The following is a 54055-nucleotide window of genomic DNA, read 5'->3' as shown; positions in this document are numbered from 1 at the left end:
TATTCCGCGAATCCAACAGTGCCTGGATGAGCGCGCGGGTACTCGGCGAGTACCTAAGCTGGCACATGCCCAATCGCCGCTACCACTACATCAGCCTCGACGATGCCTGGGGCCACAGCATGGAGCAGGCCCTGCGTGAAGCGACCAAGAGCCGCGACCGCGCACGCCACGGCTACTCGAAGATCGCCGCGCGAGGTGCCCGCCGCGACGACTACCTGAGCGCATTGCAAAAGGCTGCCGCCAGTGATGCGGATGTGCTGGTGATCGTCCTGCTCGGCCAGGACCTGGTGCAAACCATGCGCCTGGCGCACACCCTGGAGCTGGGCAAGCGCATGCAGATTATCGCGCCCAACCTCAACCAGAGCATCGTCGAGCAAGCCGGACCGCTGGTGATGGAAAACGTGATCGGCACCGAAGCCTGGACCTGGCGGGTACCGCAGCGCGAGAAAAGCGAAACCGGTCAGGCGTTCGTCGAGCGCTACATCGCCTTGCATCAGGCCTACCCCGGCAGCACCGCGGCGTCGGCCTACGGCATCGTCCGGCAGTGGGCCGATGCCGTGCGGCGGGCGGGCCGACTGGATAGCGAAGCCGTCATCACCGCGCTGGAGAACCATCGCTACAGCCTGTTGAAGGACGAGCAGTACTGGCGCGACTTCGACCACCAGAACGTCCAGAGCATCTACGCGGTACGGGTTCGCGATCGCAGCGAGATCATGCAGGATCGCTTCAAGCAGGACTACTTCACCATCATCCATCGCATGGATGGCGAGGAAGCCGCGCCTAGCCTGGACGACTGGCAGCAGGAGCGCGGCGATCAGCTACAGCTGCAGTGACCGGATGCAGCGACTGGAGTGGAACACCAATAGGCGCGCCGCGGGCGCGCCTTCACTCGTCGACGCGCTGCAGCGCCATCGCTTCATAGCGCGGATACAGATGGCTGACGCTACGGATCAGCTCATAGCGGGTCAGGCTGATGCCGGCGAAGCGCTCGGGAATCGGGCTCTGGATCACCTCGTTCATGTCCGCCCCGCCGTTGGCGGCTTCTCGCAACAAGCCGTCCAGCCAGCCGAGGTAGTCGCGCATCTGCACGAACGGCTCGGCATCATCGGCCACCGGGCCATGGCCAGCGACCAGGCGTTTCCAGGGCAGCGCCTCTAGGGTATCGAGGTCTTCCAGCCAGACATCCAGGCCTGGGCTGTTGGGCGTGGTCAGCGCGCGTTGGTAGAACAGGATGTCGCCGGCGAAGAGCACGCCACTGCGTTCGTCGAGAATGGCCAGATCGGCACCGGTGTGACCGCGCAGGGCGAGCAGGCGCAGGGAGCGCCCGCCGATCTCCAGCGTGCCGGGCGCCAGGGTCTCAGATGGCAGCACCACCTCCGTACCGCGCATCCAGTCACCTACCAGGCGGTACATGTTCTCGGCCATGGCATTGCCCTGCTCGCGCAACAGCTCGGTCGTACCGGCGAGCGCGGCGATGGGCACATCGGCAAATGCCTGGTTGCCGAGGACGTGGTCGGGGTGATGATGGGTCAGCAGCAGCTTGATTACCGGACGATCGGTAACGCTCGCGATAGCCGCGCGCATCGCCTCGCCATAACGCCGCGACGGGCCGCTGTCGATCACCACCACGCCGGCCGCGGTGACGATGAAGCCGGTGTTGACAATATTGCCGCCGTTGGCCTTGTCGAAGTTGTCGGTCGAGCCTTCCAGCAGCCACACGTCATCGGCAATCTGCCGCGGCTGCAGCGTGTAACGCAGCTCGGCGTGTGCGGGCAGGGTCAGACAGAACGCGAACATCAGGAGCAACAGGCGCATGACGCCTCCTTGGCTTGGTTGCTGGCTCTCGGAGAAAACGCGGGCTGGTCAGCTCAGAGCGCGGCTTCGAACTCGTTGCCGTTGTTGTCACGCAGCCACAGGCGGGTGTCCTGCGCGCCCTTCACTTCCAGACTCAGACTCGGGTTTTCGGCGACCGCCGGATACAGTTCCAGCTCCGCCAGGACCTGACCGTCGGTATCGCGCAGCTGGGCCTGGTTGAGAAAGAATTCGGGAATGCCGCCGACCAGGCCGTTATCCATCGGATGGGAGACCTGCAGGCGCAAACGACTGAAATCGCCGCGGGCGAAGCGCCCACCGATGACCTCACCGAGGCGGTCTTCCCAGCCTGGCTGGGCACGCACCACGCTCGGCGCCGTACAGCCGCCACCGGCAGCATCGACCTTGGCCGAGCCGATGTGCCAGACACCATCACGGGTCAGCACCGCTGCACGGATCGGTGTTGCCTGTTCCACGCGTATGCGGATGGCGACCAGCGGCACGACCTGCTCGCCGGGCGTGAAGGTGAAAATACGTGGAATGGGATTGAGATCGGCCCAGGCCTCGATACGCACCACCTCGTCACCGAGGGCTCTGGCATCGATGTGCACCGGCACCTGTCGCGAGTCCTCGGCAAATGGCGGTACCTGGACCTTTACGCGCTCGTCGAACACATAGGGCTCGCTGTTGAGCAAGCCCTTGTGGTGGTATTCCCACATCACCGATTGCAGCGGATCGGCCTCCGCCGCCAGGGCGCTCGGCGCGTGAAAGACCATCAGCAGCAGCAAGATTCGGACGCTCATGTCGACTCCTCGAACAGCGATCCGCAGCGGGATCGGCATGGCGCGACCGATCAGCGTCCGGCCACGTCGCTCTCCACATCCTGATACAACCCGGGCAACTCGTAGCTCAAGCCGTAGCTGGCGTAGAGCTTTTCCAGCTCGCCTTCGAGAATCAGCGGCTCCAGCACTTCTTCCAGCGCGTAAGCCAGCTGCCGGTTGGATTCATGCACCGCCATGCCAAGATCCCACACCTGCTTGCCCATGTTCGGGTAAGCGTTCTCGGCGAGCTTCAGGTGCTTGTCGTCGGCCTGCTCGAGCAGCCACTCGATCTCCGCGCGCATGGCCATGGTGGCGTCCACCTCGCCCTGCTGCAGCGCAGTGAATGCCTCGCGGATGCTCGGGTAGTGGTGGGTGTGCTTCGCCAGTCGGCCCTCGAATACCGAAGACAGGTAGAACGAGGGCACGCTGTCCACTTCGACGCCGATCGGGTGATATTGAAAGACCGCCACGCTCGGCACCTCGTCGATGCGGCGGTCGTCATACGCGGTCTGCCAGCGCTCGCGCTGGTAGGGCGCGAACATCACCACCAGCTCGTTGATCACTTCCCCCAGCTCGTTGCGCTTGTAGGCGAACTCGCGGTCGTAGGGCACACGCAGCATCACGTCTGCCAGCACACCAGGCCGCAGGTAGTGGCCCTTCCAGATGAAGTTGCGCAGGTCGTCGTCGAGGGTTTCGTCCGGCGTTACCCACAGCACTTCCAGCTTCAGGTCCAGCCCCTCGGCGAGCTTGCGTGCGAGTTCCACATCGACACCGCGCGGCTGGCCATCCTGCTGGTAGCTGTACGGCGGGAAATTCTCGTACATCGCCACCTTGAGCACGCCGGATTCGATGATGTCATCGAAGGCGCGCACCTTGACCACGTCCGCCTGCGCCAGTGCGCAGCACAGGGCCAGCCACAGCGACAGAACCAGCCGGACGGCGTTCATCACTGCTTGGCCGCTTCGCTTTCAATATAGGTCCGGATCGCCCACAGCGCTTCCTGGCTGAGGGTGTCGGCCATGCGCGGCATGTACACGGCACCGTCACGGACCGCGCCATTGATCACGCGCTCCTTGTACCACTCGTCGCCGTCGTAGCTGGCTTCCAGCTCACGCAGGTCGGGGGCGATACCGCCTGAAATGGCTTCCAGACCGTGGCAACGCGCGCAGTTCTGGTTGTAAGCGGACGAACCGATCTCGACCGCCAGGTCGTGGTGCTCGCTTGGCGCACGGTAGGGGTTTTCATCCAGCCACTCCTCACCGAGCGACGGCAGCCCCTTGGTGTTGACCGCCTGCGGCGTCACATCACCATGCGCCATGACCAGACCAGACATACCGAGGAAACCCGCTGCCAGCAGTGAGCGCAAAAAGATCTTGTTATTCATGACTACCACCCTCTATTCGAGAACCTGTGCAAGGCAGCCCCATCGGAGCGCATGGTGGTCATGTTGGCCGTGTCAGTGCATCGGCAGAATCCTGCTTTGGATGCCTGCATCTCCTCCCTTGGTACTGGGTTTTGCTACTGCCTCCCGCCCCCCAGAGGTAGCAAGGCTAAATCAGCAGGGTTCGGGAAGGATTCCCGGCATCGGCGGGAGCTTTTCCGTGTCGGCGCCCGTAGCGCGCTCCCAATAATCGAATCGCCAGGCCACCGGCATACGGCGGCCTCGTCCGAATCGACCAAGGGAATCGCAACCATGACAACAAGATCGCACCCCGGCAGCAAACGCCCCCTCGCCATTGCCGTGCAATGCCTGGCGCTGACCGGCAGCCTCGCGTTGGCCGCAGCCGCCCAGGCCAAGCCAGTCAACTGGGAAGACATCGCCAACGATCACCTGTCCACCGAGAACGTCCTGCAATACGGCATGGGCACCAGCGCGCAACGCTGGAGTCCGCTGGCACAGGTCAATGAAGACAACGTATTCAAGCTGACCCCGGCCTGGTCGTTCTCCTTCGGGGACGAGAAACAGCGCGGCCAGGAATCCCAGGCCATCGTCCATGACGGCGTGATCTACGTGACCGGCTCCTATTCGCGCGTGTTCGCCCTAGATGCCAAGACCGGTAAGCGCCTGTGGAGTTACGCCCATCGCCTGCCCGACGACATCCGCCCGTGCTGCGACGTAGTCAACCGCGGCGCCGCCATCTATGGCGACAAGATCTACTTCGGCACGCTCGACGCCCGTGTCGTGGCGCTGAACAAGGACACCGGCAAGGTCGTCTGGAACAAGAAGTTCGGCGATCACGGCGCCGGCTACACCATGACCGGTGCACCCACGCTGGTGAAAGATGCCAAGACCGGCAAGGTGCTGCTGGTGCACGGCAGCTCGGGCGACGAGTTCGGCATCGTCGGCAAACTGTTCGCCCGCGACCCGGATACCGGCGAAGAAGTCTGGATGCGCCCCTTCGTCGAGGGCCATATGGGCCGCCTCAACGGCAAGGACAGCACGCCGACCGGCGACATCAAGGCGCCGTCCTGGCCGGACGATCCCAACCACCCGACCGGCAAGAAGGAAGCCTGGAGCCAGGGCGGCGGCGCGCCGTGGCAGAGTGCGAGCTTCGACCCGGAGACCAACACCATCATCGTCGGCGCCGGCAACCCCGCCCCGTGGAACGGCTGGGAGCGCACCAGCGATGGCGGCGACCCGAAGGACTACGACAGTCTCTACACCTCCGGGCAGGTCGGCGTCGATCCGAGCACCGGCGAGGTGAAGTGGTTCTACCAGCACACCCCGAACGATGCCTGGGACTTCTCCGGCAACAACGAGCTGGTGCTGTTCGACTACAAGGACAAGAACGGCAAGACCGTCAAGGCCACGGCCCACGCCGACCGCAACGGCTTCTTCTATGTGGTGGACCGCAAAGACGGCAAGCTGCAGAACGCCTTCCCCTTCGTCGACGGCATCACCTGGGCCAGCCACATCGACCTGAAAACCGGCCGACCGGTGGAGAACGAGGGTCAGCGCCCACCCAAACCGGAGCCGGGCGAGAAGCACGGCAAGTCGGTCGAAGTATCCCCACCCTTCCTCGGCGGCAAGAACTGGAATCCCATGGCCTACAGCCAGGACACCGGCCTGTTCTACGTACCCGCCAACCACTGGAAGGAGGACTACTGGACCGAGGAAGTCAGCTACAAGAAGGGCTCGGCCTATCTCGGCCAGGGCTTCCGCATCAAGCGCATGTACGACGACCATGTCGGCATCCTGCGCGCCATGGACCCGACCACCGGCAAGGTGGCCTGGGAACACAAGGAAAAACTGCCATTGTGGGCCGGCGTGCTGGCGACCAAGGGCAACCTGGTATTCACCGGCACCAGCGACGGCTACTTCAAGGCCTTCAATGCCAAAACCGGTGACGAGCTGTGGAAATTCCAGACCGGCAGCGGCGTGATTTCCCCGCCTGTGACCTGGGAACAGGACGGCGAGCAGTACATCGGCGTGACGGTCGGTTACGGCGGCGCCGTGCCACTGTGGGGCGGCGACATGGCCGTACTGACCAAGCCGGTCGCCCAGGGTGGTTCCTTCTGGGTATTCAAGCTTCCGGATTGGGAGAAGAAGACCGCCAAGCGATGAGCCGAGCCGTGCCCGCCACCGCGCGGGCACGCCTCGTGTTTTCAACGTACAGCGGCTCGCGCGGCGCGTCTGGCCCAGCCGGCTCCGGGTTGGCGCTCTCGTCGACAGGCCAGAAACGCCACGCGACCGCTTTTCTCTATTGCCCTGCCCCAGGTGACTTCCCATGAACAGCCCTAACCGCTTGCTCCTGCCACTGGCCCTGTTCGCCAGCGCGTCCGCCTTCGCCGCGGATGACGGTCCTCTGACGATCAACGGCTGCGTACTCCAGCCCGAGAGCCAATGTGCCAACGCCGATCTGCGCGGCGCCGACCTCAGCAATCAGGACCTGCGCCGCATCAACCTCGGCGGTGCCAACCTCTCCGGCGCCAACCTGCGCCACGCCAACCTCGACCTGGCCAATCTGGAAAAAGCCGACCTAACCGGTGCCACGCTAAACCGCGCCAGCCTGCAACAAGCCAACCTGCGCCTGGCCAATTTCACAGATGCCCGGCTGATCGCCATCCAGGGCTGGGGCCTGTTCGCCCAGGCCGCCCAGTTCAAGGGAGCCGACCTCACTGGTGCCTACCTTGAGTTCGCCCGCATGAGTGGCGCCAGGATGCACGGCAGCACGCTGCACGCCGCCGACCTGGAAATGACCTGGCTGAGCAAGGCCGATCTCGAGGGTGCCGATCTGACCGACGCTAACCTGCAGGAAGCCAAGCTCAACGACGCCAACCTCGGTAAAGCGGTGCTAACCGGCGCGCGTCGGCATTACGCGACCTTCCAGGGCACCAACATGGAAGGCTGCAAGGACTGCCCAGTCGATTGGGAGAAATGAAAAACGCCGGCGATAGGCCAGTTCAATCGCCCGTATAGAACAAACCATTGGCCTTCGACCTCAGGAAAAGGACTCCTGCGCCGATCAAGTGACTGGGCGGCTTGCCCTTCACTGGATGCCAATAAATGTTCAACAAGAACCTGAAACGAGAACTGGCTGAATTGCGCGAGGAAGCCGCAATCAATCAGCAGATCAAGAACTCGTTGTACAGGGAGATGATGGTCCTGGAACTGGACCCGCAAGGACGCATTCAGCACGCCAACGAGCTGTTCCTCAGCGAAATGGGTTATCGCCGCGACGATCTCATCGGCCGCTCCGTCGACGACTTCTTCAGCCAGCAGTTTCGTACCGAACCGAACTACGCACGCCTCAAGACCGCCATGCAGCGCGCGGAGCACATCAGCGGTGCCTACCGACTGCTGCGGTCCGACGACAAGGAAGCCTGGCTGCGTTCGATCTGGCAGCCGATCAAGGGCTCGGATGGCACGTTGCACCACTACACCCTGTGCGCCACCAACCTGACCCGAACCATCGAAACCTCGCGCGAACACGAGAGCGTGGTCAACGCGCTGCTGCGCTCCACCGCGGTGATCGAGTTCGACCTCGGCGGGCATGTCATCACCGCCAACCAGCGCTTTCTCGACGGCATGGGCTACCGCCTCGAGCAGATCAAGGGCAAGCACCACCGCATGTTCTGTGAACGTGAGGAAAGCGAGTCGCCGGCCTATCGCGAATTCTGGGCTAGCCTCAACCGTGGCGAGTACATCGCCGAACGCTTCAAGCGTATCGATGCCCACGGTCAGACCGTCTGGCTCGAGGCATCCTACAACCCGGTGCTTGATGCCTACGGCAAGCTGTACAAGGTGATCAAGTTCGCCACCGTCATCACCGACCAGGTCAACCGGGAGATGGCCGTGGCCGATGCCGCAACGATTGCCTACGACACCTCCCAGCGCACCGATCTCAGCGCCCAGCGCGGCGCGCAAGTGGTCCAGCAGACGGTCGAGGTGATGCATCGTATCGCCCAGCAGATGCAGGAAGCCTCCGACGGTATCGAGGCACTGGACAAGCAGTCGCAGCTGATCGGCGCGATCCTCAAGACCATCAGCGGTATTGCCGATCAGACCAACCTGCTGGCACTCAACGCCGCCATCGAAGCCGCGCGGGCCGGTGATCAGGGCCGTGGCTTCGCGGTGGTGGCCGACGAGGTTCGCCAGCTGGCGGCCCGCACCAGCAAGGCTGCCGAGGAGATCGTCGGCGTGGTGCAGAAGAACCAGGACCTGGCGCAAGCCGCCGTGCACAGCATGAGCGCGAGCCGTGACCAGGCCGAGCAGGGACTGGAATTCGCCAACCAGGCCGGCGCGGTGATCGTCGAGATCCAGGACGGCGCGCAGCGCGTGGTCGGCGCGGTCGGGCAGTTCGCCAGCCAGTTGAAGAACTGATGGCGAGCCTGTCCACAGCAGATCGGCACATGAGGGCTGGCCGCGCTACAGCCGAGTCGGCACCGCTGCAGGCTGACTCGATCATCAGCGTTCGGAGGACGCCAGCTTGACGCAGAAGCTGATCATTCATATCCGCCAGCATCCGAATGTCGACGGGCTGCCGCGCTTCGACGGGCTGACGTCGGCGAGCATCGTCACCCCCGCGGCGGCGGACGAGTTTCGCGCGGCGGTGGAGGAAATCATGGGCTTTGCCTGCATCGGTTTCGATACCGAATCCAAACCGACCTTCAAGGTGGGCGAAGTCTCCAGCGGTCCGCACCTGATCCAGTTCGCCACCCCGGCAAAGGCCTACCTGTTCAGGATCGGCGTGCCCGGCTGCATCGAAGCGGCCAGCGCAATCCTGCAATCGCCCGCGCTGGCGAAGATCGGTTTCGGGCTGAAGTCGGATCGTTCCAGGCTGCAAGGCAAGCTGGGCATCCGCCCGATCAGGCTGCTGGACCTTGGCTCAGTGCTTCGCTATCAGGGCAAGAAGGGTCAGGTCGGCCTGCGCGGTGCGGTGGCCGCGGTGCTCGACGCACGGATCGAAAAATCCCGCAGCGTGGCCACCTCGAACTGGGCGAACCCCGCGCTGACCGACGCACAGCAGGCCTACGCGGCCAACGATGCCTACGCCGCGCTGCGCGTGTTCCTCGGTCTGAGCGCGGAGCAGCAGGCGATGCTGCTCGCGGCGCTACCGCGCTGACAAGGCTTCGGCGGCGCACAACCGGCGTCAGGCCAGCCCGTGCGTCCGGCGTTGCAGGAACGTCAGCGCGGCATACGCCAGCACCCCCAGCCCCGCCGACAGCCACAGCGCCCGCGTACCGAAGTCGTCGATCAGCAGCGCGAACACCAGCGGTGAAAACGCCTGGGCGAAGCGTGCCGGCACCATCAGCAGACCCTGGCGCAGGCCATAGCCGTGGGGACCGAATATCGCCAGCGGCAAGGTGCCTTTGGCGATGGTCAGAATGCCGTTGCCGCCGCCATGCAGCAGCACGAATGCGGTGGTGGCAGGCGCACCCGCCAGCATCACACCAGCCGCACCGATGGGATGGGCAATGGCGGCGAGGCGCGCCGAGATCAGCGGATGGAAGCGCTGCAGCAGGACGAACTCCAGGCAGCGCGCCCCGACCTGAGCCGGTCCGACCAGCGCCGCGATCGCGATGGCCGCGGCCGGTGACAGTCCGGACTCCTGCAGCAGACGTGGCAGGTGCGCCGCCATCGCCGTGCTGGTGAACCAGGTGGCGGCGAAGACGAAGGCCAGCAACGCCATGGTCAATCCCGCACCGGAACGTCCGTCTGTCTGCGCTTGCTCTGCCGCGGTCGGAGCCGGCTGTACGCCAACCGGAATCAGCAGCCGGTTCAATGGCAGCCCGAGCAGCAGATGCGCTGCGGCCCATGTGAGGCATGTGGCGCGCCAGCCGAACTCGGCGTTCAACCAGCCGCTGATCGGCCAGCACACCGTACTGGCGAAGCCGGCGAGCAAGGTGATGCCGGTGATCGCGCCGCGCGCATCGCGTCCGTAGATGCCGGCAAGCGTGGAGAAGGCCGACTCGTAAAGGCCGAGCGCCATGCCGATTCCGATCACCAACCAGCCGAGCCAGAGCATCAGCGGCCCGTTTGCCAGGCCGAGCATGGCCAGGCCGAGGGCAAAAATGACGCTGGAAAGCGCCAGCACATCACGCCCGCCGTGATGGTCGATGCGCTTGCCCGACAGCGGCCCAAGGACGGCGGTGACGATCAGTGCCAGGGAAAACGCGGCGAATACATTGCCGGTGGAGATGCCCAATTCGCTCGCCATCGGCTCGGCGAGAATGGCCGGTAGGTAGTAGGTCGAGCCCCAGGCGAGGGTCTGTGCGCTGCCGAGAGCGAGAACGATGCGCAGGCGTGACGGCATGCTCAGCGGCACCCGCCAGCGCTACGTTGCGAGACGAGGATGTGGTGATGGACGCGCTTCATCCGTGCTCCGTGTTGCCGTCAACCAATCGGCCAAGCTCGCCAGGATACGCAATCGGCCGTGACGATTTCGCGTCAGATACCTCGGACCCGGCAAGCCGAACACTGCCGTGAGGCCGAACGCGAACATGCCGGGCACAAAGGCCCGGCATGCTCGGTGCTGCTGCGACTGATCGGTTATAGCGCATCCCAGCGATAACGCACGCCCACCCAGCCCGCCCTCGGCGCGCCAGGGGCGATGAACTGCTCGTGACGCCATTCGTCCGGGTCCGATTCGAAGGCGTTGCCGGCGCCAACAAAGGGATTCTCGGCCAGCGCACCGCCGGTGGCGTAACGCTTGTCGAACAGGTTGTCGACCCGGCCGAACAGCGTCCAGCCACGAGCTAAGCGGTAATCGGCCGTTAGGTTGACCACCGCGTAACCCGGCAGCTTGCCGCTGCCCCCTACCTCGTCGTTGGGCTGATGACGGTTGTTCTCGTTGCCGCGCACGTACTGCGATGAGTACGCCAGGACGCTGGTGCCGACTCGCAGCCGTTCATTGAGGTTCCAGTTCAGCCCCAGCTTGAGGTTGTGCTTCGGCAGGCCTGGCAGATAGTCGCCGCTGGACACACGAATCTCGTCGTCCGGGCAGCCGCCCTCGCCTTCGGTGCTGTTGTTCTCAGCGAGGATGCAGGCCGCGGAGCGGAAGGTCGCATGCAGATAGGTGTAGTCCACTCGCCAGTCGAACGGCCCTTGCGTGCCGGCCAGCCCCAGTTCGATGCCCTGGCGGCGGGTGCGACCGAAGTTGGTGAAGTAGCCCATGCTGCCGCCGGTGCCGACGAACAGCAGGTCATCATGGTTCACGCTGCGAAAGGCCCCGAGGTTCCAGCGGGTGCCGCCCGCCAGTTCGCCACGTACACCGAACTCCAGCGTGCGGGTGACCACCTGCTCGAGGAAGGGATCGGCCGCCATGGCGTTCGGCAGGCTGCACGGGTTCGCTGGATCGGCGCAGCCCAGCTCGATTGGCGTCGGCGCGCGGTTGCCCTGGGAGAAGCCGCCGTAGATGGTGACCGCCGGTTGCAGCTGCCAGGCAAAACCCAGCGCGGGATTGAGCTTGCGATAGGTGAAGTCGCCATTCAGCGCATCGCCCATGCGATCGGTGTTGACCACGCGCGTGCGGTTGTAGCGCAGCGAGCCGGTCAGCTGCAGCGCGTCGGTCAGCGCCCAGGTGTCGGTGGCATAGATACTGGAAGTACGGGTGCGCCCCAGCAAGCTGTTGGCCTGCTGCTCCTCTTCGCTGGCAGCGATGCCGCGCTCGTCGGTCAGCTCGCCGCCCTGTTCGCTCTGGTGGAAGCTGGCGCGGGTGTTGTCATGGGACAGTCCGAAGGCGAACTGATGCGCGCCGACATTCCGCGCCCACTGCAGCGCCAGACCATAGGCTCGTTGCGCCGTGCGGGTACGGTTCAACACACCGCTCTCCGGCCCTTCGCCGATGAAGCCGCCGTCTTCCCACGCCTCGTATTCGTCCTCGTACTCATCGTTGCCGTCGCCATTGAGCGTCGCAGTACGTGTGCGGCGCAGATAGACCGTGCCGGACAGCCGATCTTTGTCATTCAGCCAGTGGCTGGCGGACAAGGCCATCAGGTGGTTGCGGTTCTCGGTCTGGTCGGGATGGGTGAAGATCGCCTCGCGCCGCTGGTCGTACATGCTTTCAGGGATCAGGCCGTTGCCGATCAGGTCGTTGTCGGCGTGTGCCAGCGTCAGTGCCAGATCGGTGGTGTCGGTGGTCCAGGCGAACTTGCCGAACAGCTGGCGGACCTCGGATGGCGAATGGTCACGCCAGCCGTCCTCGTCCATGCCCTCGGCGGCCAGATACCAGGAGAATTCCTCATGGCTGCCACCCTGTTCGATGGCACCACCCTGGCGTCCGAACGAGCCGCCGTAGACCTCCGCCGAGCCACCGGGATGGGTATCGCCACGTTTGGTCTGCAGCGCCAGCGCGCCGCCCAGGGTGTTCAGGCCGTACAGCGGGTTCGAGCCCGGCACCAGGGCCATGTTGGCAATGGCGGTGTTCGGGATCAGATCCCAGTGCACCACATCGCCGAACGCTTCATTGACCCGCACGCCGTCGAGAAAAACCGAAAGCCCCTGCGGCGTACCGAGCAGCGGCGAGGCGGTGAAGCCACGATAGTTGAGGTCCGCCTGGTACGGATTGCCCTGGATCTCGTTGATGTTGACGCTCGGCAATCCGCGCTGCAGTTTCTCGGCCAGCGACTGGCCGCCGAGCCGCCGCAGGTCCTCTTCATCCAGCGACTGGATGTTGGACGGCACCTGATCCTTTGGCAGCTCGATGCCCGGCAGCGGCGTGGTACCGACCACCTCCTGGCTGCCGAGATCGAGCGTCTGCTCGGCATGAACGGACGCCGGCAACAGCGCGGCGATGGCGAGGGACAGCAGCGTACGGCGGGGCATCGCGCTGCAACAGAGCTGATACGGCATGGGTGGTCCTTGTTCTTGTTGGCCAATCGGTCTGGCCAGGCCACCGGCATTCGCGACGCGGCGAGAACCGCGGGCAACCGCATGCTGGCAACCTGCCAGACGCGATTATCGAGAGCCATGCCGCGGTGCCGACAGGGAAGAATTCCCGGCTCTGTCGGGAAAAATTCCCGGCCGCGTGGAGATTGGTCTTACGACCAGCGCACTAACTCGGCCCGCGACTTTCGCAAGGCACAGGCGCCCCGCTCACCTGGTACAGGCGCGCCGCTGCTGTTCTGGAAAAATTGGAGAGGTGCTTTGGACTCAGCACACAGTCATGTCGCGCTGCATCGAAGCAGGAGAGAGGGAAAGAGGCCTATCAGGCCTCGCACAGCATGCGGTCACCGACGCGGAGCAAACCCTGATCGATGGCCAGGTGCACGAGTTCGGCCTGGGAGCTGACCTCCAGCTTGCTTTTCAGCAGGGCCATATGGTTCGAAACGGTCTTGCTGCTGATGCACAGCCGCTCGGCGATCTCCCGATTGCCGATGCCCCGCGCGAGCATGATGAAGATTTCCATCTCGCGCGGCGTCATCTCGGCCAGTCGCCCCTTGATTGGCGACTGCGACGGCCGCTGGCACGCCAGCTCGGTCGCCAGCGGCTGCTCGATGAAGGTCTGCCCGGCAAGCACCTTGCGCACCGCCTCCACCAATACGTCCGGCGCGCAGCGCTTGGTCAGATAGCCGGAAGCGCCAGCATCCAGTGCCTGCCGGACCAGTGCCAGCTCGTCATGCATGCTGAACACCAGCACCGGCAACAACGGCAACCGCTGACGCAGGCGTCGACAGGTTTCCAGACCGCTGATGCCCGGCAGGCCGAGGTCGAGCACGACCAGGCTGGGAATCGATTCCTGCACCTGTTCCAGCGCCTGCTCGCCACTGGCGGCTTCACTGACTGTCACTTCCGGAAGCAATGCCTTGAGCAGGCTCGCATAGCCCTGACGCACTACCGCGTGGTCATCCACCAGCAGAATCTTCATGACGTGGCTCCTTGCAAAGGCAACTTGAGATAGAGCGCCCAGCCCTTTCCGGCGCGGTGGCGCATACGCAGCCGGGCACCCAGGCAGCGCGCGTGCTCGACCATCGAACGCAGGCCGACCCCCGGCCGTTCTGGCGGCAACCCATGGCCATCGTCCCGCAGCAGCAGGCGCAGCCCGTTGTGACCGCCACACAGATGCAGGCACACGCGAGTCGCGCGCGCATGCCGCGCCACGTTGGTCAGCGCCTCCTGCACCATGCGATAGAGATGCACCTTGGCGTCCATCGACAGCGCTGGAATCGGTCCGCGCAGCCGGAGCTCGCACTCGATGCCCTGGGTGCTCTGCCACTGCTCGGCGAGTTGCTCGATGGCGTCTTCCAGGTTCAGGTGATCGAGCATCACCGGATACAGGTCTCGCACTAGCGTGCGAAAACCGTTCTGCAGATCGAGGCTGTGTTGCTCGAGGTGCGCCGCGGTTTCGCGAACGGCGTCGGGTTGCTCTGCCTGGACGCGCAGCAGGCAGGCCCGCGCGCGGATACCGGCCAGATACTGGCCAAGGTCGTCATGCAGCGCCTGCGCCAGCCGGGTGCGCTCACGTTCCTGCAGCGCCAGCAGCGCCTGGGTCAGTTGCTCGTTGTCGGCACGCGCATCTTCGAGCGCAGCGGCCATGTGATTGAAGCGTTCGGCGAGCTTGCGCGATTCGGCGAAGCGATGCGATGGCAGGCGGGTGTCGAGGCGGCCATCGGCGATGCTCACCAGTGCACCCAGCAGTTCGCCGAGCACACGCATGCCCGGGCGCACGGCCCAGCGGATCGCCAGCAGGCAAAGCAGCAGCGCCAGGCCGAACAGCACCAGCAGCTGCAGCAACGAATCCCTGACCTCCTCGACTTCATCATACGGATCGACACTGATGTGCAGCCGCTGGCCATTGGACAGCTGAAGGACGCTGGGCGACGACAGCTCGGCGGGGTACAACCAGGCCCCGAGCCAGTGGTCGAGCGCCGGATCGCCCCCAACGGGCATCGATTCGGTGGCGTCCAGCCAGCGCACGCGAATGTGGCGCAGGCTATCGGTCAGGCCCGGGCTGAGGGAGTCGGGATCACGCTCGGCCATCTCACCGAGATAGCCAACCACCGCCGCGGCGGCATCGAGCTCGCGCTGTACATCGTGGGCGGCCTGGCGCAGCAACACGGCCAGACAGACCACGGTCACAACGGCAAAGAACAGCGTGACCAGCAGATTGATTCGCCAGAGTGCGGACATATCGGCAACTCCCGGTGATCAGCGCCGAGCGCCAGTCCGCTTCACTTGACCACGAACCGGCCTTCCATGCCCTTGTTCTGCAGCCCTTTGCAGTAGAAGGGGTAGCTGCCCGGCTTGACCGGCAGGAAGAAGATTTCCGCCGCGCCGGCATCCTCGAACTCCAGCTCGACCAGGGTAGTCGCCTTGATCTCCACCCCACCGGCCTCGACCTTGCGCAGATAGATCGACTGGGCGAACTCGGGCGCCTGGAACGCGCATTCCTTCTGGCCATCGGAGCTGACCTTGAGCTGGTAGGCGACGCCGGTTTCCAGCTGATACTCCTTCTGCGATACCGCGTAGTCGCTCTGCTCGGAACCGAACTTCAGATCCGGCAGGGCCTGGGTACGGCGGGTCAGGTCGCCGGCGGCGTGGCTGTGATCGAATCCGACCAGGCTGCCAACGAACAGCAGGTTGAGCAGCAGAGCTTTATATGTGGGCATAGGGATGGCCTCGTTATTGTTATCGGACGGAACCATGCTAGGGGTAGCCGTCGCGCGCTTACCTACTACCTTGGTACCGCCCGAGCGGTACTTTCTGCATATTCCCCCGCTCTGCCATGGTTCCTATGCTGCCTGCAACGCCACAGGAGCTGCCCATGAGCCAGGTATTACGACGAGCCGGTTTCCTGATCGCCCTCACCTGCTGCACCCAATTCGCTGCAGCGGCACCCAGCCAGGAGCTGGCGATACGCATCGGTTATCTCGGTTATCGCCCAGACACCGGCCCTGTGCTCTCCAACGTCATTCCCGAACCTGAAGACGCCGGCCTGCGTGGCGCCGAACTGGCGATCACCGACAGCAACAGCACGGGGCGTTTTCTCAAGCACAGCTATGTGCTCGAAGCGGCCACCAGCGAAACGCCGGAAGAGCTCCTGGAACAGGCGGGCAAGCAATACGCCGACGGTCTGCGCCTGTTCGTGGTCAACGCTCCGGCTGCGTCCCTGCGCCAGCTGTCGGACGCCATGCCGGAAGCGCTGCTGATCAACGCCGGCAGTGCCGACGATGCACTGCGCAGCCAGAGTTGCCTGGCGAATGTCCTGCACACCCTGCCCAGCCGCAGCATGCTCGCCGATGCGCTCGGCCAATTTCTCGCGGCACGCCGTTGGAATCGCTGGATGCTGATCGTCGGTCCGACCGCTGAGGATAAGGCCTATGCCGATGCTTTGCGCCGGGCGGCCAAGCGCTTCGGTCACCGCATCGTGGTGGAGAAGCCCTGGAGCTTCGATAACGACCAACGCCGCAGCGCCCAGGCCGAGATGCCGTTGTTCACCCAGGGTGCCGAATACGACGTGGTGCTGGTGGCCGACGAACGTGGCGACTTCGGTGAGTACGTGCCATATCACACCTGGTTGCCTCGCCCGGTGGCAGGCACCCAGGGCCTGACCGCCACCGGCTGGCACAAGACGGTGGAAACCTACGGCGCCGCCCAATTGCAGAAACGCTTCGAGGCGCATGCCAAGCGCTGGATGAACGACCGCGATTTCGCCGCTTGGATGGGCGTACGCAGCCTTGCAGCGGCGGTCACTCGCCTGCGCAGCACGGACGCCGCAGCAATCCGTCAGCTGTCGCTTAGCGGTGAGCTTCCGCTGGATGGTTTCAAGGGCCGCAAGCTGAGCTTCCGCCCGTGGAATGGCCAGCTACGCCAGCCGATCCCGCTGATACACCCGCGGGCGCTGGTATCGAACTCGCCGCAGGACGGCTTTCTGCATCCCACCAGCGAACTGGACACCCTGGGCTTCGACGCCCCGGAAAGCAGCTGCCGCCTGAGCGAGGCGCGCCCGTGATTCGTCTCGCTGCAGCCGCGCTGCTTGGCCTTGCCACTCTGCCCGCCAGCGCCGACGAGCTGGGCTATGAGGCCTATGTCGACAGCCCCAAGCGCATCAAATGCCTCTACGGCTACGTGACGGCGAAGACCGGTAACTTCGATGCCGCCAAAGCCATCTTCGAAGACTGCGTGGCGCGCTGGAACGACGTCTACTCGATGATTTCGCTGGCGCAAATGTACGAGAGCGGCAGCGGCATGGAGCCGGATCTGAGCAAATCCGCTGCGCTACTGAAGAAAGGCGCGGAGCAACCGGACGACGCCAGCTACGTCAGCCTGGCGCGCTACCACTGGGGCGTCGCCCTGGCCGAAGGGCGTGGCGTCGAAGCCGATGCCGTCGCAGCACGCCATTGGTTGCAGCGAGCAGCCGCCGGCGGCCAGGAAGAAGCCGAAGAATACCTGCGCCAGCTGGACCACAGCGACACCACTGCCCCCATCACACAATAACGACAAGAGACCCCAACCATGCCCAGAACTGCCCTTGCCTCCGCCATCGCCATTGCCCTCAGCCTTGCCGCAGGTTCGGCTGCCGCCGCCACGGCCTACGTCTCCAACGAGAAAGACGACAGCATCAGCGTGATCAACCTGGACACGATGGAAACCGTCGAGACCCTGGAAGTCGGCATGCGCCCGCGCGGCCTCACGCTCTCCCATGACAACAAGCTGCTGTACATCTGCGCCAGCGACTCGGACACCGTGCAGGTGATGGACCTGGCCACGCGGCAGATCATCAAGCAGCTGCCATCGGGCGCAGATCCCGAGCAGTTCGCCCTGCACCCGAACAACAAGTGGCTGTACATCTCCAATGAGGACGACGCGCTGGTGACCGTGGTCGACGTCGACAAGGAAGAAGTGCTGGCGCAGATCGACGTAGGCGTCGAGCCCGAGGGCATGGCGGTGAGCCCGGATGGCAAGTGGGCGGTCAACACCAGCGAAACCACCAACATGCTGCACTGGATCGACACCAGCACCAACGAGCTGGTGGACAACACCCTGGTCGACCAGCGCCCACGACACGTCGAGTTCACCAAAGACAGCAAGCAGCTCTGGGCCTCGGCCGAGATCGGCGGCACGGTCAGCGTGGTGGACGTGGATAAACGCAAGATCCTCAAGACGCTGACCTTCAAGATCAAAGGCGTGCACCCGGACAAGGTCCAGCCGGTGGGCATCAAACTCAGCTCCGACGGCAAGTACGCCTTCGTTGCGCTCGGCCCGGCCAATCACATCGCCGTAGTCGATGCGAAAACCTACGAGGTGCTCGACTACCTGCTGGTAGGCCGCCGCGTCTGGCACATGGCATTCAACCCTGACGAAAGCCTGCTGCTGACCACCAACGGCGTCAGCGGCGACGTCTCGGTGATCGACGTCGATAAGCTAAAGGTCACCAAGTCGATCAAGGTCGGCCGCTATCCATGGGGCGTGGTGGTCACTCCATGAACGCGCTGGAGGTCAGCGACGTCGCGTTCGCGTATGGTGAGCGGCGGGCGCTGGACGGGGTGAGTTTTACCGCAGCGCAGGGGCGTTTCACGGCGTTGCTAGGTCCGAACGGAGCCGGCAAATCGACGCTGATCGCGTTGCTGACCCGCTTGTACGATCTACAGCAGGGGCAGATCCGTATCGCTGGCTTCGATCTGCGTGAAACGCCGCGCAAGGCCCTTGCGCGTCTTGGCGTGGTATTCCAGCAGAGCACGCTGGACCTGGACCTTACGGTGGAGCAGAACCTGCGCTACCACGCAGCGCTGCATGGCATGCCACAAACCGAGGCCAACGAACGTATCGAGCTGGAACTGCAACGCCAGCAGCTCGGCGAACGCCGCCGCAGCAAGGTCCGCGAACTCAACGGTGGTCACCGTCGCCGTGTGGAAATCGCCCGTGCCTTGCTGCACCGCCCCGAGCTGCTGTTACTCGATGAGGCCAGCGCCGGCCTCGACCCGGCCAGCCGCCAGGCGCTCAACCAGCATGTACGCCTACTCTGCCAGGAGCAGGGTATGAGCGTGCTGTGGACCACGCACCTGCTCGATGAAGTCCAAGACGACGACGATCTGCTGATACTCAACCGCGGCCGCCTGGTGGCTCAGGGCCGTGCCGCGAACCTGGCCGCCGAAGGCGAAGACCTGGCCGCGAGCTTTGCACGGCTGACCGGCAGCGGCCTCGATCACCAGAGCGCCCTGCTCGACAGCACGCCGCGAGCAGTCGATACCGGGTACGCGGCGTCTGCGACGCCGGCTTCCAACCCTGGGGCTGCTCCCGGCACGCGCGCGACCCTCGATTCCGGGCGGAAAAGTTCATGATCATCTACTGGGAATGCCTGCGCGGCATCGTTCTGCGCGAATGGCTGCGCTTCGTGCAACAGCGCTCGCGTTTCTTCAGTGCCCTGGTGCGACCGCTACTCTGGCTGGTGGTGTTTGCCGCAGGCTTTCGGGCGGCGCTCGGCATCGCGATCATCGAGCCGTACGACACCTACATCACCTACGAAACCTACATCGTGCCGGGGCTGGCCTGCATGATCCTGCTGTTCAACGGCATGCAGGGTTCACTCTCGATGGTCTACGACCGCGAGATGGGCAGCATGCGCGTGTTGCTGACCAGCCCGTTGCCGCGCAGCTTTCTGCTGGCCAGCAAGCTCGTTGCCACGGCGTTAATCTCCTTGCTGCAGGTCTATGCGTTTCTCGCCATCGCCTGGTTCTACGGCGTACAGCCTCCACCGCTTGGGCTGATCGCCGCCCTGCCCGCCCTGCTGCTGGTGGCGCTGCTGCTCAGCGCCCTGGGTTTGCTGCTCTCCAACGGCATTCGTCAGCTGGAGAACTTTGCCGGCGTGATGAATTTCGTGATCTTTCCGATGTTCTTTCTCTCGTCGGCGCTCTACCCGCTGTGGAAGATGCGTGAGGCGAGCGAGTGGCTGTACTGGATCTGCGCCTTCAACCCCTTCACCCACGCTGTGGAGTTGGTTCGTCATGCGCTTTATCTGCGCCTGGCACCGACCGCACTGATGGTTTGCCTCGGACTGACCCTGCTGTTCAGTCTTCTCGCAGTAATCAGTTTCAACCCACAACATGCGGCCTTGCGCCGCTCAGCCTGAGCGATCTACTACTTTGGTACCGATTTTCCCCTCCATCGTAGGATTTAAAAGACAGGCCCTTTGCTCTGTAATCGACCTATCGAAACGCCATGGAATACGGACTATGTTCAGGTCGCTGCTGCCCTTGCTGATCGCCGCGCTGCCTGGGGTCTGCCTGCCCACGATTGCCGCAGCCGAGGAGCAGCTCGCCCTGTTCTCCACCGACGGCTATCGCCAGACGCAGTACCGCAGCCCGACACCGCCTTCCATCGACGGTGCACAGACTCTGGATACGGCCGCGTTAAAGGCTTTGCTGGAAGCGCAATCCGATGTGGTGCTGGTGGACGTGTATCGGAGCCAGTGGCTCGCCGGCCGTTTCATCGACAGCGAACCCCATGCAAACCTGCCCGGCAGCATCTGGCTGGCGAACACCGGCGATGGCAATCTGCAACCGCAATGGGCGAGCTATTTCAGCGATAATCTGACCCGCGTGAGCGAGGGCGATCAGGAGCGGCCGCTGGTTTTCTACTGCCGCTCGGACTGCTGGCTCGGCTGGAACGCCACCAAGCGCGCCCATGCGCTGGGCTACAAACGACTGTACTGGTATCGCGATGGGGTGGACGGTTGGGAACAGGCGGGCCTGCCCTTGCACCCTGCTACTCCGGAGCCTCTGCCTGGCGATGAGTAGCATCACCTGACCAGCATGCCCCCACCATAATCACAACAAAGAGGTGACCGGCCTTGTACAAGATCCTGATTGCGGACGACCATCCGCTGTTCCGTGAAGCCATCCATAACGTCATTCGCGACGGCTTCCCCGACAGCGAAATCCTTGAAACTGCCGACCTCGACAGCGCGCTGGCGCTGACCCTAGAACACGACGATCTCGATCTGGTGCTGCTGGACCTGAACATGCCCGGCATGCACGGCCTCAACGGCCTGATCAATCTGCGCAACGAAGCACCGACCATTCCGGTGGTGATCGTCTCGGCCGAGCAGGACAAGCAGATCGTGCTGCAGGCCATTACCTACGGCGCCGTCGGCTTCATCACCAAATCCTCGCCGCGTGCGCAGATGACCGACGCCATCGAGCAGATTCTCAACGGCAACGTCTACCTTCCTTCGGACATCATCCGCAGCCAGAAGCCCAGCAGCCGCCACTCCCATCACAACGAGCAATCGATCCCGCCGGAACTGTTGCAGGCGCTGACCCGCAAGCAGCTACTGGTACTGGAGCGCATGACCAAGGGTGAATCCAACAAGCAGATTGCCTACAACCTCGATATCGCCGAAACCACCGTGAAGGCACATGTCTCGGCGATTCTGCGCAAGCTCAACGTGCACAACCGTGTACAGGCGATCCTTTCTGCCGGGGACATCGACTTCACCGCCTATCTGCGCCGCTGAAAACGGCGCAGATAGCGTCGATCTTCTGCTAGGCGCTCGCCTGGGCGCCTTCGAACCAAGCCAGTTTCTCGCGTAGCTGAACCACTTCACCGACGATCAGCAGGGTCGGAGCCTGCACCTGCTCCTGGGCGATACGCTGGGCGAGGGTTTCCAGCGTCCCTGTGAAGACACGCTGATTTGTGGTGGTGCCCTGCTGCACCAGCGCCGCCGGCGTATCCGCCGAACGTCCATGGGCTATCAGTTGCTGGCAGATCACCGGTAAACCCACCAGGCCCATGTAGAACACCAGCGTCTGTGCCGGCGCAGCGAGTTCCGCCCAGGGTAGATCGCAGCTGCCGTCTTTCAGATGACCGGTGACAAAACGCACCGACTGCGCATGATCGCGATGAGTGAGCGGAATGCCGGCATAGGCTGCACAGCCGCTGGCGGCAGTGATACCCGGCACGACCTGGAACGGCACACCGTCGGCTGCCAGCTCCTCGATCTCCTCGCCACCGCGGCCAAAGATGAATGGATCACCGCCCTTGAGCCGTAGAACGCGCTTGCCTTCCTTGGCCAGGGTCACCAGCTTTTGATTGATCTGCTCCTGCGGCACCGCGTGTTCCGAACGCTGCTTGCCAACGTAGATGCGATCGGCATCGCGCCGGCACAGGTCGATGATCGCCGGCGCCACCAGGCGATCGTAGAGCACCACGTCGGCCTGCTGCATCAGGCGCAGGGCGCGGAAAGTCAGCAGGTCAGGATCGCCTGGGCCAGCGCCTACCAGATAAACCTCGCCCAGCGCGCGCGGCGCTGCACCGGCAAGCTTCTCCGCCAGCAGGCGCTCGGCTTCGGCGCTGCACCCAGCCAACGCCTGTTCGGCGATCGGTCCCTGAAAGGTTTCCTCCCAGAACACCCGCCGCTGCTGAACGTTGGCAAACTTGGCTTTGACCTGAGCGCGGAACTGCTTGGCGAGACCGGCCAGCTGGCCGTAGGCCGCGGGAATCCAGGTCTCGATGCGCGCGCGAATCAACCGCGCCAGCACCGGTGCATCGCCACCACTGGAAACCGCAATCACCAGCGGCGAGCGGTCGACGATCGCCGGAAAGATCACGCTGCACAGCTGCGGCGAGTCGACCACGTTGACCGGCATGCCCAGCGCGTTGGCGTGCTGCGAAACCGCGGCATTCAGCGGCTCGTCATCGGTGGCGGCGATGGCCAGCACACAACCTTGCAGGTCCTGCGGGTCATAGCCACGATCGAGGCATTCGCCATCGCCTGCCTCTACCAGTTCGGCCAGTTGCGGCTCGATGCTTGGCGCCACCACCCGCAGCCGAGCTCCGGCTTCGCTCAGCAGCCGCGCCTTGCGCAGCGCGATCTCGCCACCCCCGACAATCAGTACCGTGCGGCCTTTGAGGTTGTGGAACAGCGGGAGGTATTCCATGGGCGAATCCTGGAGGGTCGTTGGTGGTAAGGGCATCACAGCCATTACGGCCGCGATGCCCCTTGTCGAATATCAAGGATCCGGCCTGATGCCGAACCGCGATGACACAGCCAGCCTCAGCCGATGACTTCGATACCACCCATGTATGGTTTCAGCACGTCGGGTACCACAACGCTTCCGTCGGCCTGCTGGTAGTTCTCCAGTACGGCGACCAGGGTACGACCGACCGCCAGGCCCGAACCATTGAGGGTGTGCACGAGCTCCGGCTTGCCGGTTTCCGGATTGCGATAACGCGCCTGCATGCGCCGCGCCTGGAAATCACCGCAGTTGGAGCAGGAAGAAATCTCGCGGTACTTGTCCTGGCTCGGCACCCAGACTTCCAGGTCATAGGTCTTGGTCGCGCCGAAGCCCATGTCGCCGGTGCACAGCGACAACACGCGGTAAGGCAGTTCCAGCAGCTGCAGCACCTTCTCGGCGTTACCGGTCAGCTCTTCCAGCGCCTCGAAGGACCTGGACGGCTCGACGATCTGCACCATCTCGACCTTGTCGAACTGGTGCTGACGGATCATGCCGCGGGTATCGCGCCCGGAGGCGCCGGCCTCACTGCGGAAACAGGGCGTGTGGGCGACGAACTTCAGCGGCAGCTCTTTGGCATCGAGGATTTCGCCGGCCACGATGTTGGTCAGCGACACCTCGGCGGTCGGGATCAGGTAGAAGTCCGCCTCGCCTTCCCGGCTGATCTTGAACAGATCTTCCTCGAACTTCGGCAGCTGACCGGTTCCCTGCAGCGCCGGGGCCTGTACCAGATACGGCGTGTAGGCCTCTTCGTAGCCATGCTCACGGGTGTGCAGGTCGATCATGAACTGCGCCAGCGCGCGATGCAGGCGGGCGATCGGACCGCGCATCAGGGCGAAGCGGGCTCCGGACAGCTTGGCTGCGGTTTCGAAGTCCAGCCAGCCATGCTGCTCGCCCAGGGCGACGTGATCCTGAACGGCGAAGTCGAAGGTCTTCGGCGTACCCCAGCGGCGAACCTCGACGTTCTCGTCCTCATCCGCACCCACCGGCACCGACTCGTGCGGCAGGTTGGGAATGCTCAGCATCAGCTGGTCGAGTTCGGTCTGGATGCGGTCCAGCTCCTGCTTGCCGGATTCGAGTTCCGAGCCCATGCGATCCACGTCGGCGAGCAACGGCGCGATGTCCTCACCGCGCTGCTTGGCCTGGCCGATGGATTTGGAGCGCGCGTTGCGCTCGGCCTGGAGTTGTTCGGTGCGGGTCTGCACGGTCTTGCGCTGAGCTTCCAGCGCTTCGATGCGCGCCACGTCCAGCTGGTAGCCACGGGTGGCCAGGCGGGCCGCCACGTCCTGTAGCTGAGTGCGTACCAGTTTCGAATCAAGCATGGTGGGTCTCGTCTGTGAAAGCTTGGATGAAGGGCGAAGAGGGAGCGAAGTTTACTGTGAACGCGCGCCGGTTCATAACCTGGCGAGCGCCAGACCGGCCCAGGCCGCCAACAGGCCACCGAACACGCTACCGCCGACATAGGCGAAGGCGGTCGCCAGCTGACCGCTTTCCAGCAGCCGCAGGGCGTCCAGTGAGAAGCTGGAGAAGGTCGTCAGTGCGCCAAGGAAGCCGATGATCAGTGCGCCACGCAGCTCGGGTGAAATGTCCGGTCGGGCGAGAAAGGTTGCATAGAGATAGCCGATCAGCAGGCACCCCAGCAGGTTCACGGCCAACGTGGCCAGATAGAAATGCCGTGGCCATTGATTGCTGACCCAGGTCGCCAGGGCAAAGCGCAACAGGGTCCCGATCACGCCGCCACAGGCGACGGCGAAGGCCATGCGGATCATTGCTTTCTCCGTTGTTTCGGGCTTTCGCGGTCGAGCCGCGCAAGGTGCTCGAGCTTGTCGCGGATCTTGCTTTCCAGCCCGCGCGGGGCCGGATGGTAGTAACGCCGCGGCTGCATCGCTTCGGGAAAATAATCCTCGCCTGCAGCGTAGGCATCCGGTTCGTCGTGGGCGTAGCGGTATTCGTTGCCGTAGCCGAGCTCTTTCATCAGCTTGGTCGGCGCGTTACGCAAATGCAGCGGCACTTCCTGCGAGCCGTTCTCGGCAGCATCGCGCATGGCCGCCTTGAACGCCGTGTAGACGGCGTTGCTCTTCGGCGCGCAGGCGAGATAGACGATCGCCTGCGCCACGGCCAGCTCTCCTTCCGGGCTACCCAGGCGCTCCTGCACATCCCAGGCATTCAGACACAGCGGCAGCGCGCGTGGGTCGGCATTGCCGATCTCCTCACTGGCCATGCGCACGACGCGCCGGGCGATGTACAGCGGGTCGCAGCCACCATCGAGCATACGCGCGAACCAGTACAGTGCCGCGTCGGGATTGGAGCCGCGCACGGACTTGTGCAGTGCCGAAATCTGGTCGTAGAACGCCTCACCGCCCTTGTCGAAACGGCGACGGCTGTCACCCAGCAGATCCTGCAGCAAGTCGGTGCTGATGCTACCGCCCTCCTCGGCCAGGTCCGATGCGTTCTCCAGCAGGTTGAGCAGCCGACGACCGTCACCATCGGCAGCAGCCAGCAGCATCTGGAAGCTCTCTTCCGGCAGCCCCAGATGCAAGTCACCCAGCCCTTTTGGATCACTCAGCGCACGGGCGACCAGTTTACGCAGCGCCGCTTCGTCGAGACTTTTCAGCACGTAGACGCGGGCACGCGAGAGCAAGGCGTTGTTGAGTTCGAAGGAGGGATTCTCGGTGGTCGCACCGATGAAGATCAGCGTGCCGTCTTCGACGTAAGGCAGGAAGGCGTCCTGCTGGGACTTATTGAAGCGATGCACTTCATCGACGAACAGGATGGTGCGCCGTCCGTACTGGGCTGCCTGCTGCTTGGCGATCTCGACCGCCTGGCGAATCTCCTTGACCCCGGCGAGCACGGCGGAAACCGTTTCGAAATGGGCATCGGACACTTTTGCCAGGAGCCGCGCCAGAGTGGTCTTACCAACCCCGGGCGGCCCCCAGAACACCATGGAATGCAGCGCGCCCTGTTCCAGCGCCTCGCGCAACGGCTTGCCACGCGCGAGCAGATGCTCCTGCCCGACGTACTCGTCGAGGCTCGCTGCACGCAGACGCGCAGCAAGGGGTTGGGCGACAGGTTCGCGGCTGAACAGGTCCATTGCGGACGGTTACCTCGATTGCAGCGGCCAGCCGCTGCGCAGGCCGCCTGATACGAATGTCAGATGAGGGTCACTCGGAAATGACGTCGGCACCCTCAGGAATCTCGAAGGTGAACATGTCGGCGTTGAGCGGCTGATTCATCTTCACGCCCATGAAGAGGATATTGGTGCGCTGACCGACGCTGTCGATCAGCTGCATGTCGTTGATCACGCCGCTACGGAACGACAGGCGCAGATTATCGAACAACGTGTCCTTGGCCTTGGGCTTGAGGGTGAAATCCACAACCTCACCGGCCTCCTTGTGGGAAACCTCGAAGTTCTCGCTGATGGTCGACACGTCACCGGAGAGCAGTAGCGCCGGGGTATGCGTCAAGCGCTGGTCGAGTTGCTGGACGGTGACCTGCTCCAGGTCTGGGTCATACAACCAGACCTTCTCGCCGTTGGAGACCAGCAGCTGCTCCATCGGTGCATCGGTGTGCCAGCGGAACTGCCCGGGGCGCTTGAGCGCCAGTTCACCGGAGGTTTCCTGCAGCTGGGTGCCGCTGCCGTCGAGCGACAGCTGCGAGAAGCGGCCGGTCAGGGTTTCAGCCTGGTTCAGCAAATCAGTCAGTCGTTTGGTGGATGCAGCCTGGTCGGCGTGTGCCGGGGCCAGGGCAACCATCAGGACAGATGCACACAGCAAACGGATCAATTGCATTTAGCCCTCGAAGCGATTCAATCGCGCATAGGCGGCGGCGCGATGACTTCGCGCGAGCCATTGGTGTTCATGGATGTCACCACGCCAGCCATTTCCATGGCCTCGATCATCCGCGCGGCGCGGTTATAGCCAATCTTGAGTTTGCGCTGCACGGCGGAAATCGACGCACGGCGGCTTTCAGTGACGAAGCGAACGGCCTCGTCGTACAACGGGTCTTCTTCGCTGCCCTCTCCGCTGCCTTCGCCACTGCTACCATCGAAGCCGCTACCCGCCTCTTCGGCGCCAGCAAGAATGTCTTCGATGTAGTCAGGCGCGCCACGGGCCTTCCAGGCCTCGACCACCCGGTGCACTTCCTCATCGGAAACGAACGCACCATGGACACGAATCGGCAGGCCGGTGCCCGGCGGCAGGTAGAGCATGTCACCGTGCCCCAGCAACTGCTCGGCACCACCTTGGTCGAGGATGGTGCGCGAATCAATCTTGCTGGATACCTGGAATGCCATTCGGGTCGGAATGTTGGCCTTGATCAGGCCGGTAATCACATCCACCGACGGACGCTGGGTGGCAAGGATCAGGTGAATACCCGCCGCGCGTGCCTTCTGTGCGATACGCGCGATCAGCTCTTCGACCTTCTTGCCGACGATCATCATCATGTCGGCGAATTCGTCCACCACCACGACGATGGTCGGCAGGGATTTCAGCGGCGGCGGCTGGTCATCCATGCTCTCGCGACGGAACAGCGGATCGGTAAGCGGTGTGCCCGCCTCTTCGGCTTCCTTGACCTTGCGATTGAAGCCCGCGAGGTTACGCACGCCCATGGCCGCCATCAGCTTGTAGCGCCGCTCCATCTCGGCGACGCTCCAGCGCAGTGCGTTGGCCGCCTCCTTCATGTCCGTGACGACGGGGCAAAGCAGGTGCGGAATGCCTTCGTAGATCGACAGTTCAAGCATCTTAGGATCGATCATGATCAACCGCGCCTCTTCCGGCGTGGACTTGAACAGGATCGACAAAATCATCGCGTTGACGCCCACCGACTTACCGGAACCAGTGGTACCAGCCACTAGCAGGTGCGGCATCTTCGCCAGGTCGGCGATGACCGGCTTACCGCCGATATCATGGCCGAGTGCCAGGGTGACCGGTGATTTGGCGTCGTCGTAGGGGGCCGAAGAAAGCACCTCGGAGAATCGCACGATCTGACGATCCTCGTTGGGAATCTCGATACCTACAGTGGTCTTGCCCGGAATCACTTCGACCACCCGCACGCTGATCACTGCCAGTGAGCGCGCAAGGTCTTTGGCCAGATTGGAGATACGGCTTACCTTCACACCGGCTGCCGGCTGGATTTCGAAGCGGGTGATCACCGGGCCTGGATGTACCGACTCGACGATGACCTCTACACCGAACTCCTTCAGCTTGATCTCCAGCAGCCGCGACATCGCTTCCAGCGACTCAGGCGAGTATTGCTTCTGCTGTTTCTCGGCAGCATCAAGTATCGAGATCGGCGGCAGGCTGCCCTCGATCAGCGGATCGACAAACAGGTTGGCCTGCTTTTCTTTCAGCACGCGCTTGCTCGGTTCGGCGGCTTTGGCAGGAGCAGGCGGAGCGATCACCGGAGCCACACGCTTGTCGCGCTCGCTCATGTGCTTGGCCAGGGACTCGTCACGTTCGATGATGCGCTCCTTGACCTTGGCCTGCTCACGACGGTCGCGCACCATCGGCGCAGCCACCTCGCTCACGACATCGTCGACTTCTCGCAACTGGGCGACCATCTGCTTGCGCTCGGCGCGGGCGCTCCACCAGCGACTGAAGAAGCTCTGGATCAGCTCGATGAGGTCGAGAGTGATCTTGCCGGTGATGTCCATCACTTTGAACCAGGACAGATCGGTGAACACCGTCAGGCCGAACAGGAAAAACGCCAACAGCGCAAGGGTGCTGCCCTGTACGTTAAGGGACAGAACGGCCAACTGACCGAGGCTCTCTCCCAGCGCACCGCCGGCAGACGCGGGCAAGCCAGGAGCGGCCTGGAAATGGATATAGGCCAGCGCGGACCCGGACAGGACCAGGAACACCAGACCGATCAGGCGCCAGGAGAACAGCCAGCCGTTCCACACCCAGGGCTGATGACGTGCGCGGAACACTTGCCAGGCCTTGACGCCAAGCAGCAGGGGAAACAAATAGGCGAAATAGCCCAGCGCCATGAACAGAACATCGGCAAACCAGGCGCCGGCACGGCCGGCAGCGTTGCGGACCTGATCGACATTGCTGGTGTGGGTCCAGCCAGGATCGCCCGGATCGTAGGTAAGCAACGCCATCCACAGGTAGACGCAGAGCGCACCGAGCGCTATCAACGCGCCTTCCTTGAGGCGATAGTGCAATTGTTGTCGCCAGACGGTTGCCGGCGCGGTAGATGAGGAATTCTTCAAAACGCTTTCTTTCCTGCGCCTGCGGCGCGATGAACCGTAGTCAGCCAGAACCCCGGCATTGTACGGGTTTGTCGATTCGATGGCATGCAGGTTCCGCGGCGGCTTGGGCTTTTGCCGATGCTTCGGTGTAGCATAAACGCCCGATTTCCCGACGCGGCTCGACTGGAGCACGCTTCTCTATTTGCAACAAAGGCTTATGAGGGCTTTTTATGAGTGAAGTCAAGCATTCGCGTCTGATCATCCTCGGCTCCGGCCCAGCCGGATATACCGCTGCGGTATACGCTGCCCGCGCCAATCTGAAGCCACTGATGATCACCGGCATCCAGCCCGGCGGTCAGTTGACCACCACTACCGAAGTCGACAACTGGCCCGGCGATGTCGAAGGTCTGACCGGCCCGGACCTGATGGTCCGCATGCAGAAGCACGCCGAGCGCTTCGACACCGAGATCGTCTTCGATCACATCCATACCGCAGAGTTGCAGCAGCGCCCATTCACCCTGCGCGGCGACAGCGGCGTCTATACCTGCGACGCATTGATCATCGCCACCGGTGCCTCGGCACAATACCTCGGCCTGCCCTCTGAAGAGGCTTTCGCTGGCCGTGGTGTATCGGCCTGCGCCACCTGCGACGGCTTCTTTTATTGCAACCAGGTCGTCGCGGTGATCGGCGGCGGCAACACTGCGGTCGAGGAAGCGCTGTACCTGTCCAACATTGCCAAGGAAGTCCACCTGATCCACCGCCGCGACAAACTGCGGTCGGAGAAGATCCTGCAGGACAAGATCATGGACAAGGCGGCCAACGGCAACATCCGCCTGCACTGGAACCATACCCTCGAGGAAGTACTCGGCGATGCCAGCGGCGTGACCGGTGTCCGCTTGAAGAGCACTCTCACCGGCGAAGAGAACAAGCTGGACCTCGCCGGCGTATTCATCGCCATCGGCCACAAGCCGAACACCGACCTGTTCCAGGGCCAGCTGGAAATGAAGGATGGCTACCTGAAGATTAGAGGTGGCGGCGAGGGTGATGCCACCTGCACCAGCATCCCTGGCGTCTTCGCTGCTGGTGATGTGGCTGATCACGTCTATCGCCAAGCGATCACCTCGGCCGGTGCCGGCTGCATGGCCGCCCTGGACGCAGAAAAGTACCTCGACAACTGATCTAGTGGCGGGCCTCGGCCCGCCCTCCCCTACCTGCATTTGCGTGGCGACATGCTGACTTGGCTAAAGCGCGACGATCTCTGCTTCCCCCCTCTCGAAGCGGCTTTGCGAGAACCCAACGGCCTTTTGGCTGCTGGGGGTGACCTTAGCCATGAACGCCTGCTGGCCGCCTATCGCCACGGCTGCTTTCCCTGGTACCAGGATGGGCAACCGTTGCTGTGGTGGTCTCCCGATCCGCGAACGGTGCTGTTCCCGAACGAACTGCATGTGTCGCGCAGCCTGCGCAAGCGCATCCGTCAGGGCGAATTTCAGGTGACCTTCGATCAAGCGTTTACCGACGTGATCCAAGGCTGCGCCGGGCCTCGTAGCTATTCGGACGGAACCTGGATCACCACACCGATGCAGCAAGCCTATGTTCAGTTGCACGAAATGGGTGTCGCGCATTCGGTAGAAGTCTGGCAGGAGCAGCATCTCGTCGGCGGACTCTACGGACTGGCAATCGGTAAGCTATTTTTCGGCGAGTCGATGTTCAGTCGCGCTACCGATGCGTCCAAGGTTGGATTCGTCACACTGGTGGAACAGCTGCGTGACTGGGGTTTTGTCCTGATTGACTGCCAGATGCCGACACGTCATCTGGAAAGCTTTGGCGCCCGCAGCATTGCGCGTGAGCAATTCGCCGCCGCACTTGCCGAGCATCTGGATCAGCCCAGCGCAGCCGACTGGCGCGCCTAGTCGGCTACCGCAAGCTGACCTACACTCAGCTCATGATTTCTGAGAGTTGACCATGACTTCACTGGCTCGCCTCAAGTTCTACGCCACACAGCCCCATGCGTGCAGCTATCTGCCCGATGAACAGGCCACCACGCTGTTCCTCGACCCTAGCCAGCCGATGGACGCGCAGGTGTACGCGGAACTCTCCGAGATGGGCTTCCGGCGTAGCGGCGATCACCTCTACCGCCCCCACTGCCAGCGGTGCTCGGCCTGCATTCCGGCTCGCATTCCGGCAAACTCGCCAGAGCTCAGCCGGCAACAGAAACGAATCCTCAAACGCAACGCTGACCTGCAGGTACGTTGTGTTCGCCCGGCGTTCAGCGAGGAGCTCTACGCGCTCTACGCGACCTACATCGAAAAGCGCCATGCGGACGGCGACATGTACCCCCCCAGCCGCGAGCAGTTCAATACCTTCCTCGTGCGCGACCTACCGTTTTGTCGATTCTACGAATTCAGGCTGGATGGACGACTGCTCGCAGTCGCCGTCACCGATGTACTGCCCAATGGACTGTCCGCCGTTTACACCTTCTACGATCCCGAAGAAGAACGGCGCAGCCTGGGGCGCTACGCGATTCTCTGGCAGATCGGCGAAGCAGCGCGTCTCGGCCTGAAGGCCGTGTACCTCGGGTACTGGATCAAGAACTGCCGGAAGATGAATTACAAGACCGAATATCGCCCCATCGAACTGCTGGTCAACCAGCGCTGGGTGACGCTCAGCTGAAGTCCTTGGCTCATCGACCCATTTCGGGCACAATGCTTGCCGCTTTTGCCCGCGCACGCATGCGCCGGGTCACTCATTTGGACACCGAGGACTTTACTGAATGTCGAAAGAAGACAGCTTCGAAATGGAAGGTACTGTCGTCGACACCCTGCCTAACACCATGTTTCGTGTGGAGTTGGAAAACGGGCACGTCGTTACTGCGCACATCTCCGGAAAGATGCGCAAGAACTACATCCGGATTCTTACCGGTGACAAGGTGCGCGTGGAACTGACCCCCTACGATCTGAGCAAGGGTCGCATCACCTACCGCGCCCGCTAAGCGAGCCGCGAGAAAAATGCCCGGTTTATGCCGGGCTTTTTTGTTGCAGCAGCAAACAGCCGGAAACGGACGCACGCAATGCCGGAACGAAAAACGCCCGGCCGAAGCCGGGCGCTCGATACCACCTAGGGTCAGGCCAGCTCTGCAGTGGTCTCGAATTCGAAGAACGGCTCGCCGCCCCGAATATCGATGTGAACCACGCCACCATGTTCGGCCAGCTCACCGAACAGGATCTCCTCGGCCAACGGCCTCTTGATCTTGTCCTGAATAAGCCGTGCCATCGGCCGCGCACCCATCTGCGCATCGTAGCCATGCTCCGCCAGCCAGCTGCGCGCAGCATCTGACACCTCCAACGTCACATGCTTGTCTTCGAGCTGCGCCTGCAGCTCGATCAAGAACTTGTCGACGATGCTCTTGATGACTTCGTGACTCAGACGGCCGAACTGGATGATGGTATCCAGACGATTGCGAAACTCTGGCGTAAAGCTCTTCTTGATGACCTCCATCGCGTCAGAGGCATGATCCTGCAAGGTAAAACCGATAGAAGCCCGCGCCGCGGTCTCCGCACCAGCATTGGTGGTCATGATGATGATCACGTTGCGGAAGTCGGCCTTGCGACCGTTATTGTCCGTGAGCGTGCCATGATCCATGACCTGCAGCAGCAGGTTGAAAACCTCGGGGTGCGCCTTTTCGATTTCGTCCAGCAACAGCACGCAATGCGGCTGCTTGGTGATGGCCTCAGTCAACAAGCCGCCCTGGTCGAACCCAACGTATCCCGGAGGCGCACCGATCAGACGAGATACAGTGTGACGCTCCATGTACTCGGACATGTCGAAACGGATCAGCTCGACGCCCAGCGCTCGAGCCAGCTGGCGTGCAGCCTCTGTCTTACCCACGCCGGTAGGCCCGGCAAAAAGGAACGATCCAACCGGCTTGTCCGGAGCCTTCAATCCAGCCCGTGAAAGCTTGATGGCTGTCGCCAGCGAGTCGATCGCATCATCCTGGCCAAAAACCGTGAGCTTCAGATCGCGCTCGAGGTTACGCAGCAGCTCCTTGTCCGAACTGCTGACGTGCTTCGGCGGAATCCGCGCAATCTTTGCCACGATGTCTTCGACCTGTTCGACATCAATGCACTTGACCCGCTGCTCTTCCGGCTGCAGGCGCTGATAGGCGCCCGCCTCATCGATCACGTCGATGGCCTTGTCAGGCATATGCCGATCATTGATGTAGCGCGAGGCCAATTCTGCCGCGGCACGAAGCGCCTCATCGCTGTATTCGATGTTGTGATGCTGCTCGAAACGCCCCTTAAGGCCACGCAGAATGCCGATCGTGTCTTCGACTGAAGGTTCGCTGACATCGACTTTCTGGAAGCGACGCGCGAGGGCGCGATCCTTCTCGAAGATCCCACGGAATTCCTGGAAGGTCGTAGAACCGATGCAGCGGATTTCACCGGAAGAAAGCAAGGGCTTGAGCAGGTTCGACGCATCCATCACGCCGCCAGACGCAGCTCCAGCACCGATGATCGTATGGATCTCATCAATAAAAAGAATGGCATGCGGCCGCTTGCGCAACTCTCCGAGCAACGCCTTGAAGCGCTTCTCGAAATCACCTCGATACTTCGTACCCGCCAGCAGCGCACCCAGATCTAGCGAGTAGACGACGCTATCAGCGAGCAGGTCCGGAACCTGATTATCCACTATGCGTTTTGCCAGGCCTTCAGCAATAGCGGTCTTACCGACGCCAGCCTCACCTACGAGAAGCGGATTGTTCTTACGCCGACGCGCGAGAATCTGCGCGACACGCTCGACTTCGTTCTCACGCCCAACCAGCGGGTCGATCCGTCCTTGGCGAGCCAGCTCGTTCAGATTACTCGCATAGGCATCCAGAGGATTGCCTGACGCACCCGGCTCGCCACCGTCCTCATCCTGCATCTCCGCATCGTTCTCCGGGCTACCAGCATTGCCAGGCACCTTTGAAATACCGTGAGCAATGTAGTTGACGACGTCGATACGCGCGACGTTCTGCTGCTTGAGAAGGAATACGGCCTGGCTCTCCTGCTCGCTGAAAATCGCGACCAGCACGTTTGCCCCGGTCACTTCCCGCTTGCCAGAGCTTTGGACATGGAATACGGCACGCTGCAGTACGCGCTGAAAGCCAAGCGTAGGCTGCGTTTCGCGCTCCTCATCGTGCTGTGGAATTAGTGGAGTGGTGGAATCAATGAACTCCTGCAGATCATGGCGCAGCTTGTCCAGGCTCGCGCCACAGGCCCGCAGCACGGTGGCTGCCGCTTCATTGTCCAGTAGGGCCAACAGGAGGTGTTCAACCGTCATGAATTCATGACGTTTGGTACGTGCCTCTTTGAAAGCCAGATTCAGAGTGACTTCGAGCTCACGGTTCAACATAGCTTTCACCTCTTCTCCAGCAGTCGGAGTTAACCGTCCTTCTCGATCTCACAGAGCAGCGGGTGCTGGCATTCCCTTGCATATTGATTCACTTGCATCGCTTTGGTTTCGGCTACGTCGCGCGTATAGAGCCCGCAGACGGCCTGCCCCTCGGTATGGACGGCCAGCATGATCTTGGTGGCCTGCTCCCTGCTGTGATTGAAAATGCCTTCCAGCACCTCGACGACGAAATCCATCGGTGTGTAGTCGTCATTAAACATGACAACTTTATACATCGGTGGTGCCTTTAATTCCGGCTTGGCCTCCTGGACAGCGAGACCAGACGCGTCATCTTCGTCCCGTTGAGGCCGGTCCTGATTGAATGTTAGTCGAATCTGAGCAAATGCATGCATGCGCATAACGGTTCTAGGTCGTGGCGCGGGGGCCAGATAAATATGGACAGCTTCGCAGCCAGCTGACGAGTCGCCTTGACTATCGGCAAAACGGTGATACAAACAGTATGTGCCTACAAGGGCAAACGGGTTGCGCAACATGAGGCCTCGGGCTGCATAAGCGCGGAATGAAATGGATGTTACTCCAGTAATGGACTCCTTTGCAGAGGGATAACAGCATGCTAAGCGGTAAGGTCAAGTGGTTCAACAACGCCAAAGGCTACGGGTTCATCGTAGCAGACGGCGGCGATGAGGACCTGTTCGCCCACTACTCGGCCATCCAGATGGAAGGCTATCGAACTCTGAAAGCTGGGCAAGCAGTCATGTTCAACATCCTGCAGGGTCCGAAAGGCCTTCACGCAACCGACATCAGGCCACAGCAGGCCGTGTCCGAGGCGACTACCCCTGCTGCTGCCCAAGGCGTCTCGACGGTAGATGCCTGATTTGTCCTGAAAAACAAAAAAAGGCCGATCATCTGATCGGCCTTTTTCATTCCACACCTTACATATGGCTGATCATCGCGTCGCCAAATTGCGAGCATGACATCAACTGGGCGCCCTCCATGAGACGCTCAAAGTCGTAGGTGACGGTCTTGGCGGCGATAGCGCTCTCGGTCGACTTGATGATCAGGTCTGCCGCTTCCACCCAACCCATATGGCGCAGCATCATCTCAGCCGAGAGAATCAGCGAGCCCGGATTGACCTTGTCCTGACCGGCGTACTTCGGCGCGGTACCGTGCGTAGCTTCGAACATGGCGACCGTGTCAGAAAGGTTTGCCCCGGGGGCAATACCGATACCGCCGACCTCAGCGGCAAGCGCGTCGGACAGGTAGTCACCGTTCAGGTTGAGTGTTGCGATGACGTCGTACTCGGCCGGGCGCAGCAGGATCTGCTGAAGCATGGCATCGGCAATGGCGTCCTTGACTACTATGTTCTTGCCGGTGGTAGGGTTCTTGAACTGCATCCAGGGCCCGCCATCCAGCAGCTCGGCGCCAAACTCGTCGCGGGCCACTTCATAGCCCCACTCCTTGAAGGCACCCTCGGTGAACTTCATGATGTTGCCCTTGTGGACAATGGTGACGGAGCTGCGGTCATTGTCGACGGCGTACTGCAACGCCTTGCGAACGAGACGCTTCGTACCTTCCAGTGAAACCGGCTTGACCCCAATTCCGCAGTTTTCGGTAAAACGGATCTTCTTGACGCCCATTTCCTCGGTAAGGAACTTGATGACCTTCTCCGCTTCCGGGGAGCCTGCCTTCCACTCGACACCGGCGTAGATGTCTTCGGAGTTCTCCCGGAAGATCACCATATCCACGTCGCCCGGCTTCTTGACCGGGCTCGGCACACCGGTGAACCAGCGAACCGGACGCTGGCAGACGTAGAGATCCAGCTCCTGGCGCAGCGCAACGTTCAAGGAGCGGATGCCACCGCCGACCGGAGTGGTCAGGGGGCCTTTGATCGACACGACGTAATCGCGGACAGCTTCGAGGGTTTCCTTCGGCAGCCAGGTGTCCTGATCGTAGACCTGCGTAGCCTTCTCGCCCGCGTAGATCTCCATCCAGGCAATCTTGCGCTTGCCGCCATAGGCCTTCTGAACAGCGGCATCCACGACCTTGATCATCACCGGGCTGATGTCGACGCCGATACCGTCCCCTTCTATATAAGGGATGATCGGGTTGTCGGGGACGTTCAGGGTGTTATCGGCATTAACGGTAATTTTGTCACCGCTGGATGGCACCTGGATCTTTTGGTATCCCATGCTGGACTCCGTCTTCGTGGTTAGACATCGATCATCTTTGAGGGTAACCCACTCGAATTGCCTGAAACTACATGTTCGTTCGTCGTATGCGCAATGCCGTTCTGCCCGAGGCTGGCTCGATGGTATACTGCCGCGATGACTCACAAGTCATAAGGGACGAACCTGTCTTGTACAAGTCCCGCCCCTTGAAACCTCAGAGTCGCTACCGCGGCTCGGCGGTTCAAATGCTCGACACTCTATTGGTGCATCCATCATCACCGCGGCGAATCCCCCTTCTGGTTTCATCTAGACGGAGAGCCAGAGCGCCTACCCGGCGCACTCGGGATTCTGTGCACGCCCTGCAAGAAGAGAGTTATCGCTAAATGTCCACCCCTTCGAAGATCATCTATACCTTCACCGACGAAGCCCCTGCGCTGGCTACCTATTCGCTTCTTCCTATTGTAGAAGCCTTCGCCGCCTCCGCTGACATAGCCGTCGAAACACGCGACATCTCTCTTGCAGGGCGCATTCTTGCGAGCTTTGCCGACCAGCTCGACGCTGACAAGAAAGTCGACGACGACCTGGCCAAGCTTGCCGAGCTGACCGTTCAGCCCGATGCCAACATCATCAAACTGCCCAACATCAGCGCTTCCGTGCCGCAGCTCAAGGCCGCCATCGCCGAACTGCAGGCCCTGGGCTACAACATTCCCAACTTCCCGGAAGACCCGCAGACCGATGCGGAGAAAGATACCCGCGCCCGCTATGGCAAGGTACTCGGCAGCGCCGTGAACCCCGTGCTGCGCGAAGGCAACTCCGACCGCCGCGCTCCGGCCGCCGTGAAAGCCTACGCTCGCAAGCACCCGCACTCGATGGGCAAGTGGAGCAAGGCTTCGCAGTCCCATGCCGACTACATGCGTGGTGGCGACTTCTTCTCCAGCGAGCAGTCGATCACCATGGACAAAGCTGGTGATGTACGCATTGAGTTCGTCGGCAAGGACGGCAAGGTCGAGGTCAAGAAGCAGCTGTCTCTGCAGGAAGGCGAAGTGCTCGACGGCATGTTCATGAGCTGCAACAAGCTGCGCGCCTTCTTCGAAGACACCCTGCAGGACTGCAAGGAAACCGGCGTGATGTGGTCCCTGCACGTCAAGGCCACCATGATGAAGATCTCGCACCCGATCGTCTTCGGTCATGCGGTCAGCGTTTACTACAAGGATGTGTTCGACAAGTACGGCGAGCTGTTCAAGGAACTGGGCGTCAACCCGAACAACGGTATCAGCAGCGTCTACGACAAGATCAAGTCGCTGCCGGTCTCGCAGCAGGAAGAAATCCTGCATGACATCCATGAGGTTTACAGCCACCGCCCTGAAATGGCGATGGTCGACTCGGTCAAGGGCATCACCAACCTGCACATCCCGAGCGACGTAATTGTCGACGCCTCGATGCCGGCGATGATCCGTAACTCCGGTCAGATGTGGGGCAAGGACGGCAAGCAGAAGGACACCAAAGCGGTAATGCCGGAGAGCACCTATGCCCGCATTTACCAGGAGATGATCAACTTCTGCAAGACCAACGGCGCCTTCGACCCGGTAACCATGGGTAGCGTCCCGAACGTCGGCCTGATGGCACAGAAAGCCGAGGAATACGGTTCGCACGACAAGACCTTCGAGATGCAGGCCGACGGCACCATGCGCGTCGTTCTGGTTGACGGCACCGTGCTGATGCAGCACGAAGTCGAGAAAGGTGACATCTGGCGTGCTTGCCAGACCAAGGACGCTCCGATCCGCGACTGGGTCAAGCTGGCCGTGACCCGTGCTCGCCAGTCGAACACCCCGGCGATCTTCTGGCTTGACCCGGAGCGCGCCCATGATCGTCAGTTGCAGAACAAGGTCGAAACCTACCTCAAGGATCACGACCTGAGCGGTCTGGACATCCGCATCATGGATTACAACGAAGCCATCCGCGTCAGCATGGAGCGCATGATTCGTGGCCAGGACACCATTTCGGTGACCGGCAACGTTCTGCGCGATTACCTGACCGACCTGTTCCCAATCATGGAACTGGGCACTTCGGCCAAGATGCTCTCAATCGTTCCGCTGATGGCGGGCGGCGGCATGTACGAAACCGGCGCCGGCGGCTCCGCACCAAAGCACGTGCAGCAGCTTGTGGAAGAGAACTACCTGCGCTGGGATTCCCTGGGTGAGTTCCTTGCTCTGGCTGTGTCCCTGGAAGAAACCGGCATCAAGACCGACAACATCAAGGCCAAGATCCTCGGCAAGACCCTTGACCAGGCCACCGGCAAACTGTTGGACAACAACAAGTCACCGGCGCGTAAGGTTGGTCAGCTGGACAACCGCGGCAGCCACTTCTACCTGGCTCTGTACTGGGCGCAAGCTCTGGCCGCGCAGGACGAAGACACCGAACTGAAGGCCCACTTCACCCCGCTGGCCAAGCAGTTGACCGAGCAGGAAGCGACCATCGTCGCCGAACTGGCCGAAGTGCAAGGCAAGCCGGTGGATATCGGTGGCTACTATCGCTCCAACCCGGAACTGACCAGCAAGGTGATGCGCCCCAGCGCAACCTTCAACGCAGCCCTGGCCGCGCTGAACGCCTGAATCGACGCTTGAGTGTTATCACGAACCCCGGCCTGGTGCCGGGGTTCGTGCTTTCTGAACGGAGGTGGCTGTTATCATCCCGTCCTTTACACAAGGCAGCTCTTATGGACTGGCAACCGCATATCACCGTCGCGACCGTTATCGAAGACCAGGGACGCTTTCTGTTGGTAGAAGAGCTCAAGGCGGGCCGACTCGTACTCAATCAGCCTGCTGGGCATCTCGAAGCCAATGAGAATCTGCGCCAGGCGGCTGTACGGGAAACCCTCGAAGAAACCGGCTGGGAGGTCGAGCTCATTGGCGTTGTGGGAATTTATCTGTACACCGCGCCCAGCAATGGCGTGACCTATCAGCGCGTATGCTTCGCCGCCAGAGCCCTGCAGCATGATCCGCAGCGTCAGCTCGACGAGGGCATTGTCGCGGCTCGGTGGCTGAGCCGCGACGAGCTGGAGGCGCAACCTGAACGCTGGCGCAGCGAACTGGTGCCCCGCTGCATCGATGATTATCTGACCGGGCCGCTGCATTCGCTTGACGTGATTCGCAACTGAACGCGGCTTCGTCATGCCTGCTGCAGCCTGATAGAATTCGCCCCTTTGCAGAGCCTCAGCGTGTTCCTATGTCTGTAACCACCCTCACCGCCTTGGAAAAAACACGTGTCATCGTCGGCATGTCCGGCGGAGTGGACTCTTCCGTTTCCGCCCTCCTGCTGCTCGAGCAGGGCTATCAGGTCGAAGGCCTGTTCATGAAGAACTGGGAAGAGGACGACGGCACGGAATACTGCACCGCCAAGGAAGACTTGGCCGACGCCCAAGCGGTGTGCGATCGAATCGGTATCAAGCTGCATACGGCGAACTTTGCAGCCGAATACTGGGACAACGTCTTCGAACACTTCCTTGCCGAATACAAGGCGGGACGCACGCCGAACCCGGACATCCTTTGCAACCGGGAGATCAAGTTCAAAGCCTTTCTCGACTACGCATTGATGCTGGGGGCGGACCTCATCGCGACCGGCCATTACGTGCGTCGTCGCGACGTGAATGATCGTAGCGAGCTGCTCAAAGGGCTGGACCCGAACAAGGATCAGAGCTACTTCCTGCATGCGGTCGGCGGTGAACAGCTGAGCAAGACGCTGTTTCCTGTCGGCGAGCTGGAAAAGCCCGAAGTGCGGGCGATCGCCGAAAAGTACGGGCTTGCCACGGCGAAGAAAAAGGATTCCACCGGCATCTGCTTCATCGGCGAAAGGCGCTTCAGCGACTTTCTCAAGCAATACCTTCCGGCCCAGCCCGGCAATATCGAAACCATCGATGGTGAAGTGATCGGCCGTCATCACGGCTTGATGTATCACACCATCGGTCAACGCCAGGGCTTGGGCATCGGTGGCCTCAAGGCTGCTTCCGACGAGCCCTGGTACGTGCTGAGCAAGGACCTGCAGCGCAACGTGCTGGTGGTCGGCCAGGGCAACGATCATCCGTGGTTGTTCTCGCGCGCGTTGCTGGCATCGGAAATCTACTGGGTGAACCCCATCGACCTCAGCGCTCCGCTCCAGCTGACCGCCAAGGTCCGCTATCGCCAAAGCGATCAGGCCTGCACGCTGGAAAAGACGGCAGACGGCTATCGTGCCGTCTTCGAAGCGCCACAACGGGCGGTGACACCGGGCCAGTCGGTCGTGTTCTACGACGGCGAAGTCTGCCTTGGCGGCGGCGTGATCGAGCAGGCCGAACCCTGGTTTGAGGGTCGAGCATGAATACGCTCGACGAACAACTAATTGCACTCGGCGCAGTGTTCGAAGCCGCAACGTTAGTGGACCGCATCGCTCGCACCGGCCAGGTTCCGAACGCCTCGCTCGGCTGCATGCTGGGCAGCCTGCTGGCCCGCAACCCGGAAACCACACTGGAAATCTACGGCGGTGATGACCTCAATCTGCGTGACGGCTATCGAGCGCTCGTAGGCGCCCTGGAGCGCGACAGCAGCGCACTGCAGCGAGAACCACTGCGCTACGCACTGGCAATGATCGGTCTGGAGCGCCAGCTGGACAAGCGCGACGACATGCTTCAGGTCATTGGCAGCCGTCTGGATCAGATTCAACAGCAGGTCGAGCACTTCGGCATCACCCACGAAAATGTCGTGGCCTCGTTCGGCGGTTTGTACCAGGACACCCTGAGCACATTTCGCCAGCGCATTCAGGTTCAAGGCGACATGCGGCACCTGCAGCAGACGGACAATGCAGCCAAGATTCGCGCCCTGCTGCTCTCCGGAATTCGCTCGGCACGTCTGTGGCGCCAGCTCGGCGGGCACCGTTGGCAAATGATCTTCAGCCGCCGCAAGCTGCTCGATGCGCTCTATCCACGGCTGCGCTCGACCCAGGATGACGACCGCTAACGGTGGCGAATGTACCGGGCCCACCCGGTCCATTCGTGTATAATCTGCGCCCTCTTTTCGTTGCCTGACTGTCCGAGAATGCCCTCTATGCAGCTTTCCTCGCTCACGGCGGTTTCCCCCGTCGACGGCCGCTACGCCGGCAAAACCAGCGCCCTGCGCCCGATCTTCAGCGAATTCGGCCTGATTCGTTGCCGCGTCCAGGTCGAAGTCCGCTGGCTCCAGCGCCTGGCAGCCCACCCAGGCATTCCGGAAGTCCCCCCCTTCTCCGCCGAAGCCAACTCGGTGCTGAACCAGCTGGCCGAGAACTTCCAGCTGGAGCACGCCGAGCGCGTGAAGGAATTCGAGCGAACCACCAACCACGACGTAAAAGCCGTTGAGTACCTGCTCAAGGAGCAGGCCAAGCAGCTGCCGGAACTGGCCAAGGTCAACGAATTCATCCACTTCGCCTGCACCAGCGAAGATATCAACAACCTCTCCCACGCGCTTATGCTGCGTGAAGGCCGCGACAGCGTTCTGCTGCCGCTGATGCGCCAACTTGCCGAATCGATTCGCAGCCTGGCCGTGCAATTCGCTGACGTACCGATGCTCTCGCGTACGCATGGCCAGCCGGCGTCGCCGACGACGCTCGGCAAGGAGCTGGCGAACGTGGTGTACCGGCTGGAGCGCCAGATCGCCCAGGTCGCCGCCGTTCCGCTGCTGGGCAAGATCAACGGCGCAGTGGGCAACTACAACGCCCACCTGAGCGCCTATCCTGAGATCGACTGGGAAGCCAACGCCCGCGAGTTCATCGAAGGCGACCTCGGCCTGACATGGAACCCCTACACCACGCAGATCGAGCCGCACGACTACATTGCCGAACTGTTCGATGCCATCGCCCGGTTCAACACCATCCTCATCGATTTCGACCGCGACGTCTGGGGCTACATCTCGCTCGGTTACTTCAAGCAGAAGACCGTTGCTGGCGAGATCGGCTCGTCGACCATGCCGCACAAGGTCAATCCGATCGACTTCGAGAACTCCGAAGGCAACCTGGGTATCGCCAATGCACTGTTCCAGCACCTGGCCAGCAAGCTCCCGATCTCCCGCTGGCAGCGTGACCTGACCGACTCCACCGTGCTGCGCAATCTTGGCGTCGGCTTTGCCCACAGCGTCATAGCCTACGAAGCGAGCCTCAAGGGTATCGGCAAGCTGGAGCTCAACATCGCCCGCATCGCCGAAGACCTCGACGCCTGCTGGGAAGTGCTGGCCGAACCGGTACAGACGGTCATGCGCCGCTACGCCGTGGAAAACGCCTACGAAAAACTGAAGGACCTGACCCGCGGCAAAGGCATTACGCCCGAAGCCCTGCAGTCTTTCATCGACGGTCTGGATATTCCTGCCGAAGCAAAGGCCGAACTACGCAAATTGACGCCGGCCAACTACATCGGCAACGCCGTTGCCCAGGCCAAGCGCATCTGAGTACGACCATGTATGCACGCCCGGCTGTGCCGGGCGTTTTTATTTTCAGCTCTGTATATAGAGCAAGGTGTTACGCATGACTTCTGATATTCCACTTCAAATTCTGGGCGGCATCAGCGCCCGGGAATTTCTGCGCGACTACTGGCAGAAGAGACCGCTGCTCATTCGCCAGGCCATCCCAGACTTTCAGAGCCCCATCTCGCCGGACGAACTGGCTGGCCTTTCGCTGGAAGAAGAAGTCGAATCCCGCCTGATCATCGAGCACGGAGAAAGCCCCTGGGAGTTGCGTCGCGGTCCCTTTGCCGAAGACACCTACCAGCAGCTGCCCGAGCGTGACTGGACCCTGCTGGTCCAGGCCGTCGACCAGCTGGTACCGGAAGTCGCCGATCTGATCGAGCACTTCCGCTTCCTTCCCAACTGGCGCATCGACGACGTGATGATCAGCTATGCCGCACCGGGCGGCGGTGTCGGCCCGCATTTCGACAACTACGACGTATTCCTGCTGCAGGCGCATGGTCAGCGCCGCTGGCGCATCGGGCAAATGTGCGACAGCGAAAGCCCGATGCTGACCCACGGCGATCTACGCATCCTGGCCGAATTCGAAGGCACCGATGAATGGGTGCTGGAACCCGGTGACATGCTTTACCTTCCGCCTCGCCTGGCCCACTTCGGCATCGCAGAGGATGCCTGCATGACCTATTCGGTCGGTTTCCGTGCCCCTAGCGCTGCCGAGGTACTGACCCATTTCACCGACTTCCTGGCGCAGTTCCTGCCGGACGAGGATCGTTACAGCGACGCCGATCTGCAACCGAGCGACGACCCCTACCAGATCCAGAGCGACGCACTGGACCGATTGAAAGCGCTGCTTGCCGAGCACATGAGCGACGAGCGTTTGTTGCTCACCTGGTTCGGCCAGTTCATGACCGAGCCGCGCTATCCGGAGCGGGTGGAGGGGCCTGAGCTGGATGAGATCGATCTGCGCTCGGCAATCGAAGATGGCGCCCTGCTGGTCCGCAACCCGGCGGCACGCCTGGCCTGGAGCGAAGTCGACATCGGCCTGCTACTGTTCGCCAGTGGCCAGAGTCGCCTGCTTCCCTCTAAGCTGCGCGAACTGTTGAAACTGATCTGCTCGGCTGATGCGTTGCACGCCGATAATATCGGCGACTGGCTGAGCGACGACGATGGCCGGGGGCTTTTGTGCGAACTGGTCAAACAAGGAAGTCTGGAGTTTGCTGATGAATAGCGTTCAGGTACGGATCGCCGACTGGCAGCAGGACAACGCCGAACTGCGGCGCATTCGGGAGGCCGTATTCATTGCCGAGCAGGCCGTTCCGCCCGAGCAGGAGTGGGATGCCGACGATAACGAAGCCGTGCATTTTCTCGCCCTCGAGGGCGACTATCCGATCGGTACCGCACGGTTGCTGGCCGACGGGCAGATTGGCCGGGTAGCAGTCCTGCGCGACTGGCGCGGCATGAACGTGGGCGATGCGCTGATGCGCGCCGTCCTTGCGGAGGCGGAGCGCCGGGGCCTGACGGAGCAGACACTGACTGCGCAGGTTCACGCCACCGCCTTCTATGAGCGACTTGGTTTTGAAGTGGTCAGCGACGAGTTTCTCGAAGCTGGAATCCCCCACGTCGACATGCTCCGCCGGAGCCACTGAGGCCGTATGAGCGACAGCGCCCCTGACGAAAGTTGCGATCAGGCCGAACTCCCGGCCATAGACTTTCACTCTCCGGGGCGTTTTGCCGTTCACAACCCCCAAGCCGACCTTCCCGAGCCTCTCGCTTGGAGAGCGGCCACCTTTGAGCTTGGACAGGACACCGAACTGCAACGCTTCAGCGAACCCAACGAGGTTCGCCAGCATGCTTTGGCCATGCTGCAGCAGGCGACTCGCTCGCTGTGCATCTACAGCACGGATCTGGAACCCTGGCTTTATCATCACAGCAGCGTTCAGCAGGCTTGCACTCGCCTACTGCTGGCCCACCCGCGCAACCGCCTGCGTATCTTGATCGGCGACCCGACACGAGCGATCAAAGAAGGCCACCGTCTTCTGCAGCTTGCTCGGCGATTGACCAGCAATGTACACATCCGCAAGCTGAACCCCGATTATCCCGAGCAGAGCGGCGCCTATCTGATCGCCGATGATTGTGGTCTGCTGCAACGCCCCAAGACTGACCAATACGCTGGCTATGCCCTGTACCACGACCTCGCCCGGGTGCGCATACGCCAAGCGGAATTCGACAAGGCCTGGGAACATGGATTAGCGGATGCAAACCTGCGGAGTTTTCTGCTATGAGCCCTCGAATCTTTCTGCTGTCCGTTGCTGTCAGCATCTGTCTTCCGTTACAAGCGGCGACCGAAGTCATTCAGCTCGACAACCGCATGGCCGAAGACGTTATTCCCGTAGCGGAGTCGGTGCTCGGTGGCCAGGGACGGGTCACAGCCTACGGCAGCCAGCTGATCGTCAATGCACCGGACGCGCTCATCAGCGAACTGCGGCAGGTGATCGATAAGCTGGACGTCGAGCCCAAACGTCTGCTCATCAGTGTCGATACTCAGGACTCAGCCAGCAGCTCCGCAGGCGGTTATCAGGTGGACGGTTCGGTACGCTCCGGAGACGTGGAGTTTGAAACCGGACGCGGAGAGATTGGCGGGCGTGATCGGGTGCGAATCATCCGCCGCAGCACGAACAGCAGGGATGGCGGCGTTCAGCAGGTTCAGGCCAGCGAGGGTTATCCAGCGCTGATTCAGGTGGGCCAGAGTGTGCCGCTGACCACCCAGGGCACAGATGGCTACGGCCAGGTCTACCAGCAGACGCAATATCGCGACGTTCTCCGCGGCTTCTACGCCACCGCCACAGTGCACGGCGACCGGGTGCAAGTCACCATAAGCAGTACCCGAGACCGGCTTGCGCAAGGCCGTGGTGGCGTGGTGGAGGTTCAGAACGCGGACACTCGGGTAAGCGGTCGTATCGGTGAATGGATCACCATCGGCGGCGTCGATGAAAGCGCGAGCTCCGAGCAGCAAGGCACGTTACGTCGCTATTCCTCCCAGGGCGGCCAGAACCTGTCGATGCGCCTCAAGGTCGATGTTCTGGACTGAACATCAGTAGGTCCCTGACAGCCACGCCACGATGTAGTGCCCCAAAAAAAACACTACAAAACGATTGACGATGCAATTTCAGCGGAGCATTATTGCCCCGCTCCCGCTAACCAGGGGCCCTGGCAAGGGTCTCCGGGGCGTGCTCAAGCCAACCAGCCGAGCCGTTCCGTGACTGTACTGCCCACAAGGCGGACTGACGAGGTTGCGACTGGAACGAGTCGTCCTGAGGGACGGGGTAGCGATTGACGTATCAGCCAGACTGAAAGCTTCTCGTTGTTGTAGCGCACACGGCAGCCACGCCGGCTGTGGGCGCAGCAACCGGAACCAGCCCGGCGGTCGTATCCCCCCTTCTCTTGGTTCAATCCTCGTCCCGGTCGATATTTCGACGCTCTGCCGCGTGTTGCCCGCAATGATCAGCGATAGCACGTAGGTTCGGTGGGAAAAGTCGGTGCTCAACCACACTCATTTTTGAAGGATTGAACATGTCCGCATATCAAGACGACATCAAGGCAGTTGCCGCCCTGAAAGAGCAATACGGCAGCAGCTGGGCCGCCATCAACCCTGAGTCCGTCGCTCGCATGCGCGCCCAGAACCGCTTCAAGACCGGTCTGGAAATTGCTCAGTACACCGCCGACATCATGCGCAAGGACATGGCCGAGTACGACGCCGACTCGTCCGTCTACACGCAGTCCCTCGGTTGCTGGCATGGCTTCATCGGTCAGCAGAAGCTGATCTCCATCAAGAAGCACCTGAAGACCACCAACAAGCGTTACCTCTACCTGTCCGGCTGGATGGTTGCTGCTCTGCGCTCCGAGTTCGGCCCGCTGCCGGACCAGTCCATGCACGAGAAGACTGCCGTTTCCGACCTGATCGAAGAGCTGTACACCTTCCTGCGTCAGGCTGACAGCCGCGAGCTGGACCTGCTGTTCACCGCTCTGGACGCCGCTCGCGAAGCTGGCGACAGCGCCAAGGCTGCCGAGATCCAGAACCAGATCGACAACTACGAAACCCACATCGTACCGATCATCGCAGATATCGACGCTGGCTTCGGTAACCCGGAAGCCACCTACCTGCTGGCCAAGCGCATGATCGAAGCAGGCGCTTGCTGCATCCAGATCGAGAACCAGGTTTCCGACGAGAAGCAGTGCGGCCACCAGGACGGTAAAGTGACCGTTCCCCACGCCGACTTCCTCGCCAAGATCGCAGCTGTGCGTTACGCCTTCCTCGAGCTGGGCATCGACAACGGTGTGATCGTTGCTCGTACCGACTCCCTGGGTGCCGGCCTGACCAAGCAGATCGCCGTGACCAAAGAGCCGGGCGACCTGGGCGACCTGTACAACTCCTTCCTGGATTGTGAAGAAGTCTCCGCTGCCGATCTGAACAACGGTGACGTGGTTCTGAACCGCGAAGGCAAGCTGCTGCGTCCGAAGCGTCTGCCGTCCAACCTCTTCCAGTTCCGTGCTGGCACCGGTGAAGCACGCTGCGTACTGGACTGCATCACCTCGCTGCAGAACGGTGCTGACCTGCTGTGGATCGAAACCGAGAAGCCGCACGTTGGTCAGATCGCGGCCATGGTTGACGAAATCCGCAAGACCATCCCGAACGCCAAGCTGGTCTACAACAACAGTCCGTCGTTCAACTGGACGCTGAACTTCCGTCAGCAGGTCTTCGATGCGTTCGTCGCCGAAGGCAAAGACGTTTCCGCCTACGACCGCGCCAAGCTGATGAGCGTCGAGTACGACGAAACCGAACTGGCCCAGGTTGCAGACGAGAAGATCCGCACCTTCCAGCGCGACGGTTCGGCTCACGCCGGCATCTTCCACCACCTGATCACCCTGCCGACCTACCACACCGCCGCGCTGTCCACCGACAACCTGGCCAAGGGCTACTTCGCCGACCAGGGTATGCTGGCGTACGTGAAGGGCGTTCAGCGTCAGGAACTGCGTCAGGGCATCGCCTGCGTCAAGCACCAGAACATGGCTGGTTCCGACATCGGCGACAACCACAAGGAGTACTTTGCTGGCGAAGCCGCTCTGAAGGCAAGCGGTAAAGACAACACCATGAACCAGTTCCACTAAGAATCGGTTCGCGGCCCTCACCGGCCGCAGGTGTTAACAAAAGGCCTCGGCATCTGCCGAGGCTTTTTTTTTGCGAGCAAGCAGACTGCATAGACGAGGCGACATTTCGTCGGCACGACCCCTACCTGTCATTCTGTTGTCGCATATCGAATTTAGCGTCATGGCTCCGACAAAAATCGTAATGGAGCTGCGCCGTGACTACTGAGAACAACGACATTTTGTTTGGCAACGGGGACGAGTTGCCCAGTAACCACTCGACGAACCCACACATTCAGGATGTGATCTCTGCTGGCCGTCGAAAGGTAGTGGTTGGCGGCGCAGCCCTGGGAGCCATGGCCTTTCTAGGTGCGGCTATTCCCGGACTTGCGCGAGCGACTGAACCCTCCGCGCAAGGACTCAAGGACCTCCCCTTCCGACGCCGTACCCGTCTGCCGTTTTCGCCAGTGGCGGTAACGCGGGCCGATGCTATTACCGTTCCTGCTGGCTATTCCGCGACCACTTTCATTCCATGGGGCACCCCGATTACCGGTAGCTACCCGACCTGGATGGAAGACGCGAGCAATAGCGCCGAAGACCAGGCTCAACAAGTCGGCATGCATCACGACGGAATGCATTTCTTCCCGATGAACGCAAAACTCGGCGGGCGCCAGAGCGATCACGGCTTGCTGGTCCTAAATCACGAATACATTCAAGCGCCTCTGCTCCACCCCAACGGCCCGACGGTGGTCGATGGTAAGCGTGTCGATGTCGACGAGGTCCGCAAGGAAATCAACGCCCACGGCGTTTCGGTAGTAGAAATCCGCCGCGGCCCGCGTGGCGATTGGTCGGTCTTGCCGACAGCCCGTAACCGCCGCATAACGGGTGCCACGCCGATGCGCATTGAAGGCCCCGCGCGCGGCCATGCGCTGATGCGCACCCGCTACAGCCCGAGCGGCACCTCAACCCGCGGAACCCTTAACAACTGCGCCAACGGGCATACGCCCTGGGGTACCTACCTCACCTGTGAGGAAAACTGGGCAGGTTACTTCGCCACCGCCGACAGCGACCTACCTCGTGAACTTAGCCGCTATGGTGTGCGCGGTAGCGGTCGTTATGGCTGGGAGACAGTTGCCGGCGATGAGTTCGAGCGCTTCAACGCCTCGCGCATCGCGACCGATCCACAAGCGGATTATCGTAACGAGCCGAACACGTTTGGCTGGATCGTCGAGATAGATCCGTTCGATCCGAACTCAACACCAGTCAAGCACACGGCCCTCGGCCGTTTCGCCCACGAAGGACTGGTGTTTGCCCCCGTCAGGCCGGGCCGCCCCGTTGTCTGTTATTCCGGCGACGATTCGCAGAACGAATATATCTACAAGTACGTCAGCCGCGACCGCTATCGGCCGCAACGAAGCGATGGGCGGCTGCTGGACGAGGGGACTCTCTATGTCGCGCGTTTCAACACCGACGGCAGTGGTGACTGGCTCGCTCTCGATCATGCCGATCCGGCCTTCCAGCGGGCCTGCGAGACCGCCGGCGTTCAATTTGCAGATCAAGGTGAAGTCCTGATCAACACCCGTCTGGCCGCCGACATCGTCGGAGCCACCAAGATGGACCGCCCAGAATGGGGGGCGGTTAACCCAGATAGCGGTGAGGTCTACTTCACCCTCACCAACAACAGCGGACGCAAGGAAACCGACGCCTCCAATCCACGTGCACCAAACGCATTTGGTCACATCATTCGCTGGCGTGAAGCGAGCCGCGACTTTGCAGGCACGCGATTCAACTGGGATATCTATTTGCTTGCCGGGCCACAGGACAACAGCCGGGGGCCGAAGGGTCGAGCGCTGGATGAAAGCAACATCATGGCCAGCCCGGATGGGTTGTGGTTCGACGACGAGGGTCGACTGTGGATTCAGACTGACATGAGCGGTAGCCAACTGCGCAGCGGGCCGTTTGGTAACAATCAGATGTTGGTTTCCGATCCCAAGACCGGTGAGACCAAACGGTTTCTCGTCGGGCCTCAGGGCGCTGAGGTAACCGGAATCACAGCTACACCGGACTTCCGGACCCTGTTCGTCAACATCCAGCACCCTGGCGAAGACTCGACCGCGACGAACTACACGAGCACGTGGCCGGACGGGCCGGGTCGCAGACCCCGCTCAGCAACCGTCATCGTCACGCGGGACGACGGAAAGCGCCTGATGTAACTGCGGAGGGGCCAAGCCGCAAGGCTGGCCCCCCATCAATCCACTGACCACACTCAAGGCTCATCTGGTGAGGTGAAAAGGCCCCAGGTCGATATGAATAGCGCCGCGACCAGCGGGCCGATCACGAAACCATTCAGTCCGAACAATGCCAGCCCCCCCAGCGTCGAGATAAGCACGACGTAGTCCGGCATCTTTGTATCCTTTCCAACCAGAATGGGCCTAAGGATGTTATCCACCAGGCCGATTACCAGCACACCATAAAGCGTGAGTATCACGCCCTGCCAGATCGCACCGGTCATCAGGAAATAGATGGCTACCGGCGTCCATATCAGGCCCGCCCCGACAGCGGGCAACAATGACAGGAATGCCATCAGCACGCCCCACAGCAGCGCCCCGGAGATCCCGAGCACGGCGAAGATGATTCCGCCGAGCGCTCCTTGGGTAACGGCGACGACAATGTTTCCTTTTACCGTCGCGCGTACGACTCGCGTGAACTTGCTGAACAGGCGCCGCTTCTGAGCATCGCTGAGCGGAATGGCCTTCCGGATACGCGCCACCAGATCACGCCCGTCGCGAATCAAGAAGAACAGCAGGTACAGCATGACAAAGAAGCTGACCAGAAACTGGAACGTCCCCTGGCCAAAACTGAACGCTTTTGTCGCGAGGAATTGACTTCCCTCGAGCGCCCCAGAGGCCAGCCGTTCACGCATGGAATCGAGGTCACCGAAACCGAAGCGCTGAAGCTGCAGCTGCAGCTGGATCGATTGAGGCAGGAGCTCGCGGAAGTTGACGACCCAGCTGCCGATGTCCAGCTCTCCACTTTCGATCTGCTTGTAGAGGATCGCCCCCTCTTGAACCAGCATCCCGGCGATCAGAATCACCGGCAGTACCGCGACCAGCAACGAAACTAGCAAGGTGATCAGAGCTGTCAGGTTGCGTCGCTGGTTAAACCGTCTGTAAAGATAGCGCTGCAAGGGGGCGAAGATGATCGCCAGTATCACCGCCCAGAAGACTGCCCCATAGAACGGCAGCAGGATCCAGCCAAAAGCCAGAGACACCACCACCAGCAGCGCAAGAAAGACCTTCTGCTCGAGCCTAGAATTGTCCATTGTTGACCCAGTCGCTGCGTTTGGTTCTGTTTAGTCAACGAGCGACGGTACGAGTGCGGGTCTGGCAGATGATTCAGTGTCAGGCCGGAGTTAGGCGTACAGCTGACACTGAATTTGATGCGTTACAGCGTCATTGCCGCCAACCAACCAAATGCCAGAAGTGGCAGGTTGTAATGTAGAAACGTCGGCACGACAGTATCCCAGATATGATTGTGCTGACCGTCCGCATTCAAGCCGGCGGTCGGACCGAGAGTGGAGTCGGATGCGGGAGAACCGCCATCGCCCAGAGCGCCGGCAGTCCCGACCAGACTGACGATCGCCAACGGACTAAAACCCAGCTCGACACCTAGGGGAACAAAAATCGCGGCAATGATCGGCACTGTGGAAAAAGAAGACCCAATTCCGATGGTTACCAGCAATCCCACCAGGAGCATCAACAGCGCGCCGACAGCCTTGCTGTCGCCGATCCATTGAGTCGAAGCGTCTACCAGCAACTTGACCTCGCCCGTTTCACGCATCACCTCGGCAAAACCAGCGGCCGCGATCATGATGAAGCCAATCATGGCCATCATCTTCATCCCGTCGGTGAACAGGTCATCCGCTTCGCGCCAGCGCACCACGCCGGAAACGGAAAAGATCACGAACCCAGCAAGCGCGCCAAGTATCATCGAGTCCAGCCAAAGCTGAATCACGAAGGCCGCTGCAACTGCGACAGCAGCCACCAGCAGCGTGAGGGGACTGTAGGTCACTGTAGTTTTTTCAAGCTGCTCGACACGCACGAGGTCGTATTCGCGGGGCTTTCGATAGCTATAAAAAGCAATCAGCAATCCCACGAGCATCCCGATTGCGGGGATCAGCATTGCCTGCGTGACTTTGATTCCAGTTACATCCACGCCACTTTTAGCAACGTTTGCCAGCAAGATCTCGTTCAAGAAAATATTGCCGAACCCGACCGGGAGAAACATATACGGGGTAATCAGACCGAACGCGAGCACACATGCAATCAAACGCCTATCGATCTTCATCTTCGACAGCACAAAAAGCAGCGGGGGAACCAGTAGGGGAATAAATGCGATATGAATAGGAAGGATATTCTGTGATGAAACAGCAACGGCAAGCAGCAAGCCGATCATCATCCACTTAACCGCTCCGCCCCCTTGCGCTCCTTGCTTTCCAACCAAAGCTAGCGCCTTGTCAGCAAGGGCGTGAGCCAACCCGCTTTTTCCAATGGCAACGGCAAACGCACCCAGCAAAGCATAAGACAAGGCTACTGTTGCGCCACCGCCTAGCCCCTTGTTGAAGGCCGCCAAGCTACCCTCAATTCCCAAGCCACCAATCAAACCGCCAGCCATGGCTCCAGCGATGAGCGCGACCACCACATGCACGCGGCAAAGACTCAGGATCAGCATGATGCCAACAGCCGCAACAACTGCGTTCATTGAACTCTCCATACAAACGACAAACGTCGCGAAAAAACGCCGTACTCTGCAATAACGGAACTGGGGTGTCAAAAACAGATCTGCACGATAAGCAACTTACACGTATCTACCTGGGCAACGCGCTGGCACGAGAATGCTTTACCCAAATGCCTACTTAGCCCACCTCTGTCTGATATAGATACCAAGCATAGGAATGATCAGACCGCACTTAGTGATTCGCGCTGGGCAATGCTTAATCGCCGCAGTATTCACAACCGCTTGTACAGGTTTCATGAATACGGATGCGCGAAAGCTCAGGCAGAAGCGGTTTGAGCTCAGTCCAGATCCATTTCGCAAGATTCTCGCTTGTGGGGTTTTCTAACCCAGGAATATCGTTCAGATAATTGTGATCCAGCAGCTCATACAACGGCTTGAAGACAGACTTGATTTCACCAAAATCGCGGATCCAGCCCGTATGCGGATCCACCGTACCGCTGATATATAACGCTACCCGGAAAGAATGCCCGTGCAGTCGGCCACATTTGTGTCCCTGCGGTACATTCGGCAAACGATGTGCTGACTCAAACGTAAACTCTTTGAATATTTCCACTAGATAGACTCACAGTCTGGTCGCCAGATTGAGGGGCGATTTTACGCATTTTGACAGCGTGACACATGCATTACACCAGCTGTAGATGCTGGGCGATGAGCGAATGAATGGCTGTGGAAGTGCTGAAGCACTAACGGCACGCGGAGCCGGAAAACTGCAAAGGACTACGTGGTTGGTCGCCCCCCGGCTCTAGGCAGACGAAAACAGCACAAGATAACTGCAGTTCAGTTGCACTATCGGCAATTCCAGCACCGCCTTAGCGCCTTGTGCTTTTCTCTGCCCCAAAAGCAAACCCCCGACCAGCTTACGCGGGTCGGGGGTTTGGG

49 protein-coding genes are annotated in these 54055 nt (G+C 61.5%); 28 read left to right on the top strand and 21 right to left on the bottom strand.

All coding sequences use genetic code 11. The features are described from left to right. Positions 1–833, top strand: an 833-nt coding sequence (locus RT582_RS18480) for an ABC transporter substrate-binding protein (RefSeq protein ID WP_313479120.1), incomplete at its 5' end; no start/stop codon positions are given. 52 nt (positions 834–885) lie between these two features. On the opposite strand, the gene RT582_RS18475 is transcribed toward RT582_RS18480, so the two are convergent. The 4 genes from RT582_RS18475 to pedF are packed head-to-tail and all read right to left on the bottom strand — an operon-like array spanning position 886 to position 4017. Continuing rightward, on the bottom strand, positions 886–1815 hold the full coding sequence (locus RT582_RS18475; RefSeq protein ID WP_104097748.1) for a quinoprotein relay system zinc metallohydrolase 1: 930 nt from the start codon (positions 1813–1815) through the stop codon (positions 886–888). A 53-nt stretch (positions 1816–1868) separates the two neighbouring features. Beyond that, a complete protein-coding gene (locus tag RT582_RS18470) occupies positions 1869–2615 on the bottom strand; it encodes a quinoprotein dehydrogenase-associated SoxYZ-like carrier (protein ID WP_313479115.1) in 747 nt (248 codons plus the stop codon). A 50-nt stretch (positions 2616–2665) separates the two neighbouring features. After that, a complete protein-coding gene (locus tag RT582_RS18465; RefSeq protein ID WP_312726391.1) occupies positions 2666–3580 on the bottom strand; it encodes a substrate-binding periplasmic protein in 915 nt (304 codons plus the stop codon). Continuing rightward, positions 3580–4017, bottom strand: a complete 438-nt coding sequence (pedF, locus tag RT582_RS18460) for a cytochrome c-550 PedF (RefSeq protein WP_045666913.1) — start codon at positions 4015–4017, stop codon at positions 3580–3582. The genes RT582_RS18465 and pedF overlap by 1 nt, the downstream gene beginning before the upstream one ends. 309 nt (positions 4018–4326) lie before the next feature. On the opposite strand from pedF, the gene exaA reads away from it, so the two are divergent. From exaA to RT582_RS18440, 4 genes are all read left to right on the top strand, one after another. Further along, positions 4327–6198: a quinoprotein ethanol dehydrogenase gene (gene exaA / locus RT582_RS18455; RefSeq protein WP_014820103.1), complete on the top strand. Its 1872-nt coding sequence runs from the start codon at positions 4327–4329 to the stop codon at positions 6196–6198. 163 nt (positions 6199–6361) lie between these two features. Beyond that, entirely contained in the window at positions 6362–7015 is a 654-nt protein-coding gene (locus tag RT582_RS18450; protein ID WP_014820102.1) for a pentapeptide repeat-containing protein, read from the top strand. A 125-nt stretch (positions 7016–7140) separates the two neighbouring features. Then, positions 7141–8457, top strand: a complete 1317-nt coding sequence (locus RT582_RS18445) for a methyl-accepting chemotaxis protein (RefSeq protein WP_313479107.1) — start codon at positions 7141–7143, stop codon at positions 8455–8457. A 106-nt stretch (positions 8458–8563) separates the two neighbouring features. Next, positions 8564–9199, top strand: a complete 636-nt coding sequence (locus tag RT582_RS18440; RefSeq protein ID WP_313479104.1) for a 3'-5' exonuclease domain-containing protein 2 — start codon at positions 8564–8566, stop codon at positions 9197–9199. Between the two features lie 27 nt (positions 9200–9226). Here the strand turns inward: RT582_RS18440 and RT582_RS18435 are convergent, their stop codons facing one another. The 5 genes from RT582_RS18435 to RT582_RS18415 form a co-directional block, all read right to left on the bottom strand. Further along, entirely contained in the window at positions 9227–10390 is a 1164-nt protein-coding gene (locus tag RT582_RS18435) for an MFS transporter (RefSeq protein ID WP_313479101.1), read from the bottom strand. 236 nt (positions 10391–10626) lie between these two features. After that, on the bottom strand, positions 10627–12927 hold the full coding sequence (locus RT582_RS18430) for a TonB-dependent receptor (protein WP_313479099.1): 2301 nt from the start codon (positions 12925–12927) through the stop codon (positions 10627–10629). 355 nt (positions 12928–13282) lie between these two features. Next, complete coding sequence (locus RT582_RS18425) at positions 13283–13942, bottom strand: response regulator transcription factor (RefSeq protein ID WP_003298864.1); 660 nt, start codon at positions 13940–13942, stop codon at positions 13283–13285. Further along, positions 13939–15204 (bottom strand): HAMP domain-containing sensor histidine kinase, encoded by a 1266-nt coding sequence (locus RT582_RS18420; RefSeq protein ID WP_313479095.1) that lies wholly within the window; start codon positions 15202–15204, stop codon positions 13939–13941. The genes RT582_RS18425 and RT582_RS18420 overlap by 4 nt, the downstream gene beginning before the upstream one ends. Before the next feature lie 41 nt (positions 15205–15245). Further along, positions 15246–15683, bottom strand: coding sequence for a copper-binding protein (locus tag RT582_RS18415; protein WP_313479093.1), 438 nt, complete (start codon positions 15681–15683; stop codon positions 15246–15248). A gap of 155 nt (positions 15684–15838) precedes the next feature. Here RT582_RS18415 and RT582_RS18410 point away from each other — a divergent pair, with 155 nt between their 5' ends. From RT582_RS18410 to RT582_RS18380, 7 genes are all read left to right on the top strand, one after another. Then, positions 15839–17026: an ABC transporter substrate-binding protein gene (locus RT582_RS18410; RefSeq protein ID WP_313479091.1), complete on the top strand. Its 1188-nt coding sequence runs from the start codon at positions 15839–15841 to the stop codon at positions 17024–17026. Continuing rightward, a complete protein-coding gene (locus tag RT582_RS18405) occupies positions 17023–17511 on the top strand; it encodes a tetratricopeptide repeat protein (RefSeq protein WP_125877640.1) in 489 nt (162 codons plus the stop codon). Before RT582_RS18410 ends, RT582_RS18405 begins: the two co-directional genes overlap by 4 nt. Before the next feature lie 18 nt (positions 17512–17529). Next, positions 17530–18501, top strand: coding sequence for a YVTN family beta-propeller repeat protein (locus tag RT582_RS18400; RefSeq protein ID WP_313479087.1), 972 nt, complete (start codon positions 17530–17532; stop codon positions 18499–18501). Next, positions 18498–19355, top strand: coding sequence for an ABC transporter ATP-binding protein (locus RT582_RS18395; protein WP_313479084.1), 858 nt, complete (start codon positions 18498–18500; stop codon positions 19353–19355). The genes RT582_RS18400 and RT582_RS18395 overlap by 4 nt, the downstream gene beginning before the upstream one ends. Continuing rightward, positions 19352–20143: an ABC transporter permease gene (locus RT582_RS18390; RefSeq protein WP_014820090.1), complete on the top strand. Its 792-nt coding sequence runs from the start codon at positions 19352–19354 to the stop codon at positions 20141–20143. The genes RT582_RS18395 and RT582_RS18390 overlap by 4 nt, the downstream gene beginning before the upstream one ends. Positions 20144–20246: 103 nt before the next feature. After that, a complete protein-coding gene (locus RT582_RS18385; protein ID WP_313479080.1) occupies positions 20247–20810 on the top strand; it encodes a PQQ-dependent catabolism-associated CXXCW motif protein in 564 nt (187 codons plus the stop codon). Positions 20811–20863: 53 nt separating this feature from the next. Then, the gene (locus tag RT582_RS18380) at positions 20864–21529 is read left to right on the top strand and encodes a response regulator transcription factor (RefSeq protein ID WP_014820088.1); all 666 of its coding nucleotides are present in this window, start codon (positions 20864–20866) and stop codon (positions 21527–21529) included. A gap of 28 nt (positions 21530–21557) precedes the next feature. On the opposite strand, the gene cysG is transcribed toward RT582_RS18380, so the two are convergent. The 6 genes from cysG to ftsK form a co-directional block, all read right to left on the bottom strand. Continuing rightward, a complete protein-coding gene (cysG, locus tag RT582_RS18375; RefSeq protein ID WP_313479078.1) occupies positions 21558–22952 on the bottom strand; it encodes a siroheme synthase CysG in 1395 nt (464 codons plus the stop codon). A gap of 116 nt (positions 22953–23068) precedes the next feature. Next, positions 23069–24349, bottom strand: coding sequence for a serine--tRNA ligase (serS, locus tag RT582_RS18370; RefSeq protein WP_003298845.1), 1281 nt, complete (start codon positions 24347–24349; stop codon positions 23069–23071). Positions 24350–24421: 72 nt separating this feature from the next. Then, a complete protein-coding gene (gene crcB / locus RT582_RS18365; protein WP_023446949.1) occupies positions 24422–24796 on the bottom strand; it encodes a fluoride efflux transporter CrcB in 375 nt (124 codons plus the stop codon). Continuing rightward, complete coding sequence (locus tag RT582_RS18360) at positions 24793–26118, bottom strand: replication-associated recombination protein A (RefSeq protein WP_278399620.1); 1326 nt, start codon at positions 26116–26118, stop codon at positions 24793–24795. The genes crcB and RT582_RS18360 overlap by 4 nt, the downstream gene beginning before the upstream one ends. Positions 26119–26188: 70 nt before the next feature. Continuing rightward, entirely contained in the window at positions 26189–26815 is a 627-nt protein-coding gene (gene lolA, locus RT582_RS18355) for an outer membrane lipoprotein chaperone LolA (protein WP_044313927.1), read from the bottom strand. 17 nt (positions 26816–26832) lie between these two features. Continuing rightward, positions 26833–29286 (bottom strand): DNA translocase FtsK, encoded by a 2454-nt coding sequence (gene ftsK / locus RT582_RS18350; protein ID WP_172602807.1) that lies wholly within the window; start codon positions 29284–29286, stop codon positions 26833–26835. A gap of 161 nt (positions 29287–29447) precedes the next feature. Between ftsK and trxB the strand changes: the two genes are divergently transcribed. The 4 genes from trxB (at position 29448) to infA (ending at position 32206) form a co-directional block, all read left to right on the top strand. Further along, a complete protein-coding gene (gene trxB, locus RT582_RS18345) occupies positions 29448–30395 on the top strand; it encodes a thioredoxin-disulfide reductase (protein WP_313479074.1) in 948 nt (315 codons plus the stop codon). Between the two features lie 51 nt (positions 30396–30446). Then, positions 30447–31127 carry a leucyl/phenylalanyl-tRNA--protein transferase gene (aat, locus tag RT582_RS18340; RefSeq protein WP_045665570.1) on the top strand — a complete coding sequence of 227 codons (681 nt, stop codon included), beginning with the start codon at positions 30447–30449 and terminating at the stop codon, positions 31125–31127. A 52-nt stretch (positions 31128–31179) separates the two neighbouring features. Further along, positions 31180–31887 carry an arginyltransferase gene (locus tag RT582_RS18335; protein ID WP_090520481.1) on the top strand — a complete coding sequence of 236 codons (708 nt, stop codon included), beginning with the start codon at positions 31180–31182 and terminating at the stop codon, positions 31885–31887. A 100-nt stretch (positions 31888–31987) separates the two neighbouring features. Further along, positions 31988–32206 (top strand): translation initiation factor IF-1, encoded by a 219-nt coding sequence (infA, locus tag RT582_RS18330; RefSeq protein ID WP_002553999.1) that lies wholly within the window; start codon positions 31988–31990, stop codon positions 32204–32206. Positions 32207–32337: 131 nt separating this feature from the next. On the opposite strand, the gene clpA is transcribed toward infA, so the two are convergent. Together clpA and clpS are read right to left on the bottom strand one after the other, a co-directional pair. Beyond that, entirely contained in the window at positions 32338–34608 is a 2271-nt protein-coding gene (gene clpA, locus RT582_RS18325) for an ATP-dependent Clp protease ATP-binding subunit ClpA (protein ID WP_014820078.1), read from the bottom strand. Between the two features lie 29 nt (positions 34609–34637). Beyond that, positions 34638–35000: an ATP-dependent Clp protease adapter ClpS gene (gene clpS / locus RT582_RS18320; RefSeq protein WP_003298832.1), complete on the bottom strand. Its 363-nt coding sequence runs from the start codon at positions 34998–35000 to the stop codon at positions 34638–34640. A 218-nt stretch (positions 35001–35218) separates the two neighbouring features. Here clpS and cspD point away from each other — a divergent pair, with 218 nt between their 5' ends. Next, complete coding sequence (cspD, locus tag RT582_RS18315) at positions 35219–35482, top strand: cold shock domain-containing protein CspD (protein WP_003298830.1); 264 nt, start codon at positions 35219–35221, stop codon at positions 35480–35482. 58 nt (positions 35483–35540) lie between these two features. On the opposite strand, the gene icd is transcribed toward cspD, so the two are convergent. Further along, the gene (gene icd, locus RT582_RS18310; RefSeq protein WP_221104486.1) at positions 35541–36797 is read right to left on the bottom strand and encodes an NADP-dependent isocitrate dehydrogenase; all 1257 of its coding nucleotides are present in this window, start codon (positions 36795–36797) and stop codon (positions 35541–35543) included. A 362-nt stretch (positions 36798–37159) separates the two neighbouring features. Here icd and RT582_RS18305 point away from each other — a divergent pair, with 362 nt between their 5' ends. The 11 genes from RT582_RS18305 to RT582_RS18255 all read left to right on the top strand — a co-directional run bounded on the left by RT582_RS18305 (position 37160) and on the right by RT582_RS18255 (position 50592). Next, complete coding sequence (locus tag RT582_RS18305; protein ID WP_313241437.1) at positions 37160–39388, top strand: NADP-dependent isocitrate dehydrogenase; 2229 nt, start codon at positions 37160–37162, stop codon at positions 39386–39388. A gap of 104 nt (positions 39389–39492) precedes the next feature. Next, complete coding sequence (locus RT582_RS18300) at positions 39493–39933, top strand: NUDIX hydrolase (RefSeq protein ID WP_023446959.1); 441 nt, start codon at positions 39493–39495, stop codon at positions 39931–39933. A gap of 68 nt (positions 39934–40001) precedes the next feature. Then, positions 40002–41129 (top strand): tRNA 2-thiouridine(34) synthase MnmA, encoded by a 1128-nt coding sequence (mnmA, locus tag RT582_RS18295; RefSeq protein ID WP_313479071.1) that lies wholly within the window; start codon positions 40002–40004, stop codon positions 41127–41129. Then, positions 41126–41764, top strand: coding sequence for a high frequency lysogenization protein HflD (gene hflD, locus RT582_RS18290; protein WP_014820073.1), 639 nt, complete (start codon positions 41126–41128; stop codon positions 41762–41764). The genes mnmA and hflD overlap by 4 nt, the downstream gene beginning before the upstream one ends. A gap of 87 nt (positions 41765–41851) precedes the next feature. Beyond that, complete coding sequence (gene purB, locus RT582_RS18285) at positions 41852–43222, top strand: adenylosuccinate lyase (RefSeq protein WP_014820072.1); 1371 nt, start codon at positions 41852–41854, stop codon at positions 43220–43222. Positions 43223–43298: 76 nt separating this feature from the next. Next, positions 43299–44465, top strand: a complete 1167-nt coding sequence (locus RT582_RS18280) for a ribosomal protein uL16 3-hydroxylase (protein WP_313479068.1) — start codon at positions 43299–43301, stop codon at positions 44463–44465. Next, positions 44458–44883, top strand: coding sequence for a GNAT family N-acetyltransferase (locus RT582_RS18275; RefSeq protein ID WP_014820070.1), 426 nt, complete (start codon positions 44458–44460; stop codon positions 44881–44883). The genes RT582_RS18280 and RT582_RS18275 overlap by 8 nt, the downstream gene beginning before the upstream one ends. Positions 44884–44889: 6 nt before the next feature. After that, positions 44890–45519: a DUF7931 domain-containing protein gene (locus RT582_RS18270; protein WP_313479065.1), complete on the top strand. Its 630-nt coding sequence runs from the start codon at positions 44890–44892 to the stop codon at positions 45517–45519. Continuing rightward, complete coding sequence (locus tag RT582_RS18265; protein WP_313479062.1) at positions 45516–46325, top strand: secretin N-terminal domain-containing protein; 810 nt, start codon at positions 45516–45518, stop codon at positions 46323–46325. The genes RT582_RS18270 and RT582_RS18265 overlap by 4 nt, the downstream gene beginning before the upstream one ends. Before the next feature lie 482 nt (positions 46326–46807). Continuing rightward, the gene (locus RT582_RS18260) at positions 46808–48403 is read left to right on the top strand and encodes an isocitrate lyase (protein ID WP_014820067.1); all 1596 of its coding nucleotides are present in this window, start codon (positions 46808–46810) and stop codon (positions 48401–48403) included. 194 nt (positions 48404–48597) lie between these two features. Next, complete coding sequence (locus tag RT582_RS18255; RefSeq protein WP_312724101.1) at positions 48598–50592, top strand: PhoX family protein; 1995 nt, start codon at positions 48598–48600, stop codon at positions 50590–50592. A 53-nt stretch (positions 50593–50645) separates the two neighbouring features. Here RT582_RS18255 and RT582_RS18250 read toward each other — a convergent pair whose 3' ends face one another. From RT582_RS18250 to queD, 3 genes are all read right to left on the bottom strand, one after another. Beyond that, positions 50646–51701 (bottom strand): AI-2E family transporter, encoded by a 1056-nt coding sequence (locus tag RT582_RS18250; RefSeq protein ID WP_313479059.1) that lies wholly within the window; start codon positions 51699–51701, stop codon positions 50646–50648. A gap of 122 nt (positions 51702–51823) precedes the next feature. After that, positions 51824–53140, bottom strand: coding sequence for a Na+/H+ antiporter family protein (locus RT582_RS18245; RefSeq protein ID WP_042928853.1), 1317 nt, complete (start codon positions 53138–53140; stop codon positions 51824–51826). Between the two features lie 232 nt (positions 53141–53372). After that, on the bottom strand, positions 53373–53729 hold the full coding sequence (queD, locus tag RT582_RS18240; protein WP_014820063.1) for a 6-carboxytetrahydropterin synthase QueD: 357 nt from the start codon (positions 53727–53729) through the stop codon (positions 53373–53375). Between the last annotated feature and the right edge of the window lie 326 nt (positions 53730–54055).

Source organism: Stutzerimonas kunmingensis, from assembly GCF_032106285.1.
GTDB classification, from domain to species: Bacteria; Pseudomonadota; Gammaproteobacteria; order Pseudomonadales; family Pseudomonadaceae; genus Stutzerimonas; species Stutzerimonas kunmingensis_B.
Note: the sequence above shows the minus strand (reverse complement) of the source record. Positions and strands in the feature narration are given on the sequence as shown.

Bases quoted from the DNA above. Each gene is read 5' to 3' on its own strand.
- RT582_RS18475 (WP_104097748.1), bottom strand. From the start codon at position 1,815: ATGCGCCTGTTGCTCCTGATGTTCGCGTTCTGTCTGACCCTGCCCGCA.
- RT582_RS18470 (WP_313479115.1), bottom strand. From the start codon at position 2,615: ATGAGCGTCCGAATCTTGCTGCTGCTGATGGTCTTTCACGCGCCGAGC.
- RT582_RS18465 (WP_312726391.1), bottom strand. From the start codon at position 3,580: ATGAACGCCGTCCGGCTGGTTCTGTCGCTGTGGCTGGCCCTGTGCTGC.
- pedF (WP_045666913.1), bottom strand. From the start codon at position 4,017: ATGAATAACAAGATCTTTTTGCGCTCACTGCTGGCAGCGGGTTTCCTC.
- exaA (WP_014820103.1), top strand. From the start codon at position 4,327: ATGACAACAAGATCGCACCCCGGCAGCAAACGCCCCCTCGCCATTGCC.
- RT582_RS18450 (WP_014820102.1), top strand. From the start codon at position 6,362: ATGAACAGCCCTAACCGCTTGCTCCTGCCACTGGCCCTGTTCGCCAGC.
- RT582_RS18445 (WP_313479107.1), top strand. From the start codon at position 7,141: ATGTTCAACAAGAACCTGAAACGAGAACTGGCTGAATTGCGCGAGGAA.
- RT582_RS18435 (WP_313479101.1), bottom strand. From the start codon at position 10,390: ATGCCGTCACGCCTGCGCATCGTTCTCGCTCTCGGCAGCGCACAGACC.
- RT582_RS18430 (WP_313479099.1), bottom strand. From the start codon at position 12,927: ATGCCGTATCAGCTCTGTTGCAGCGCGATGCCCCGCCGTACGCTGCTG.
- RT582_RS18425 (WP_003298864.1), bottom strand. From the start codon at position 13,942: ATGAAGATTCTGCTGGTGGATGACCACGCGGTAGTGCGTCAGGGCTAT.
- RT582_RS18420 (WP_313479095.1), bottom strand. From the start codon at position 15,204: ATGTCCGCACTCTGGCGAATCAATCTGCTGGTCACGCTGTTCTTTGCC.
- RT582_RS18415 (WP_313479093.1), bottom strand. From the start codon at position 15,683: ATGCCCACATATAAAGCTCTGCTGCTCAACCTGCTGTTCGTTGGCAGC.
- RT582_RS18410 (WP_313479091.1), top strand. From the start codon at position 15,839: ATGAGCCAGGTATTACGACGAGCCGGTTTCCTGATCGCCCTCACCTGC.
- RT582_RS18400 (WP_313479087.1), top strand. From the start codon at position 17,530: ATGCCCAGAACTGCCCTTGCCTCCGCCATCGCCATTGCCCTCAGCCTT.
- RT582_RS18395 (WP_313479084.1), top strand. From the start codon at position 18,498: ATGAACGCGCTGGAGGTCAGCGACGTCGCGTTCGCGTATGGTGAGCGG.
- RT582_RS18390 (WP_014820090.1), top strand. From the start codon at position 19,352: ATGATCATCTACTGGGAATGCCTGCGCGGCATCGTTCTGCGCGAATGG.
- RT582_RS18385 (WP_313479080.1), top strand. From the start codon at position 20,247: ATGTTCAGGTCGCTGCTGCCCTTGCTGATCGCCGCGCTGCCTGGGGTC.
- cysG (WP_313479078.1), bottom strand. From the start codon at position 22,952: ATGGAATACCTCCCGCTGTTCCACAACCTCAAAGGCCGCACGGTACTG.
- serS (WP_003298845.1), bottom strand. From the start codon at position 24,349: ATGCTTGATTCGAAACTGGTACGCACTCAGCTACAGGACGTGGCGGCC.
- crcB (WP_023446949.1), bottom strand. From the start codon at position 24,796: ATGATCCGCATGGCCTTCGCCGTCGCCTGTGGCGGCGTGATCGGGACC.
- RT582_RS18360 (WP_278399620.1), bottom strand. From the start codon at position 26,118: ATGGACCTGTTCAGCCGCGAACCTGTCGCCCAACCCCTTGCTGCGCGT.
- lolA (WP_044313927.1), bottom strand. From the start codon at position 26,815: ATGCAATTGATCCGTTTGCTGTGTGCATCTGTCCTGATGGTTGCCCTG.
- trxB (WP_313479074.1), top strand. From the start codon at position 29,448: ATGAGTGAAGTCAAGCATTCGCGTCTGATCATCCTCGGCTCCGGCCCA.
- aat (WP_045665570.1), top strand. From the start codon at position 30,447: ATGCTGACTTGGCTAAAGCGCGACGATCTCTGCTTCCCCCCTCTCGAA.
- RT582_RS18335 (WP_090520481.1), top strand. From the start codon at position 31,180: ATGACTTCACTGGCTCGCCTCAAGTTCTACGCCACACAGCCCCATGCG.
- infA (WP_002553999.1), top strand. From the start codon at position 31,988: ATGTCGAAAGAAGACAGCTTCGAAATGGAAGGTACTGTCGTCGACACC.
- clpA (WP_014820078.1), bottom strand. From the start codon at position 34,608: ATGTTGAACCGTGAGCTCGAAGTCACTCTGAATCTGGCTTTCAAAGAG.
- clpS (WP_003298832.1), bottom strand. From the start codon at position 35,000: ATGCATGCATTTGCTCAGATTCGACTAACATTCAATCAGGACCGGCCT.
- cspD (WP_003298830.1), top strand. From the start codon at position 35,219: ATGCTAAGCGGTAAGGTCAAGTGGTTCAACAACGCCAAAGGCTACGGG.
- icd (WP_221104486.1), bottom strand. From the start codon at position 36,797: ATGGGATACCAAAAGATCCAGGTGCCATCCAGCGGTGACAAAATTACC.
- RT582_RS18305 (WP_313241437.1), top strand. From the start codon at position 37,160: ATGTCCACCCCTTCGAAGATCATCTATACCTTCACCGACGAAGCCCCT.
- RT582_RS18300 (WP_023446959.1), top strand. From the start codon at position 39,493: ATGGACTGGCAACCGCATATCACCGTCGCGACCGTTATCGAAGACCAG.
- mnmA (WP_313479071.1), top strand. From the start codon at position 40,002: ATGTCTGTAACCACCCTCACCGCCTTGGAAAAAACACGTGTCATCGTC.
- hflD (WP_014820073.1), top strand. From the start codon at position 41,126: ATGAATACGCTCGACGAACAACTAATTGCACTCGGCGCAGTGTTCGAA.
- purB (WP_014820072.1), top strand. From the start codon at position 41,852: ATGCAGCTTTCCTCGCTCACGGCGGTTTCCCCCGTCGACGGCCGCTAC.
- RT582_RS18280 (WP_313479068.1), top strand. From the start codon at position 43,299: ATGACTTCTGATATTCCACTTCAAATTCTGGGCGGCATCAGCGCCCGG.
- RT582_RS18275 (WP_014820070.1), top strand. From the start codon at position 44,458: ATGAATAGCGTTCAGGTACGGATCGCCGACTGGCAGCAGGACAACGCC.
- RT582_RS18270 (WP_313479065.1), top strand. From the start codon at position 44,890: ATGAGCGACAGCGCCCCTGACGAAAGTTGCGATCAGGCCGAACTCCCG.
- RT582_RS18265 (WP_313479062.1), top strand. From the start codon at position 45,516: ATGAGCCCTCGAATCTTTCTGCTGTCCGTTGCTGTCAGCATCTGTCTT.
- RT582_RS18260 (WP_014820067.1), top strand. From the start codon at position 46,808: ATGTCCGCATATCAAGACGACATCAAGGCAGTTGCCGCCCTGAAAGAG.
- RT582_RS18250 (WP_313479059.1), bottom strand. From the start codon at position 51,701: ATGGACAATTCTAGGCTCGAGCAGAAGGTCTTTCTTGCGCTGCTGGTG.
- RT582_RS18245 (WP_042928853.1), bottom strand. From the start codon at position 53,140: ATGAACGCAGTTGTTGCGGCTGTTGGCATCATGCTGATCCTGAGTCTT.